Source organism: Mycobacterium sp. ACS4054, assembly GCF_001667275.1.
Lineage (GTDB): Bacteria > Actinomycetota > Actinomycetes > Mycobacteriales > Mycobacteriaceae > Mycobacterium.
This window is the reverse complement of sequence record NZ_LZHV01000073.1, coordinates 1-57,671: the sequence shown is the minus strand read 5'-3', so window position 1 is coordinate 57,671 and position 57,671 is coordinate 1. Positions and strand designations below refer to the sequence as shown.

The window sequence follows — 57,671 nt, the reverse complement described above, 5'->3', positions numbered from 1 at the left end:
ACCGGGTGCTGTACGGCACCGTCGTCACCGACTTCAGCCACGTGCGGCGGCTGCTCACCGACGCCTACCTGCGGCTGGTCGCGATGCGGTTGGTGTGCACCCGGGCCTGTGACTACATGCGCAGCGCGTCGGCGGACGACCGCCGCTACCTGCTGTACAGCCCGCTGACCAAGGCGAAGGTCACCAGCGAGGGCGAGCGGGTGATCATCGCGCTGTGGGACGTCATCGCCGCCAAGGGCGTGGAGAAGGACACCTTCTTCGAGGCCGTCACCCGCGAAATCGGTTTGCTGCCAAGGCTTGAGGGCACCGTGCACATCAACATCGGGCTGCTGGCGAAGTTCATGCCCAACTTCCTGTTCGCCCCGAGCGGCGACCTGCCGTTGATCGGTCGTCGCGACGACGCGGCCGATGACGCGTTCCTGTTCGCGCAGGGGCCGACCGGCGGGCTGGGCAAGGTGCGCTTCCACGACTGGCGCGCGCCGTTCGACGCCTTCGCCCAGCTACCCAATGTCGCGCTGCTGCGCCAGCAGATCGACGTGCTCGCCGACATGCTGGCCAGCGCCACCCCCGACGCCGCCCAGCAGAAGGACGTCGACTTCGCGTTCGCGGTCGGCCAGTTGTTCGCGACGGTGCCTTACGCGCAACTCATCCTCGAGGAGGCCGCGCTGTCGGACGTCGACGAGGCGTTGATCGACGCGATCTTCGCCGTGCTGGTGCGCGACTTCAACGGCTACGCCGTGGAGTTGAGCGACAAGCCCACGACGACGGACGACCAGGCCCGCTTCGCGACGCGGATGATCCGCCGCCCCGCCCACGACCCCGCGCGCTACGCCCAGATCTGGAAGGAGTACATCCTTCCGCTCAACGGCGCGTACGAGATGCGGCCGTAGCCGGGCGCAAGCCGCCCACCGGAAACCTCTTGACTGTGACGCAGCTCACCGTAATATGACCAGTGGTCATCGAGGTTAGGGGGCCGCATTGCCAACGGTGACTTGGGCGCGGGTCGACCCCGCTCGTCGCGCGGCGATCATCGAAGCCGCGGAAAACGAATTCGGGGCGCACGGGTTCTCCCGCGGCAGCCTCAACGTCATCGCGCGGAGGGCCGGCGTCGCCAAAGGCAGCCTCTTCCAATACTTCGCGGACAAGCGCGACCTGTACGCGTTCATCGCCGACATCGCCAGCCAGCGAGTCCGGGCCTACATGGAGGACCGGATCCGCGAGCTGGATCCGAGCCGGCCGTTCTTCGACTTCCTCACCGACTGGCTCGACGCATGGGTGGCCTACTTCGCCGACCACCCGCATGAGCGGGCGCTGCACGCCGCGGCGACCCTGGAGGTCGATACCGAGGCGCGCGTCAGCGTGCAAAACGTCATCCACCGCCACTACCTGGAGGTGATGCGGCCGCTGGTGCGCGACGCGCAGGTGCGCGGCGACCTGCGCGCCGATTCGGACACCGACGCGCTGTTGTCGTTGCTGCTCTTGGTCTTTCCGCACCTGGCGCTCGCGCCATACATGCGCGGGTTGGATCCGATTCTCGGGCTCGACGAACCCACACCGGAGCAACCGGCGCTGGCCGTGCGCCGGCTCGTCGGGGTGCTGGCGGCCGCCTTCTCGGCGGCACCGCGCCCGCCCGTCCACTTCGCCCCACAACAATCCGAGGAGATCTCATGACACGCACACACACGAACTCGATGGTTCGCGGGGGCCTGAACTGGGACAGCCTGCCGCTGCGGCTGTTCGCCGGCGGCAACGCCAAGTTCTGGAACCCGGCCGACATCGACTTCTCCCGTGACCGCGCCGACTGGGAGCAGCTGACCGACGACGAGCGCCACTACGCCATCCGGCTCTGCGCCGAGTTCATCGCCGGCGAGGAAGCGGTGACCGAGGACATCCAGCCGTTCATGTCCGCGATGCGGGTCGAGGGCCGGCTGGGCGACGAGATGTACCTGACGCAGTTCGCGTTCGAGGAGGCCAAGCACGTCCAGGTGTTCCGGATGTGGCTCGACGCCGTCGGCGTCACCGACGACCTGCACGAGTACCTCGACGACATCCCCACCTACCGGACGATCTTCTACGAGGAACTCCCCGACTGCCTCAACGCGCTTTCGGTCGACCCGTCACCGGCTGCCCAGGTTCGCGCGTCGGTCACCTACAACCACATGGTCGAGGGCATGCTCGCCCTCACGGGCTACTTCGGCTGGCACAAGATCTGCGTGGAGCGCGGCATCCTGCCCGGCATGCAGGAGCTGGTCCGGCGCATCGGCGACGACGAGCGGCGCCATATGGCATGGGGCACCTTCACCTGCCGCCGCCACGTCGCGGCCGACGACGCCAACTGGGGCGTCTTCGAAACCCGGATGAACGAGCTCATGCCGCTGGGGCTGCGCCTCATCGAGGAGGGCTTCTCGCTGTACGACCCGATGCCCTTCGGCCTGTCGGTGGACGAGTTCATGCAGTACGCGGCCGACAAGGGCATGCGCCGCTTCGGCACCATCTCCAGCGCCCGCGGGCGGCCGCTGGAAGAGATCGACCTCGACTACTCGCCGCTACAGCTGGAGGACACCTTCGCCGACGAGGACGAGAAGGCTTTGGCCGCCGCGTCGGCCTAGCTACTCGACCTTGCTGCCGCCGGCGGCGTCGCCGGCGTCGACGTCGCCGATGGTGGCGACCCGCCGCGCCCGGCTACGCCGCGCTTGCGATCGCCACTAGCCGACCCAGACGGTCTTTGCGTTGACGAACGCGCGGATGCCCAGGCCCGCGAGTTCGCGGCCGTAGCCGGAGCGTTTGACGCCGCCGAAGCCCAGCTCGGGGTAGGACACCGTCATGCCGTTGATGAAGACCTGGCCGGCCTCGATGTCGTCGATGAAGCGCTGCTGCTCGGCCTCGTCGTTGGTCCAGGCGTTGGACCCCAGCCCGAACGTGGTGGCGTTGGCGATCTCGATGGCCTCGTCGATGCTCTCGGCCCGGTACATCGACGCGACGGGCCCGAACACCTCTTCGGTGTAGAGCGCCATGTCCTTGGTGATGTCGGTGACCACCGTCGGCGGGTAAAACCACCCTGGCCCGTCGATGGGCTTGCCGCCGAGGCGGATCGTGGCGCCCGCCGCGGCCGCTTCGTCGACCTGCTTGACGATGTCGTCGCGGCCGGACTCGGTGGCCAGCGGGCCCACGTCGGTGTCCGGGTCGGTCGGGTCACCCACCTTGAGCGCCTGCATCTTGTCGGTGAATTTGTCGACGAACGCGTCGTAGATGTCGGTGTGGATGATGAACCGCTTGGCGGCGATGCAGGACTGGCCGTTGTTCTGGACGCGCGCGGTGACCGCGGTCTTGGCGGCCTCGTCCAGGTTTGCCGACGGCATCACGATGAACGGGTCGCTGCCGCCGAGCTCGAGCACGGTGGGCTTGATCTCGTCGCCGGCGATCGCCGCGACCGACTGGCCGGCCGGCTCGCTGCCGGTCAGGGTGGCGGCCGCGACCCGGGGGTCGCGCAAAATGCGCTCGACCGCGCTGGACGAGACCAGCAGCGTCTGGAAGCAGCCGTCCGGGAAGCCGCCGCGGGCGATGACGTCGGCCAGGTAGAGCGCGGACTGCGGCACGTTCGACGCGTGCTTGAGGATGCCGACATTGCCGGCCATCAGCGCCGGCGCGGCGAACCGGACGGCCTGCCACAGCGGGAAGTTCCACGGCATGATGGCCAGCACCACCCCGAGCGGCTGGTAACGGGTGTAGGCCCGCTTCGCGCCCACCGCCTTGGCGTCGGCGGGCTCGTCGGCCAGCAGCTGCTCGGCATTCTCGGCGTAGTAGCGAAAACCCTTGGCGCACTTGAGCGCCTCGGCCTTGGCCGACTTGAGCGTCTTGCCCATCTCCAGGGTCATCATCGCGGCGACGTCGTCGGCCTCCTTCTCCAACAGGTCGGCGGTCGCGTTTGCCCACGCCGCCCGCTGGGCAAAGGTGGTGTTATGGCGGTAGTCCTGGAACCGGGCGTACGCGCGGGCGATGGCCGCGTCGACTTCCTCGTCGGTTGCCGGGGTGAAGGTTTTTACTGTCTCGCCGGTAGCCGGGTTGATGGTGGCGATGGGCACGCTGACATCCTTCGCGTTGGGGTTGGTAAGAGGTCCAACACCCAGCCTGCCACTATCGTTCCCTCAAGGGAGGTGCCGGATGAGTAAAGCCGCCGAGCTGATGGTCAAGTGCCTGGAAAACGAGGGCGTTTCCGTGGTCTTCGGCCTGCCGGGGGAGGAGAACATCCGCTTCGTGCAGGCGCTGGCCAACTCCGCGATCCGCTACGTGCTCACCCGGCACGAGCAGGGCGCGGCCTTCATGGCCGAGATGTACGGGCGGGTCACCGGGCGGGCGGCGGTGGTGTCGAGCACGCTGGGGCCCGGCGCCATCAACATGCAACTCGGCGTGGCCGACGCCACCACCAACAGCACCCCGCTGGTCGCGATCTCCGCGCAGGTCGGCCACGACCGCGAGTTCAAGGAGTCCCACCAGTACGTCGACCTGGTGTCGATGTTCGCGCCCATCACCCGGTGGGCCGCCGGGGTCCCCACCGCGCGCGCCATCCCGGAGATGTTCCGCAAGGCGTTCAAGGTCTCCGAGACCGAACGCCCGGCCGCGGTCTACCTCGCCGTCCCCGAGCACATCGACGCAGACGAGACCGACTACGACCTGACGCCGTTGCCGCGCAACGTCGTTCGGGCCGATGCGCCCGCGCCCGGTCAGGTGGAGCGCGCGGTCGACATCCTGCGTAAGGCCAAGCGGCCGGTGGTGCTGGCCGGGCACGGCGCCGCCCGCGGCAACGCCACCGCGGCCCTGGTCCGGTTCTCCGAGAAATTCGGCATCCCCGTGGCCAACACCTTCCACGGCAAGGGCGTGATGCCCGACGACCACCCCAACAGCATCGGGACGCTCGGGTTCATGCGGCACGACTACGTCAACTTCGGCTTCGACAACGCCGACGTGGTCATCACCGTCGGCTACGAGCTGCAGGAGTTCGACCCGGTGCGGATCAACCCGCAGGCGGACAAGAAGATCATCCACATCCATCGTTTCCCGGCCGAGGTCGACGCGCACTACTCGGTGGACGTCGGCATCATCGGCGACATCGGCGCTTCGTTGGATGCGTTGACCGACGGGTTGGACGGCCACGCCTACGAGGCCGATCCCGAGGTGCCCGGGCACGGCCTGCTGGCCGAGGAATTCGCTCGCGGGCAACAGGATTCGCGCTATCCGTTGGCGCCGGCGCGGGTGGTGGCCGACACGCGCGAGGCGCTGGGCCGCAGCGACGTCGTCCTCGTCGACACCGGGGCCACCAAGATGTGGATGGCGCGGCTGTATCCGACGTACGAGTGCAACACCTGCCTGGTGTCAAATGGCCTGTCCACCATGGGGTTTGCGCTGCCGGGTGCGCTGGGTGTCAAGCTGGCGCGCCCGGAGTCGAAGGTGCTGGCCGTCGTCGGTGACGGTGCGTTCCTGATGAACTCGCAGGAGATCGAGACCGCCGTGCGCGAGCGGATACCGCTGGTCGTGCTGATCTGGGAGGACGGCGGATACGGCCTGATCGAATGGAAGATGGACCTCGAGCTCGGCGCGCACTACTACGTCAAGTTCGGCAACCCGGATGTGGTCAAGTATGCGGAAAGCTTCGGCGCCAAGGGGTATCGGATCTCTCACGCCGACGAGCTGTTGCCGACGCTGCGGGCCGCCTTGGCGGATGACGGCGTCTCGGTGATCGCCTGCCCGGTCGACTACTCGGAGAACCTGCGGCTGACCGACCGGCTCGGCGAGCTCGACGAGACGCTGTAGTTCAGGGTGAGGGTCTTAAGCCCCCACCTCAGGACGGGCCCGAAGGCCCTAGCGGAGCTGTCGGCGGGCGGCGAGCATGGAGAGTGTGTTGAGGCACGTTCGAAAGCGGTCGGTTGCTGCCGCTTTCGCGGCGGCGGTCCTGCTGACCGTGGGGACACCCGGCACGGCCAGCGCCGTCTACCCGGGCGTTCCGGAGTGGTATTCGCAGGCCGAAGTGCACTTGGCGAATACGACCAAGTTCATGCAGGCAGCGGTCGAGGCAATCGAAGCCAACGACGTCAACGCCCTGAAGTCGGCGTGTTCGGCAGTGCACGACGAACAGACGATCGGCCTGCAGGCCCACCTGCCCACGCCGGACCCGGCCCTGACCACCGCCTTGCAGTCCGAGATCAATGACTTCCACACGGCGATGCACCTGTGCATGGCGCTGGGTCCGAACAGCACCCCGGAGGAGCTGGAGCGGGCAGATGCCTTCGCACACCGGGCAATTGAGGACTTGCGGGCCGTCAACGACATTCTGGTCGACGACCTGAGTTGACGGCTCAGCCCCGATTATCCAAATCTTGTGCGCGAGTGTGCGTCTGTGGCGATTTCGGACGGATTTCTGTCGGTGGGTGCCGCTAGCTTCGGGGTATGAGTGTTGATCCGGAGGCGTTGTCGGCGGCCTTTGCCGTCATCAATGCTGCGGTCGACGATCTGATCGGTTCTGACTGTGACGCGCTGGCCACCGGTGAGCAGTTGGCGATGTTGGAGCATTGTGAGAGCCTGCGCCGGCGGCTGCCCGCGATCGAGCACCCGCTGATCAACTCCCTGGCGCATAAGGCCACCGGCGAAGAGCTGGGTGGCACGCTGGCGCACGCGATCGCCGAGGCGGCGTTGATCAGCCGCGCCGAGGCGTCGCGGCGGGTGCGCGAGGCGGTCGAGTTGGGGCCGCGGCACGGGTTGACCGGCGAGCCGATCGAACCCATCCTGCCGGCCACCGCGGCGGCCCAGCGTGCGGGGACACTGGGCGGTGGTCAGGTGGCGGTGATCCGCCGGTTCTTCCACCAACTGCCCGCCGCGGTTGACGCCCCGACCCGTGAAGCGGTGGAAGCCGAGCTGGTCGCTGCGGGTAGCCAGTTTCGGCCCGAACAACTCGCCAGCCTCGCCGATCACCTCGCCGACTGCCTCAACCCCGACGGCCGGTTCACCGACACCGACCGGGCGCGGCGGCGCGGCCTCACGCTGGGCAGGCAGGGTCCCGATGGGATGTCGGAGCTGCGCGGCCTGCTCACCCCCGAGGCGCGGGCCACCGTGGAGGCGGTGCTGGCCAAACTGGCCGCCCCGGGCATGTGCAACCCGCTCGAGGACACCCCCTGTGTGGATGGCAGCCCCACGCAAGAAGCGATTGACCGTGATGCCCGCTCCACCGCCCAGCGCAGTCACGATGCGCTGCTGGCGGCTAACCGGGCGTTGTTGGCCTCGGGAAAGCTTGGCCAGCACAACGGGTTACCGGCCTCGATCGTCATCACCACCACACTGCAAGACCTAGAGGCCGCCACCGGCACGAGCCGCACCGGTGGGGGCACCCGGTTGCCGATCAGCGATGTGATCCGCCTGGCCCGCCACGCCCACCACTACCTGGCGGTCTTCGACCACGCCAAACCCGTGGCGCTCTATCACACCAAACGGCTGGCCTCGCCCGGGCAACGAATTATGTTGTACGCCAAGGATCGTGGTTGTTCTGCCCCAGGCTGCACCGTCCCGGGCTATCTCTCCGAAGTCCATCACGTCACCGACTACGCCAAACGCCGGCGCACCGACATCGATGACCTCACCTTCGCCTGCGGCCCACATCACCGCCTGCTCAAACCCGGCGGCTGGCGCGCCCGTAAAAACGCAAAGGGGGATACCGAATGGATCCCGCCCCCGCGGCTGGAACGGGGGCAACCGCGCAGCAACACCTTCCACCACCCCGAGAGGCTGCTGCGCAAAGACGACGACGATGACGACGCGGCCTAAGTCAGCCGTGCGGTGCCGTCGCCGTCGGCAACGCCATCGGCCGGACGTACCCGCCGATCAGCGTCCGATGCCACCAGGCCCGGTCACGGTGCAGCTCGGCGGGTGTGGTGAACCGATACTCGTAGAGCAGCGCACGCACGTACCGCGGCGGCGCATCGGGAAATGGGTTGCGCCGCAACAGGCGCAGCGTCGGCCGATCGTTGCGTAGCAGCCGCTGCAGGAACGGCGTCAACCACGGTTGGGCGTATCCCGGCGAGATGGCCGCGAACCACATCAGCCAGTCCAGGCGCAGGTGATAGGGCGCCCACTGTCGCGGGAGCCGGCGCATGGCGCCGGGCTTGCCCTTGAATTCGTATTCCTTCCACACGGTCTGGTTCGTCAGGTGGGCTTCGTCGGTGCCTTCGATCACCACCTCGCGGCGGACGCGCCCGATGCTGCCGAACGCGCCATAGGTGTTCACCAGATGAAAAGAGTTGAAAGAGGCGTTCATTCGCTGCCGCGAGGACAGCATGTTGCGCACCGGCCAGTAGCTCATGAACAGCACCGCAGCCGCGAACGCGACCACCAGGGCCGCGAACCACACCGGCGTAGCCGCAAACACCGGACGATCGAGCCGGCCGAACAGCACGGCCGCCGAGGAGTCGTCGATCGCGCTGCACGCCAACAGGATCGTGACCCAGTTGAGCCAGGCGAAGTTGCCCGACGCCACCAGCCACAGCTGGGTGATGACGATGACCGCCGCGGCGACGCTGGCCACCGGTTGCGGCGCGAACAACCCGAACGGCACGATCAACTGCGAGAAATGGTTGCCCGCCACCTCAATTCGATGCAGCGGCTTGGGCAAATGGTGAAAGAACCAGCTCAACGGGCCCGGCATGGGCTGCGTTTCGTGGTGGTAGTACAGGCAGGTCAGGTCGCGCCAGCACGGGTCGCCCCGCATCTTGATCAGCCCCGCGCCGAACTCCACCCGGAACAACAGCAACCGGACCATCCACAACGTCAACAGCGGCGGCGCCACTTGGTGATTGCCCAGAAAAATCATCAGGAAGCCGGTCTCCAGCAGCAGCGACTCCCACCCGAACGCATACCAGCTCTGCCCGACGTTGACGATCGAAAGGTAGAGCACCCACAGCGTCAGCCACAGCAGCATCGCCGCCCACAGCGGCACCGCGTCGGCCGCACCGGCGACGATCGCCGCCGACAGCGCCGCGCCGAACCAGGACACCGTGGAGAACAGCCGATCCGAGTAGCGCAGATGAAACAGGCTGGGGGTCCGCCAGAACGACTGCCCGGCCAGGAACCGCGGGATGGGCTGCATCCCCTCTTCCCCGATGAGCGCCCGGAATTGGGCCGCGGCCGCGACGAACGCGAGCAGGTAGACCACCGCGACGCCCCGCTCGAGCACCTCTGTGCCGAGCCAATATTCGGGTGCGGAAAACCAGCCCATGGCCGTAACTCCTCGGACGGTGGCGGTCACACAGACCCGCATATCCAGTGAATCAGCCGGTAAACGGCTAGCCAAGCCCCCGGGGCTATTCGTCGCGGGCCCCGCGCGCGCGCTCGGGCATCGTCACCGCGGGAGTCAATGCCGCGGTTCCTCCTCGGTCCGATCCTCGGACCGCATCGTCACCGCGGACGCGGCGAGCACCGCGAGCGAAATCAGCGCCAGCAGCTGAACATTCGCCGAATGGCCCGCGTACCCGTCGACCGATCGCCACGGATGCCGCGACAGCACGGCCCCGGCGAGAATCAGCCCGCCCGCGCTGAGCACCATCGCGGCCCGGTCGGGGCCCCGGCGGCGCAGTGCGTACCGCAGGCCCAGGGCGGCGCCGACCACCGCGACCCCGGCCACGCCCGCGATCACCGCCCCGCACGCCAACACCGCGACCGCCGCCCACGGTCCGGGCCGCCACGGTGACGCGGGCACGCCTGCGACCCCCGTGCGACGCGTGCGCCACAGCGCGAGCATGGCCAGCAGCGGCAGCAGGGCCAGCCCCACCGCCAGGCCCGCCCGGTACGGCGCGTTGGACGGGAACGTCAGCGTGATGGTGCCGGGGTCACCCGGGGGCACCACCCAGCCTTGCTGCCAGCCGTTGACGGCCACCGGCGTCAGCCGCGCGCCGGTGCCGGTGCGGGCCACCCAACCGGGGTTGATGCTTTCGGGGATGACCAGCACCCGCGACGTGGGCGACGGGGGCGCCTGCACCTCGCGACGATCCGGGCCCCACGCCCGCCACACTGGGGCCGCGGCGGCGGCGGGAGCGCCCGCGTCGGCGGCCGGCAGGGACAGGTCGGCGCCGTCGACGACGAACTGGGCGCCAGGGCTGATCAACAGCTCCTGCTGGCCCGCCGGCAGGGTGATCGGATCGCGGTCGCACGCCTGCGCGGCAACGGGTTCGTCGTCGAGCAGGGCGCCCACGGTGGTGCGGATCGACGTGTGCACGAAGCGGCCCGCGACCGCGACGACCGGGCCGTGGTCGCAGTCGACGGTGATCTCGCGGGCACGATTGCGGGCGGCGTCGGCGGGCGCGATCGCCTTGCCGTCCGCGCCCAGGGCCGCCACCTCGGCCAGCCCCGGCGGTTTGAGCTGGTCGAAGCCCAACGCGTTGCGGTCGATGACGTCTTCCCAGTCCAGCAGGCTGACGGTGACGCTGTCGGTCACCCGGGGATTGAGCGAAAGAATTTGTGCCTCTCCGGGTTTCAACGCGCGGACCTGCGGGCCGTCGCCCAGGTTGACCGCCACCATCGTCGGGTGAGCGGGCAGCGCGGAGGGGCTGGGCACCAGGCGCAGCCCGGTGACCTGGGTCGGTCGCGGCAGGGTGAGCGTCAGCGTGGGCGGAGTCTTGTGCTGCACCACGCGCTGCGGCGCCGTCCACGCGGTGGCCGGGTCGCCGTCGGTCGCCGCATACGCCGAGCCCAGCACGTCCACCAGGTCGGCGTCGCCCCGCGCCCGGGTGGTGTTCGGCTCGGCGATCAGGTCGGCGAGCTTGGGCCCCTGCCGTGGCCGCACCCACACCAGCGGGGTCACCGACATCGGCGCGGGAACGGTCAGCGTCCGGCTGAGGTTGACCGGCTCCTCCGGGGCCAAGGCGATGGGGGCGCAGCGCACACCGTCGGGCGCCCGCGCGCAGCCCGGCCTGCCGAGCAGCTCGGAACCCAGGTTCCAGCCCGCGATCGCCGAGCCGGGCGGCGGCCCGGGAACCCGCACGGTGTGCCGCAGTTCGACCGGGTGGGCGAATCCGGACGCGTCGTACTGGGTGATCGACAGGTCGGTGATCCCGAATTGCACGCCGGGGGACCCGTCGTCGGTGCCCGCCGCGGTGATCCGCACCCACGGCGTCTCGCCGTAGGGCAGCGCGGAGGCGAGCGGCTTGCCCGGCTCGTCGAACCGCAGGGTCGTGCTGCCGGTCGCGGTTTCGATCAGGATGCGGCGGACCTGCGCGCCGACGGCGGTCGCGCTGGGGGTGAGGGTGATCGCCGCGTTGGTCAGCGGGTGGTCGAAGTCGACCTGCAGCCACTGGCCGACGGCGGACTGCAGCGAATTGGACACCCACGCGGTCGCCGGGTCGCCGTCGATGGCGGCGACGGACGAGGTGGCCGGCGCGACGTCGGGCATCGCGGTGGAGTCCGACGACGAGCTGGACACGGTGACCCGGCCGCCGGTCCAGGCGCCGACGACCGGGTCGGCCCCGGGGACCGGATAGTCGGGCACGCGGTTGTAGGTATGCCGGGCGTCACCCGGAGCCCGGATGGCCGACGAGTGGTGGTCAACCCGGCCGTAGTCGGTTTCGCGGGCCACCGGGGTGTCGGTGACGGTCACCGCAGGCACCGGCAGCACGGCGCCGCGCGCGTCGGCGCTCATCAGCACCGGCCCCAGCGGCGGTCGGCCCTGCAGCCGGCGCCGCTCGTCGAGGCGCAGCAGCACCTCCGGTCCGCCGTCGACGCGGGCGAGCCGGTCGACGTCGGCGAAGTACGGCGCGCCCGAACCGCCGGTGACCCGATACACCTCGACGGCCGGGTAGCGCGGGCGCAGCCCGCTGTCGGCGACGAACCCCGCCAGGGTCCCCGGGCCCACCGGCGCGCCGAACTGCGCCACCTTCGCCAGCCCCGGCGAGCCGTCGATGGCGCGGTGCACCAGGATGGGACGCGCCGACCGCGACGTATCCGGGTCCAGGTCGTTGCGCAGCACCACATACGAAATACCTTGGCGCGCAAGGGTATCGGCCAGACCGGGCGAGGGGCGCCCGGCGGCGAACAGGCGTTGCACCGAATCGAGCGCCCGGATGGTTTGCGGCGGGGTCAACGGGATGGAGTCGCGCACCCCCCACGGGCTGCCGCCCAGCACCTGCAGCGGCTCGTCATGGCTGGTGCCCCACACCTGCGTGGCGAACGGCGCCCCCGGGACGACCAACACCCGGCCCGGGGCGGGCGTCCCGGTGTTGTGTCGGTCGAGCCAGTCGGCGGTCTCCTGCCAGTACCGGGGTATGGCGCTGAAGGTGCCCGGCGGGGTCAGCCGGCCGGTCCACGCCAGCGAGGTGCTCACCATCAGCGCCGTCAGCACCACGATCGCGACCGCCACCCGCCGGTCGCGCTCGGGGTGGGCGAACGCGCGCAGCCACCCGGGCCGCCGCCCGGGCAGCGGCACCCGGCCCAGCACCTGGGCCACCCCCAACGCGATCGGGATCCGCACCACCGAGCCCAGCTTGTGCACGTTGCGCAGCGGCGCGCCCCCGGCGTCCAGGAACACCTGCACGGCGTGCGCCACCGGCGAACCCAGCCCGCCGCTGTAGCCGGCGGCCATCAACACCACGCCGGCCAACAGCATCGTCACCAACCGCCCGCGGGCCGGCATCGTCGCCGAGGCCGGCCCCGCCAGCCCGGCCGCCGCGACCAGGCAGGTCGCCAGCACGGCCGCCGAACCGGTCACCAGCGGCGCGCCGGCGGTGGCGGTCGGCGCCACGTACGGGGTCCAGCTGTCGGTGCCGCGCAAGATCTCGGTGAGCGACGACCATTGGGTTGTCACACCGGAGGATTCGATGAAATCGAGGAAGGGCGGGCTGATGGCCCGCAGCATCAGCAGCGCCACCACCCACCACAGCGCCGCCAGCGCCAGCGCCAGCAGCCACCACCCCGTGTAGCGCCACCACAACCGGTTCGGCCGGTGGCACGCCCACCAGATGACCGCGGGCAGGCAACCGGCCAGCGTGGCGATCGCGTTCACCGCGCCCATCAACGCCACCGCCAGGCCGGCCTGCGCCGCGAGCCCCCGCACCGACCGGTTGGCCGTGGCGCGCAGGGCCAGGATCGTGGGCAGCAACACCCAGGGCGCCAGCATCATCGGCAGCGTTTCCGACGAGATCGAGCCCAGCGTCGTCAGCACCCGCGGCGACAGCGCGAACGCGACGGCCCCGATCACCCGCGAGGCGGGGCTGCCGATGCCCAGCGCCTCGGCGACCCGCAACAGCCCCCAGAAGCCGACCGTGAGCAGGAGCGCCCACCACAGCCGCTGGGTCACCCAGCCCGGCACCGCGAGCAGATGGCCGACGGCGAAGAAGGTGCCGTGCGGGAAGAGGTACCCATAGGCCTGATTCTGCGCCTGCCCGAACGGCAGCTCGCTGTTCCACAGGTTGGTGGCCCGGGCCAGGAAGCGCAGCGGGTTGGCGGTCAGGTCGAGTTTGGTGTCCGGGGAGACCCGCCCCGGGGATTGGGCGAACGTCAACGCGCAGGCGATCGCCCCGACCAACCACAACCAGCGGCGCGACACGGGCGCGGCCGGCGACGATGAAGCCGGCGCGCCGGCGTCTGATTCCGCCGCAGAGTCTGACGGCGGCGACCCGCTACACCCGGCTGCGCCGCGCTTGCGATCGCCGCTAGCTACGGTTGCCGTACTCGACCCGGTTGAGCACTGACGACTGCGGATCGCCCCCGGGGAGTGGCGGTTTCGTGTCCTCCTGCACCATCAAGGTGATTCCGAAGATCGCTGCCGCGCCGAGCAACAGACCGACCACCACGCTCGCGGCGGCGGGCGCAATGATCCGGTTCATCAACGGCTCCTCTGTGGCATCTGGGAAAACGGCGGCCTAGCGCCAACCTAGCAGAAGCGCCCTCGGCGTCCCGAGACGCTCGTCAGGGCAGACAGTGCCCGTGAAAGCACCTGTCGCCGTATTGCACCTGGTGTGGCCCGAGCGGGATCAGCGCGGCCGGACCGGCCCGCACCGGGGCCGCGCCGTGGTCGGCGACGGCCAGTGTGACGCCGACGGTCGTCGCGACGCCGACCGACAGACCCACCGCGATGCTGGCCGCCGCGGCCAGGGCGAAACCGGTCTTCGCTGGCATCTTGCCCCCTAGCCCCGCTGGCACCAGCCCAGGAGTGCCCCCGCACCCGAAGAAGAAAACCCCCGACGAAACCTCGTCGCTCCCCAGATCCAGAGGCCCGGATAGCGCCATGAAAGCATGGCCCGATGTCATTTTCGCGCACCCTGGCCGTGCTCGCCTTCGTGTCGGCTCTGGTGGCGGGCTGCGCTCACCACACCGCCCACCCGCCCGGCCCGTCATCGACCTCGGTCAGCAAGCCGGCGGCCGCCCCACCGGCGTGCGGTGACGTCACGACGCTCCCGGTCCGCGACAAGCTGGCCCAGCTGCTGATGGTGGGCGTGAAAAACGCCGACGACGCCAAAGCCGTCGTCAACGACTTCCACGTCGGGGGCATCTTCATCGGCAGCTGGACCGACCAGTCGATCTTCGACGGCCCGCTGAACGACATCAAGAACGGCGCCGGACCGCTGGCGCTGGCCGTTAGCGTCGACGAGGAGGGCGGCCGGGTCTCGCGGCTGAAGAAGCGGATCGGCGAGGCGCCGTCGCCGAAGCAGCTCGCCCAGACCATGACACCCGACCAGGTCCACGACCTCGAGCTGGACCGGGGCCGAAAGATGCACGACCTGGGCATCACCATCGACTTCGCGCCCGACATCGACGTCGTCACCGACGCCCCCGACGACAGCGTGATCGGTAACCGGTCCTTCGGCGCGGATCCCCAGACGGTCACGCGCTACGGCGATGCCTACGCCAGGGGCCTGCGCGACGCCGGTATCGAACCGGTCTTCAAGCACTTTCCCGGCCATGGCCGTGGTTCGGGTGATACGCACAAGGGCGGTGTCGTGACGCCGCCGCTCGACCAGATGCAGGACGTCGACCTGGTTCCGTTCCGCAACCTCGTGGGCGTGGTCCCCGCCGGGGTGATGGTGGGTCACCTGCAGGTGCCCGGGCTGACGGGCGACCTGCCCGCCAGCCTCAGCCGCGAGGCGGTGCAGATGCTGCGCACCGGAAACGGCTACGGCGGCAAGCCGTTCGACGGGCCGATCTTCAGCGACGACCTCTCCAGCATGGGGGCGATCTCCGACAGGTACGACGTGCCGGACGCCGTGCTGCGGACGCTGCAGGCCGGCACCGACGTCGCGTTGTGGGTCACCACGAAAGAAGTGCCGGCGGTGCTTGACGGCCTGGTCAAGGCGGTGGACTCGGGACAACTGCAGATGGCGGCGGTCGACGCCTCGCTGGGGCGGCTGACGCCGATGAAGGGGCAAAGCCCCAAGTGCGGCCACTGACCGCGCTCAGTGCTTACCCTGGAGTCAGATAGACGGGCTAGAGAGGCAAGCGATGGCGGGTGGCACGAAGCGGTTACCGCGCGCTGTCCGCGAGCAACAGATGCTCGACGCCGCCGTGCAGATGTTTTCGGTCAACGGCTACCACGAGACGTCGATGGACGCCATCGCCGCCGAGGCGCAGATCTCCAAGCCGATGCTGTACCTGTACTACGGCTCCAAGGAAGACCTGTTCGGCGCCTGCCTGAACCGGGAGATGGGCCGGTTCATCGATGCGGTCCGCGCCGACATCGACTTCACCCAGAGCCCGAAAGACCTGCTGCGCAACACCATCGTGGCGTTCATGCGCTACATCGACGCCAACCGGGCGTCGTGGATCGTGATGTACACGCAGGCCACCAGCTCGCAGGCGTTCGCCCACATGGTGCGCGAGGGACGCGAAAAGATCATCGAGCTGGTCGCGGGGCTGGTGCGGGCCGGCAGTCGCACCCCTCGCACCGACCGCGAGCACGAGATGATGGCCGTGGCGCTGGTGGGCGCCGGCGAGGCCACCGCCAACCAGCTCAGCATCGGTGACATCGACGCCGACGAGGCCGCCGAGCTGATGATCAACCTGTTCTGGCATGGGCTCCGGGGCGCCCCGGAGGAGCGGGAGGCCGCCGTCGCGGCGCGCCCCGACAAGGGCGGGCCCGGCGCCGCCGGCCGCTAGCCCCTACATTCGTCATGTGGCTCGACCGCCCGCCCGCCCAAACGTCGACTTCTTCTGCGCCGTAGTCATCGTCGGGTTGCTGGCCGGGGCCGCCGGGTTGGCGACGACGTACGTGCTGCGCTTCGTCCAGCACGTCACGTATCACTACACCTTCGGCGCGCTGCTCGCCGGCGTCGCCGCCAGCAGCCCGGTGCGCCGCGCCCTGGGGCCGATGATCGGCGGTGCGTTGGCCGCGATCGGGTGGTGGCTGCTGCGCAGCAGGACCGACGTGCCGCCGCTGGCGGAAACCATTGAACGCCGCGAGCGGATACCTCGGCTGGCCTGGAGCGTCGACGCCATGCTGCAGGTGCTGCTCGTCGGTTCCGGGGCGTCCCTCGGGCGGGAGGGGGCCCCGCGCCAATTCGCCGCGACCCTGGGCGATTTCGGGACCGGCTGGCTCAAGCGGCTCTCGCCGTCCGATCGCGAGGTGTTGCTGGCCTGCGCGGCAGGCGCCGGGCTGGGCGCCGTCTACGCCGTCCCGCTGGCCGGCGCGCTGTTCTCGGTGCGGATCCTGCTCAACACCTGGCGTCCGCGGGCGGTGGGCGCGGCGTTCATCACCTCGAGCCTGGCGGTCGCCGTCGGCTCGGCGGTCACGCGCGACGAGCCCAACCTGCAGTGGCCGGTGGGCGAGTCGACCTACCTGCTTACCGCGCACGGGCTGCTGCTGGCGCCGCTGACCCTCGCGGTGGGGCTGGCCTTCAGCCGGTTGATGGCGGCGGCCCGGCCGGCCACGCCGATGCGGAACTGGGTGTTGGTCCCCGCGCTCGCGGGCGCCGGCCTGGTGATGGGCGTCTGCTCGCATTGGTGGCCCGAGTTGCCCGGCAACGGCCGCAGTATCTTGACGGTCAGCCTGGCCAGCGGCCTGACGCTGCTGTCGGCGCTGGCCATCTTGGCCCTCAAACCGTTGCTGACCGCGCTGTTCCTGCGCGCCGGCGGCGCCGGCGGCATGCTGACACCCTCGCTGGCCACCGGCGCGGCAGCGGGGGCGGCGCTGGTGCTGACGATCAACTGGGCGGCCGGGACCCACCTGCACGTGCCCGCGGTGTCGTTGGCGGGGGCGGCCGGCGTGCTCGCGGTCACCCAAGGCTCACCGATCTGGGCGGCGATCTTCGTCTGGGAGCTCGCGCGCCCGCCGGTGTGGTTGTTTCTGCTGTTCCTGCTGACGGCGACCAGCGCCCACGGCCTGAAAGTCCTGACCAAGGGCCGCGGCCCGACGCACTCGGGCTAGTGCCTCAGCACTAAAGGGCCCGGACCGTGCCGGTCAGGTACGGGTAACCCTTGGCGATGTTGCGCAGCGAAATGTCCCAGCCGTCATGGCTTTCGTCGATGTAGAGCCCCGCGGTGCCGGGCAGCACCAGCGGCTTGCCGAACCGCACCGAGTACTTCACCGCGTCCGGCAACCGCGCTTCGATGTTGGCCAATACTGCTGCGGCGCTGAACATTCCGTGCGCGATGACGGTGGGGAAGCCGAACAGCTTGGCGGCGATCGGGTTGGTGTGGATCGGGTTGTGATCGCCGCCGACGGCGGCGTAGCGCCGGATCAGGCCGGGGCTGACGCGCACGACGGTGCTCGGCGGGGGCAGCTTGGGCTGCTTCTGCGGCGGCGGCTTGGGCTCGTCGGACAGGCTGGTGCGTTGCTGGTGCAGGAAGGTCGTCACCTGATGCCAGGCGGTGTCGTTGCCCACGCTCACCTCGGTCACCAGGTCGACCAGCAGGCCCTTGCGGTGCTCGCGCAGGTTCTCCGCGTGCACCTGCACGCCGACGGTCTCGGTGACGGCGATCGGCCGGTATTGCGTGATGTGATTTTCGACGTGCACCGAACCCATTGCGGCGAAAGGAAAGTCGAACCCGGTCACCAGCGACATCATCGTCGGGAAGGTCAGCGCGAACGGGTAGGTGAGCGGCACGTTGTTGCCGTACCGCAGGCCGGTGACCGCCGCGTACTCGGCCACGTTCGCCTGGTCGATGGGCAGTTCCTCAATTGTCACGGTGCGCGTGGGCAGCTGGTTCCCGCGGGGCACCACCGGCAGTGCCCCGGCCGCCGCGCGCAGCATGTTCTTCAGGCCGCTTGGCTGGTTCATCGGGTTCTCCTCGACCTAGGCGCCCAGCATGGCCTGGCCGCAGACGCGAATGACGTTGCCCGTCACCGCGTTTGACGCCGGGCTGGCGAAGTAGGCGATGGCCTCCGCGACGTCGACGGGTTGCCCGCCCTGCAGCAGCGAGTTCATCCGGCGGCCCACCTCGCGGGTGGCCAGCGGGATGGCGGCCGTCATCTGGGTCTCGATGAAACCGGGTGCCACCGCGTTGATCGTGATGCCCTTGCCGTACAGCTCCGGCGCCAGCGCCTGGGTGAGGCCGATCATCCCGGCCTTGGTGGTCGCGTAGTTGGTCTGCCCGCGGTTGCCCGCGATGCCGGCCATCGAGGACAACCCGATCACCCGGCCGCCTTCGCCGATGCTGCCGTTGCCCACCAGGCCTTCGGTAAGCCGCAGCGGCGCAAGGAGATTGACGGCCAGGACCGCGTCCCAGCGGGCGTCGTCCATGTTGGCCAGCAGCTTGTCGCGGGTGATGCCGGCGTTGTTCACCAGGACGTCGGCGCGTCCGCCGTGGTGCTCGCGCAGGTGCTCGGTGATCTTGTCGACGGCGTCGTCCGCGGTGACGTCGAGCCACAGCGCGGTGCCGCCGACGCGGGTGGCCGTCTCGGCCAGCGTCTCGGCGGCCGACTCGACGTCGATCGCGACCACGCGGGCGCCGTCGCGGGCGAACACCTCCGCGATGGTCGCGCCGATGCCGCGGGCCGCGCCGGTCACGATCGCGACCTTGCCGTCCAGCGGCCGGTCCCAGTCGGCCGGTGGGGTGGAGTCGGCCTCACCGACGTAGAAGACCTGGCCGTCGACGTAGGCGGACTTGGCCGACAGGATGAACCGCATGGTCGATTCCAGGCCCGTCGCGGCGGGTTTGGCGTCGGGCGACACGTACACCAGCGCCGCCGTGGCGCCGTTGCGCAGCTCCTTGCCCAGCGAGCGGGTGAATCCCTCCAGCGCGCGTTGCGCGATCCGCTCGTGCGGGCTGGCGGCGGCGTCGGGCGTGGTGCCGACCACCGCGACCCGCGCGGAATGGCCCAGGTTGCGCAGCAGGGGCGTGAAGAACTCGTAGAGCCCCCGCAGTCCCTCCGGGGTGGTGATGCCGGTGGCGTCGAAGACCAGGCCGCCGAACTGGTCGGCCCAGCGGCCACCGAGGTTGTCGCCCACCAGGTCGTAGTCCTTGGCCAGGGCGGCGCGCAGCGGTTCGACCACCCGGCCCTGACCACCGATCAGCAGCGCCCCGGCCAGGGGCGGATCGCCGGGGGAGTAGCGGCGCAGCGTCTCGGGTTGCGGGACCCCGAGCTGCTTGGCCAGAAACGATCCAGGACCGGAATTGACGATCTGAGAGAACAGATCGGAGGACACCTTGGGAGCCACCGGAGCTACCTTCCATATTCTTTCGAAGTCGGGGTATGCCTACCGCACAACCGTATCGAGGACGAACTTACTTCAGAGTAAGAACAGTGGGTAGTATGGCCCAGACGGGCGACCCCAAACCGATAGACCCCAGATAACACGGAGATGACAGTGGCCCCTGCAAGTTCCGAGGCAAGCAACCAGCGCAGTTCGCAGCGGCGGCGAGTCGCCGTCCTGGGCGGCAACCGGATCCCGTTCGCCCGGTCTGACGGCGCCTACGCCGAGGCGTCCAACCAGGACATGCTCACCGCGGCGCTCGGCGGCCTGGTGGACCGCTTCGGGCTGGCGGGCGAGCGGCTGGGCGCGGTGGTCGGCGGCGCCGTGCTCAAGCACAGCCGGGACTTCAACCTCACCCGCGAATGCGTGCTGGGCTCCGAGCTGTCGTCGTACACCCCGGCGTTCGACCTGCAGCAGGCCTGCGGCACCGGCCTGCAGGCGGCCATCGCCGCGGCCGACGGCATCGCGGCCGGGCGCTACGAGGTGGCGGCGGCCGGCGGCGTGGACACCACGTCCGACCCGCCGATCGCCCTGGGCGACAACCTGCGCCGCACCCTGCTCAAGCTGCGCCGGTCCAAGTCCAACGTCGAGCGGCTGAGGCTGGTCGGCACGCTGCCCGCCAACCTGGGGATCCAGATCCCGGTCAACAGCGAGCCGCGCACCGGGCTGTCCATGGGCGAACACCAGGCGATCACCGCCAAGGAGATGGGCATCAAGCGCGTCGACCAGGACGAGCTGGCCGCCGCCAGCCACCGCAACATGGCCGCCGCCTACGACCGGGGCTTCTTCGACGACCTGGTCACCCCGTTCCTCGGGCTGTACCGCGACGACAACCTGCGCCCGGACTCGTCGGCGGAGAAGCTGGCCAAGCTCAAGCCGGTGTTCGGCGTGAAGAACGGCGACGCAACGATGACGGCGGGCAACTCGACCCCGCTGACCGACGGGGCCTCGGTCGCGCTGCTGGCCAGCGAGGACTGGGCGAGCGCGCATTCGGTCACGCCGCTGGCCTTCCTGGTCGACGCGGAGACCGCGGCCGTCGACTACGTCAACGGCCGCGACGGCCTGCTGATGGCGCCCACCTACGCGGTGCCGCGGTTGCTGGCCCGCAACGGGCTGAGCCTGCAGGACTTCGATTTTTACGAGATCCACGAGGCCTTCGCCTCGGTGGTGCTGGCGCACCTGCAGGCCTGGGAGTCGGAGGACTACTGCAAGGAGCGGCTGGGCCTCGACGCGGCGCTGGGCTCGATCGACCGGTCCAAGCTGAACGTCAACGGCTCCTCGCTGGCCGCCGGTCACCCCTTCGCCGCCACCGGTGGGCGGATCCTGGCCCAGGCGGCCAAGCAACTCGCCCAGAAGAAGGCGGAGCAGAAGGGCGCCGGCAAGCCGCTGCGGGCCCTGGTCTCCATCTGCGCCGCCGGTGGGCAGGGTGTGGCCGCGCTTCTGGAGGCGTGACCGACCGTTTCATGAAATCCGTCACACCGGGTTAGCAATCGCGGCTGCGGGGTACCCCTAAGCGCGGATGACCCCGTGTTGTGGTCTGACCCCCCGACCCCGACGGCAATACGGGGCATCCCTGGAACGACCGCCGGTCAGCGCGGACGGGCGTACGAAAATGGCCGCCGCTGGAGTGAGGGGATCCAGCGGCGGCCTTTTTGTGTCGGTGTCGGGACAAGCGAAAGCCCCGCTCCCATCGGGTAGCGGGGCTTTTGCCTTGCCTGTCAGAAGGCGGCTTCGTCGAGCTCCATGATGTCGTTGTCCAGCGTCTCGATCACCTCGCGGGTGCTGGCCAGCAACGGCAGGAAGTTCTTCGCGAAGAACGAGGCCACCGCGACCTTGCCCTCGTAGAAGGACCGCTCTTCGCCGCTGGCGCCGGCGTCCAGCGCCTGCACGGCGACGGCCGCCTGGCGCTGCAGCAACCAGCCGATGACCAGGTCGCCGACGCTCATCAGGAAGCGCACCGAGCCCAGACCCACCTTGTAGAGGCTGGTCACGTCCTCCTGCGCGGCCATCAGGTAGCCGGTCAGCGTGGCCGCCATGGCCTGGACGTCGGCCAGGGCCTTGGCCAGCAGCTCGCGCTCGGACTTGAGCCGGCCGTTGCCGGACTCGCTGTCCACGAACTTCTGGATCTCACCCGACACGTGGGCCAGCGCCACACCCTTGTCGCGGACGATCTTGCGGAAGAAGAAGTCCTGCGCCTGGATGGCCGTGGTGCCCTCGTAGAGGGAGTCGATCTTGGCGTCCCGGATGTACTGCTCGATCGGGTAGTCCTGCAGGAAGCCGGACCCACCGAAGGTCTGCAGGCTCTCGGTGAGCTTGGCGTAGGCCTGCTCGGAGCCGACGCCCTTTACCACCGGCAGCATCAGGTCGTTGACCTTGACGGCGAGCTCGGCGTCCACGCCGTGCACCGCCTGCGCCACCGCCGCGTCCTGGTAGGTCGCGGTGTAGAGGTACAGCGCACGCAGACCCTCGGCATAGGCCTTCTGGGTCATCAGCGACCGGCGCACGTCGGGGTGGTGCGTGATGGTCACCCGCGGCGCGGTCTTGTCGGTCATCTGCGTCATGTCGGCGCCCTGCACGCGGGACTTGGCGTACTCCAGCGCGTTCAGGTAGCCGGTCGACAGCGTCGCGATGGCCTTCGTGCCGACCATCATGCGGGCCTGCTCGATGACCTCGAACATCTGCGCGATGCCGTTGTGCACCTCGCCGACCAGCCAGCCCTTGGCGGGCACGTCGTGCTGGCCGAAGGACAGCTCACACGTGGCCGAAACCTTCAGGCCCATCTTGTGCTCGACGTTGGTCACGAAGACGCCGTTGCGCTCGCCCAGCTCGCCGGTCTCGAAGTCGAACAGGAACTTGGGCACGAAGAACAGCGACAGGCCCTTGGTGCCCGGGCCCGCGCCCTCGGGGCGCGCCAGCACCAGGTGGAAGATGTTCTCGAACAGGTCGCCGGAGTCGGCCGAGGTGATGAATCGCTTCACGCCCTCGATGTGCCACGAGCCGTCGTCCTGCTTGATCGCCTTGGTCCGCCCGGCGCCGACGTCCGAACCGGCGTCCGGCTCGGTGAGCACCATGGTGGAGCCCCACCCGCGCTCGGCGCAGATCACGGCCCACTTCTTCTGCTCCTCGGTGCCGAGGTGGTACAGGATGTTGGCGAAGCCGGCGCCGCCGCCGTACATCCACACGGCCGGGTTGGCGCCGAGCAGGTGCTCGTGCAGCGCCCACACCAGCGCGCGGGGCATCGGCATGCCGCCGAGGACCTCGTCGATACCGACCTTGTCCCAGCCGGCCTCGGTAACCGCGCGAACCGACTTCTTGAAGGCCTCCGGCAGCGTCACCGAGTGGGTCTTCGGGTCGAAGACCGGCGGGTTGCGGTCACCCTCCACGAACGACTCGGCGATGGGCCCCTCGGCCAGCCGGCTGATCTCTGTCAACATTTCGCGGGCGGTGTCGACATCCAGATCGCTGTAGTCGCCGGCGCCCAAAGCCTGATCAACGCCCAGGACCTCGAACAGGTTGAATACCTGGTCACGGACGTTGCTCTTGTAGTGGCTCACTACGGTTTCCTCCTCGTTGAGAATGCCACTTGTGGTTGGGTACTACTTCTAAGTTACCCACCAGTAACACCGTTAAAATAACGCTCCCGACAACTTCAACGCAAGTCAATGTGAGCTAAATTTCACTGTCTAAGTAACCAACCGGTTGGGAAACCCGTCCGGAGCCTCTGACCTGCGCCGATAACGAAACGGATCTCAAACTATGGGATGCATCACCACCCTGCCGGTGGTGGATCTGCGCACGTCGCAGGCCCAGCTGCGGCGGGGGTTGCGCGAGGCCGCGCACGAGGTGGGCTTCTTCTACCTGACCGGCCATGCCGTGCCCGACGAGCTGGCCGGCCGCGTTTTGGCGGCGGCGCGCCGGCTGTTCGAGCTGCCCGCGGCCGACAAGGACGCGGTGGCCATGGTGCGCAGCCCGCACTTTCGTGGCTACACCCGGATGGGCGGCGAGCTGACCCGCGGCCAAGTGGATTGGCGCGAGCAGATCGACATCGGACCCGAGCGCGCCCCGATCGCGGCGCCCGGCAAGCCCGACTACCTGTGGCTGCAGGGGCCCAACCAGTGGCCGGCCGCGTTGCCCGAGCTGCCGGGCATCATCGCCGAGTGGGACGCCGCGCTGTCCGCGGTCGCCCGCACCCTGCTTCGGCACTGGGCGGCCTCCCTGGGCAGTCCGGGCGACGTCTTCGACGCCGCCTTCGCCGAAACGCCCGCCACGCTGATCAAGATCGTGCGCTATCCGCGCAGCGCCGCCTCGTCGCAGGGCGTGGGCCCGCACAAGGACTCCGGGGTACTGACGCTGCTGCTGGCCGAGCCGGGCAGCCGGGGGCTGCAGGTGCGCAGGCCCGATACCGGGGAGTGGGTCGACGTGCCGCCCCTGGACGGGGCTTTCATCGTCAACATTGGCGAACTGCTCGAGGTGGCGACCGGCGGCTACCTGCGGGCCACCGAGCACCGGGTGAATCTGGACGGGCAGCCGGCCGACCGCATCTCGGTGCCGTACTTCTTCAACCCGCGGCTGGACGCTCAGATCCCCGTGCTGACGTTGCCGCCCGAGCTGCGGGCACGCGCCGGCCGGGTGACCGATCCCGCCGACCCGATCTTCTCGGTCTACGGCCGCAACGCGTGGAAGAGCCGGTTGCGCGCGCACCCCGATGTGGCTTCGGCGCACGGACATTCGGCGGGTAGGGTCGGGGACGAGAATCCCGTTCTCGGCTCAAGGGGCGAATGAATTCCGGTGAACGCGCACACGAACCTGACACCGTCCACACTTCGTGAGGCCTTCGGCCACTTCCCGTCCGGGGTGGTCGCCATCGCCGCCGAAGTCCAGGGAACCCGGGAAGGCCTGGCGGCCAGCACCTTCGTCCCGGTCTCCCTGGAGCCGCCGCTCGTGTCGTTCTGCGTCCAGAACACGTCGACGACCTGGCCCAAGCTCAAGGACCTGCCCATGCTGGGCATCAGCGTGCTCGGCGAGGCGCACGACGCGGCCGCGCGCGCCCTGGCCGCCAAGACCGGCGACCGGTTCGCGGGCCTGGAAACGGAATCCCGGGAGAGCGGCGCGGTGTTCATCAAGGGCACCGGCCTGTGGCTGGAAAGCGCTATCGAACAGTTGATTCCGGCCGGCGATCACACCATCGTGGTGCTTCGGGTCAATGAAGTGACCATCGACGCCGACGTCGCGCCGATCGTGTTCCACCGCAGCACATTCCGGCGCCTCGGCGCCTGACCGCGGCTACGGGCGCCGGCTGAGTTCCGCCCGGAAGCCCGCTATCCGTTGCTCGATTTCCGCGGCGTCGTCGTGACGGCCTTCCTTGTGCGCCAGATCGGCGCGGACGGACAGCTCGCGGATCGCGGTTCGAATTTCGTTGACGCTGGTGGTTTCTCGCATATCTCCCACGCTGCCTTCGGAGGTTGGGTTGTTATGCGGGTACCCGGCGCACCGGAAGGGCTAACGCCAGGTCAGCGGCGGAACAGCTTGTTGCCCAGCCACACCACCGGGTCGTACTTGCGGTCGGCGACCCGCTCTTTCATCGGGATCAGCGCGTTGTCGGTGATCTTGATGTTCTCCGGGCAGACCTCGGTGCAGCACTTGGTGATGTTGCAGTAGCCCAGGCCGTGTTCCTCCTGGGCCTGGTTGCGCCGGTCCAGCGTGTCCAGCGGATGCATCTCGAGCTCGGCGATCCGCATCAAGAAGCGCGGGCCGGCGAACGCCTCCTTGTTCTCCTCGTGGTCGCGGACCACGTGGCAGACGTTCTGGCACAGGAAGCACTCGATGCACTTGCGGAACTCCTGCGAGCGCTGCACGTCGGCCTGCGCCATCCGGTACTCGCCCGGCTGCAGGTCCTTCGGCGGCGCGAACGCGGGGATCTCGCGCGCCTTCTCGTAGTTGAACGAGACATCGGTGACCAGGTCGCGGATCACCGGGAAGGTCCGCAGCGGCGTCACCGTCACCACCTCGTCCTCGGCGAACGTGGACATCCGGGTCATGCACAGCAGCCGCGGCACCCCGTTGATCTCCGCCGAGCACGAGCCGCACTTGCCCGCCTTGCAGTTCCACCGCACCGCCAGGTCGGGCGTCTGGGTCTGTTGCAGGCGGTGGATGATGTCGAGCACCACCTCGCCCTCGTTGACCTCCACCGTGAAGTCCTGCAGCGCGCCGCTGGCATCGTCACCGCGCCACACACGCATGGTCGCGTTGTAGGTCATTAGCCTCTCCGTCCTGGATGCTCGGCCAGCTCGTCGTCGGTGTAGTACTTCTCCAGCTCGGAGATCTCGAAGAGCTCCAGCAGGTCCGGTCGCATCGGCACCTGGTCCTTACGGGTGATGCTGATGTCGGGAATCACCTCGTCGCCCCCGGCGGCCTGGCAGACCAGCAGCACCTTGCGCCAGCCCGAATCCATCGCGGGGTGGTCGTCGCGGGTGTGCCCGCCGCGGCTTTCGGTGCGCTCCAGCGCGGCCTTGGCGACGCACTCGCTGACCAGCAGCATGTTGCGCAGATCGATCGCCAGGTTCCAGCCGGGGTTGTACTGGCGGCCGCCGTCGACGTGCATGTTCTTGAACCGCTCGCGAAGCTTGTCGAGCCGTGCGAGGGCCTCGGAGACCTCGTCGGCCTTGCGGATGATGCCCACCAGGTCGTTCATCGACTGCTGCAGCTCGAGCTGCAGCGTGTACGGGTTCTCCGCCGGCGCGCCGTCGGCCGGTCCTTCGAAGGGGGACAGCGCCCTCTTCGCCGCGGTCTCGACGGCGTCGGCCGAGATGGTCGGACGGCTGCTCAGCGCCCGCACGTAGTCGGCCGCGCCCAGGCCGGCCCGCCGGCCGAAGACCAACAGGTCCGACAGCGAATTGCCGCCGAGCCGGTTGGAGCCGTGCATGCCGCCGGAGCACTCGCCGGCGGCGAACAGGCCCGGGACGGTCGCGGCGCCGGTGTCGGCGTCCACCTCCACGCCGCCCATCACGTAGTGACAGGTGGGACCGACTTCCATCGGCTCCTTGGTGATGTCGACCCCGGCCAGCTCCTTGAACTGGTGGTACATCGACGGCAGCCGCCGCTTGATCTCTTCGGGCGTCAGCCGGGACGCGATGTCGAGGTACACCCCGCCGTGCGGGGTGCCCCGGCCGGCCTTGACCTCCGAGTTGATCGCGCGCGCGACCTCGTCGCGCGGCAGCAGGTCCGGGGTGCGACGGGCCGAGTCGTTGTCCTTGAGCCACTGGTCGGCCTCTTGCGCGGTTTCGGCGTACTGGCCCTTGAACACCGGCGGGATGTAGTCGAACATGAAGCGCTTGTCGTCGGAGTTCTTCAGCACCCCGCCGTCGCCGCGAACGCCCTCGGTGACCAGGATCCCCTTCACACTCGGCGGCCACACCATGCCGGTCGGGTGGAACTGGACGAACTCCATGTTGATCAGCGACGCGCCCGCCCGCAGGGCCAGCGCGTGCCCGTCGCCGGTGTACTCCCACGAGTTCGAGGTGACCTTGAACGACTTGCCGATGCCGCCGGTGGCCAGCACCACGGCCGGCGCCTCGAACAGGACGAAGTTGCCGCTCTCGCGCCAGTAGCCGAACGCCCCGGCGATGGCGTCGCCGTCCTTGATCAGCTCGGTGATGGTGCATTCGGCGAACACCCGGATGCGCGCCTCGTAGTCGCCGAGTTCGGCGTAGTCCTCCTGCTGCAGCGAAACGATCTTCTGCTGCATGGTGCGGATCAGCTCCAGGCCGGTGCGGTCGCCGACGTGCGCCAGCCGCGGGTAGGTGTGCCCGCCGAAGTTGCGCTGGCTGATCTTGCCGTCCTTGAGGCGATCGAACAGTGCGCCATAGGTTTCCAGCTCCCAGACGCGGTCCGGTGCCTCCTTGGCGTGCAGCTCGGCCATCCGCCAGTTGTTGAGGAACTTCCCGCCACGCATCGTGTCGCCGAAGTGTGTCTTCCAGTTGTCTTTCGGGTTGGTGTTGCCCATCGACGCCGCGCAGCCGCCCTCGGCCATGACCGTGTGGGCCTTGCCGAACAGCGACTTGCACACCACCGCGACCTTGAGGCCGCGTTCCCGCGCCTCGATGACCGCACGCAACCCCGCGCCGCCGGCGCCGATGACGACTACGTCGTAGGCATGCCGTTCGACCTCAACCATGGAAACCCTCGCTAGCTAAGTCTGATTGTTCTTCGAATCGCTTTTCAGCCAACAAATCTCAGGTCAGGAATCGTGTTGCTGGCCACCAGCGCGATGTAGAAATCGGTGAGCATCAGGGTGCCCAGCGTGATCCAGGCGTACATCTTGTGCCGGGTGTTGATGTTGCTGACCTGGGTCCAGATCCAGTACCGCACAGGGTGCTTGGAGAAGTGCTTGAGCCGCCCGCCCGTCACGTGCCGGCAGGAATGGCAGGACAGCGTGTAGATCCACAGCATGATGACGTTGCCCACCATGATCAAGTTGCCCAGCCCGAACCCGAAGCCGTGCGGGCCGGAGTCGGAGTGGAAACCGATGATCGCGTCGTAGGTGTTGATCACCGAGATGATGCCGGCGATGTAGAAGAAGTACCGGTGGCTGTTCTGGATGATCAGCGGGAACCGGGTCTCGCCGGTGTAGTGGACCCGCGGTTCGGCGACGGCGCAGGCGCTGGGCGACTGCCACACCGTGCGGTAGTAGGCGCCGCGGTAGTAGTAGCAGGTGAGCCGGAACAGCAGCAGGAACGGCAGCGTCAGCGCCGCGTACGGCAGCCACCACACGTCCGGCAGGATCTGGGGCCAGAAGTCGCCGGCCTCGCCGCAGGCCTTGCTCACGCAGGGCGAGTAGAACGGCGTCAGGTAGTGGTACTTGGGAACGAAGAAGTAATCCTGCTGGAACGCGCGCGCGGTCGCGTAGATCAGGAACGCGGCGAAGCCCAAATCGATCCGCAGCGGCGACATCCACCACCGGTCGGTGCGTAGGGTCCGTTGCGGGATGCGGGCGCGCGTGGGTGAAAAGACACCTGACGCAGGACGGTTCGCCGTGGGTGCGCTCATCTAGTGTTCCTCTTCGAACGGGCTGTTGGTCGAAGGGTACACAGAGAGCACCCCCTCATTTCCGGGGGGCTTGGGTTATTCGAGGTTGTCAGGACCGGTTGTGACCCCCGACACCCTCGTCGTCGACATCGCGCCAGAATTCGCTGTCGTACTGGGTGTCGGGAATGACGATCTTCTCGCCGGACTGCTGCACGGTGGCGCGCGCCAGGTCCAACTCCGCTATGTCGGTGTCGAGCATTTCCACGTCGGAGATGATCCGGTCGGCGTCGATGACGATGCGCCGCATCGCCGGGCTGTCGCCGTAGCGACTCTTCAGGGAGCCCACGCACCGCCGCAGGCCGCCGATGAGGTCGTGAAGTTCGGCGAGTTCAGTCGTGGTGCCCAACGGATCTCCTCGGCAGACGGTGTTGCGGATCACAGTACGCCCCCGATAGTAGCCACCGCGGCGGCCTAATGTCGGACGCATGACAGGCCACACCGCCGCCGAGCGCGCCACCGCGCTACTCGCCCTGCACCGCCCGGGCGACCCGGTCATCCTGCCGACGGTGTGGGATGCCTGGTCGGCCCGCCTCGCCACCGGTGCCGGGTTCGCCGCCCTCACGGTCGGCAGCCACCCGCTGGCCGATTCCATCGGCAAACCGGACGGCGAGGGCATGTCGTTCGACGACGTGCTGGCCCGGGTCGCCCAGATCACCGCCGCGGTCGACGTTCCGGTGTCGGTGGACATCGAATCCGGGTACGGGCTCGCGGCCGAGCGCCTGATCGAGGGGTTGTTGAGCGTGGGCGCGGTGGGGCTGAACGTCGAGGACACCGTCCACTCGGAGGGCAAGCGGCTGCGATCCGCGGGCGAGCACGCCGAATTAGTCGGTGCGCTGCGGTCGGCCGCCGACGCGGCCGGGGTGCATGTCGTGATCAACGCCCGGACCGATCTGTTCCTGCGCCAGGACGGCGACCCGGCGGATCGCGTCGAGCGCGCGGTGGACCGGTTGGCGCAGGCGGCGGCCGCCGGGGCCGACGTGCTGTACCCGGTGGGTCGCCACGACCCGGAGACGTTGCGGCGCTTGGCCGCAGAGCTGCCGCTTCCGGTCAACGCGATCGCGCTGCCCGACTCCGACGACCCGGCGTCGTTCGCCCCGCTGGGCGTCGCCCGGGTCAGCTTCGGCCCGTTCTTGCAGGCGGCGCTGGCCACCCGGGCCAACGAGCTGCTGGCCCGTTGGGCCTAGCCCTGCGGAAACCATTGTGGGGCAGACGAATCCGGCGGGGCCGATGACCCCGCCGGATTCGTTGTCGACCTATTACTTTGTGATCGCGATGCGCTGCGGCTGGTTTCCGGCGTACGCGCCGGTGACCCGCACGGTCAGCACGCCGGCGTCGTAGGAGGCCGTGATGGCGTCCCCGGTGACGTGGGCGGGCAGGGCGAACGACCGGCGGAAGGATCCGTACCGGACCTCACGCAGGGTGCGTCCGGCACCTTCCCCTTCGTCCTGCGCGTGCTCGTCCCGGCGTTCGCCGTGGATCACGAGTCGGCCGCGGTCGACCTCGACGTTGACGTCCTTGTCGACGTCAACACCCGGCAGTTCGACGCGTACGACCGCGTCCTCGCCGTCCTTTAAGACCTCGGCGGCGGGATTGAATCCGCTGGTCACCGGCTTGTTCCAGTCCGATGCGGCGGCGGGGCCGAAGAAGTCGCGCAGCCACCGGTCGGTGTCCCAGGCCGGTCGCGACCACAGTGCGAGGTTACTCATGGGGATCTCCTTGTACTTCCTTGAGCTTTGTTGTGGATCTGCTGTGTCCGGCGCCGTTGCGGCCGGCTATAGGTTCGAACATGAGTCGACCACGCTAAAGTTCCACCTAGGCGTTCGCCGTGGGCGAACGAATATTCACAGGGCTCCCTGTGAGTTGTGAGATCCTCGTCATAGGACCGTCACATTGGGCGAAATCGCGGTAATTTCCGGCCGCTAACCTCAAACCCATGGCTGCAGACGGGATTTCGCGTGCGCACTGTGCGGGCCGTCACATCGTCGTAGTCGGGCACGGCATGGTGGGGCACCGGTTTGTCGAGGCGCTCAGGGCGCGCGACACCGAGGGATCTTGGCGCATCACGGTTTTCGCCGAGGAGGCCGACGCGGCTTACGACCGGGTGGGGCTGACCTCGTACACCGAGAGCTGGGACCGCAAGCTGCTGGCACTGCCGGGCAACGACTACGCGGGTGACGAGCGGGTGCGGTTGGTCTTGAACACCCGCGTCACCGAGATCGACCGGGAAGCGAAGTCGGTGCTGACGGCCGACGGGCAACGGTACGGGTACGACGCGCTGGTGCTGGCCACCGGTTCCTACGCGTTCGTTCCGCCGGTGCCCGGCCACGAGCTGGCCGCGTGCCACGTCTATCGCACCCTCGACGACCTCGACGCCATCCGGGCCGACGCCCAGCGCACCGTGGCGGCCGGCCGCACCCCGGCGGGCGTGGTCATCGGCGGCGGGCTGCTGGGGCTGGAAGCCGCTAATGCGTTGCGCCAGTTCGGTTTGCGGACGCACGTCGTCGAGATGATGCCGCGGTTGATGGCCCAGCAGATCGACGAGGGCGGCGGCGCGCTGCTGGCCAAGATGATCGGCGACCTGGGCATCGACGTGCACGTGGGCACGGGCACCGAATCGATCGAGGCGATCGACCACTCGGACGGGGTGTCGTCGGTGCGGGTGCGGCTCACCGACGGCGAGGTCGTCGACGCCGGGCTGGTCATCTTCGCGGCCGGCATCCGCCCGCGCGACGAGCTGGCCCGTCAGGCCGGCCTTGAGCTCGCCGAGCGCGGCGGCGTGCTAACCGACTTGGCTTGCCGCACAAGCGATCCCGACATCTACGCGATCGGTGAGGTCGCCGCGATCGGTGGCCGGTGCTACGGCCTGGTGGGGCCCGGTTACACCTCCGCCGAGGTGGTGGCCGACCGGTTGTTGGACGGCGCCGCGGAATTCGGCGAGGCGGACCTGTCGACCAAGCTCAAGCTGCTCGGTGTCGACGTCGCCAGCTTCGGCGACGCGATGGGGGTGACCGAGAACTGCCTCGAGGTCGCCATCAACGACGCGGTCAAGCGAACCTACGCCAAGCTGGTGCTCTCCGACGACGCCAAGACCCTGCTGGGCGGCGTCCTGGTGGGCGATGCCTCGTCGTACGGGGTGTTGCGGCCGATGGTAGGCAGCGAGCTGCCGGGGGATCCGCTGGCGCTGATCGCCCCCGTCTCCGGCGACGCGCCGGCGCTGGGGATCGGCGCGCTGCCCGACAACGCGCAGATCTGTTCGTGCAACAACGTCACCAAGGGCGACCTGAAGTGCGCGATCGCCGACGGCTGCGCCGACGTCCCGTCGCTGAAGTCGTGCACGGCGGCCGGCGCGTCGTGCGGTTCGTGCGTGCCCCTGCTCAAGCAACTGCTGGAGGCCGAGGGCGTCGAGCAGTCCAAGGCGCTGTGCGAGCACTTCAGCCAGTCGCGCGCGGAGCTGTTCGAGATCATCTCGGCCACCGAGATCCGCACCTTCTCCGGCCTGCTGGAGCGCTTCGGCCGCGGAAAGGGTTGCGACATCTGCAAACCCGTGGTCGCCTCCATATTGGCCTCCACCGGCTCGGAGCACATCCTCTCCGGCGAGCAGGCCTCGCTGCAGGACTCCAACGACCACTTCCTGGCCAACATCCAGAAGAACGGCAGCTACTCGGTGGTGCCACGGGTCCCCGGTGGTGACATCAAGCCGGAGCACCTGATCCTGATCGGGCAGATCGCTCAGGACTTCGGCCTCTACACCAAGATCACCGGCGGCCAGCGCATCGACATGTTCGGTGCCCGGGTGGACCAGCTGCCGGAGATCTGGCGCCGGCTAATCGACGGCGGCATGGAATCCGGCCACGCCTACGGCAAGGCGCTGCGCACGGTCAAGAGCTGCGTCGGCACCGACTGGTGCCGTTACGGCCAGCAGGATTCGGTGCAGCTGGCCATCGACCTGGAGCTGCGCTACCGGGGCCTGCGGGCGCCGCACAAGATCAAGATGGGCGTATCGGGTTGCGCCCGGGAGTGCGCCGAGGCGCGGTCCAAGGACGTCGGCGTCATCGCCACCGAGAAGGGCTGGAACCTCTACGTCGGCGGCAACGGCGGCATGACGCCCAAGCACGCGCAGCTGTTGGCCAGCGACCTGGACACCGAGACGCTGGTGCGCTACGTCGACCGGTTCGTCATGTACTACATCCGCACGGCGGACCGGCTGCAGCGCACGGCGCCGTGGGTCGACTCGCTCGAGGGCGGCCTCGATCACGTGCGCGAGGTGGTGTGCGAGGACTCGCTGGGGCTGGCCGGCGAATTCGAGGCCGCCATGGAGCGGCACGTGCAGAACTACAAGTGTGAATGGAAGGGCGTGCTCGACGACCCGGAAAAGCTGTCGCGGTTCGTCTCGTTCGTCAACGCCCCGGACGAAGTCGATTCCACCGTGGAATTCACCGAACACGCGGGGCGCAAAATCCCTGTGTCCATTGGCATGCCGAAGATCCGTACGGGAGCTGGAGATCAATCATGACACTTCTCAACGACATTGCGGTGTGGACGACGGCCTGCGAGTACGACCGCCTCATCCCGGGCCGGGGCGTCGGCGTGCTGCTCGACGACGGTTCCCAGGCGGCTTTGTTCCGGCTGGACGACGGCTCGGTGTGCGCGGTGGGCAACGTCGACCCGTTCTCCGGCGCGGCGGTGCTGTCGCGCGGGATCGTGGGAGACCGCGGCGGCCGGGTGGCGGTGCAATCGCCGATCCTCAAGCAGGCCTTCTCGTTGGAAGACGGTTCCTGCCTGGACGATCCGAACTTCTCGGTGCCGGTGTACCCGGCGCGCGTCACCGCCGACGGATTCGTTCAGGTCGGCCGCTTCGCCGCCTAGCGGGTGATGTCGCCGACGAGGTAGCGCTGCATCGTCGGGCCGATGGCGTCGACGATCGCGTCGACGGACATCGAATGCAGCGGCTCGGAGCGGATGCCGTAGCGCATGATGCCCAGCCCGACCAGTTGCGAGGCGCACAGCGACGCCCGGGTGGCGGCCTTGTCGGCGCCGAGCACCTTGAGTAGCGGGCCGAAAACCGGTCCGATGAACATGCTTTGCACGGTTTCGGCGGTCTTGGCCATCCCGGTGGAAGCGATCGCGCTCGCGGCGAAGGGGCCGCCGCCCGCGGCGTCCCAGGTGGTGATCAGCATGCGTAGCGTCTGCCGGCCCACCTGGTTGGCCCCGCCGGTGACGATCCGGTCGATGAATTCCGGTGTGCCGAACGGCAACCGCAGCATCTTGGCGACCGGGTCAAGGAGCCCACGCGACGGCTCTTCGCGACGGGGCATGCTGCCAGGATCGTCGGAATCCGACCAAAGATCAAGCGCCGCCGGTCGTCGGCGCGCCTTTGCGTCAACGCCGTCAGGCCGCCGAATTCGGCCGCACGGCCCGGCTGTGGACCAAGCGCTGCGCGCTCGATCGGCGCGACGCGTGCCGCGCGGTGGGGGCCAGGACCGGCGGCATGGCCCGGCGGAAACGATTGGCGATCAGCCGCGCGAGGCTGGGATGGGTGCCCAGCGGCCGGCTGACCAGATCGGCGCCGCAGGCGTGCAGCCGCTCCTGGAACAGGCCGTCGGCCAGCAGGTACGAGGCCACCACCACGCGAGAGTCGCGGCGCGCCCGGCGCCTGGCCTGGTCCACCGCCTCGGGCAGCCGCGGGCCGCCGGTGGCGGCGAACGCGAGGCTCACCCGCGACCCGGTGAGCGCGGACACCAGCGTCGCGGTGGTGTGCAGATCGGCGCGCGCGTGGGGGTCCGACGTGCCCGCCGCGGCGAAGATCACCGAATCACCCGGCCGCCAACCGCATTTGACCAACTGGTCGCCGACGATCCGGGCGATCTGACCGCTTGGGCCGAGGGCCGGCGTGACGATGACCTCGGGGTGCCCGCTCTGCTCGACGTGGGCCGGCAGGTCGGCGCGGACGTGGTAGCCGCGCGACAGAAAGGCCGGCAGCACGATGGCGGGCCGGCCCGTCGCCCGCACCCGGGAGAGCACCTCGCCGGGCGTGGGGCCCAACACGTCGACGAATGCGACTTCCACCGGTCGGCCGGTCAACGAACTCGCTTGCGCGGCAAGCTCTTCGAGTTGTTGCACCCCCTCGGGCCGACGGGTGCCGTGCGCGACAAGGATCAGCGCCATGCCGCGTCCACCCGTTGTTCGGTGGCCAACCGGTAGCCGCGCTTGACCACGGTTGCGACGATGTTCTTGTCGCCCAACGCCGTTCGCAACCGCAGCACGGCCGTGTCGACGGCGTGCGGGTCGTTGCTATTGCCGGGCAGCGCCCGCAACAGGTCACCGCGCGCCACGACGTCGCCCGGGCGTTTCGCCAACTCGCGCAATATCCCCATGCCGGACGGCGAGAGCACCTTGATCGAGCCGTCCACCAGCACGCACGTGCCGCGGATGTCGACCGTGTGACCGGCCGCCCGCACCGTGCACGAACCGAGCAGCGGCAGTTCCTCGGCGACGTGACGGGCCAAGGCGCCCAACCGCATTCGTTCGGGCGATGAGGTCGGCACGCCCTTCCGGATCAGCGGCTTGGACGTCACCGGACCGACGCACATCGCGTGCACGTCGGTGCGCAGCGCCCCCAGCAGCTGGTCTTCGACGTCGAGCTCTCGGCTGCGCTCCAGCACCGCGGCGGCCGCGGGCGCCGAGGTGAAGGTGACGGCGTCGAACTGCCGCCCCGCGATCCCCATCACGAGCTGATCGAATGTGCCGCCCAACGGCGTTGGCTTCCACCGATACACCCGGACGGGCACCACTTCGGCGCCGGCCAGGCGCAACCCGCCCAGGAATTCGGGGAAGGGGTCCCACGCGTCGGCGGCGCCGTGCAGCTGGACGGCCACCCGCTGGCCGGCCACGCCCGAGCGGAGCAGGTATTCCAGCACCTCTTGTGAGGACTCCGATTCCGGCGACCACTCCTCGTGCAGGCCGGCGGCGCGCAGCGCGCCGGTCGCCTTGGGCCCGCGGGACACGATCCGGGCCGACGACAGCGCCGTCAGGAGCGGGTTCACCAGCCCCCATCCCTCGGCCGCGGCGAGCCAGCCGCGAAAGCCGATGCCGGTGTGCGCGACCAGGATGTCGGGTGGCTCGGCGATCAACGCCTCGGTGTTGCGGTGCAGTTCGTCGTCGTCGGGCAGCGCGATCATGTTGATCGCGGGCGCGCTGCACACCTCGGCGCCTTGGCGGCTGAGCAGCGCGCACAGCTCCTCGGAGCGGCGGGCCGACGTCACCGCGATGCGGTAACCGGTCAGCGGCGGGGAGTCGGGCTGGCCCATATTTCCTGTGTATGCCTGTCAGATTTCGGTCTCGTTACCTGGCAATTGCTTGCGCATTGCCCGCCGTGAGGCCGCGCTCACACCCGGGCCGGCGCCGGTGCCGTGTCCCCGTGAGCCGCGGCGGGCAGCCGCGGGCGGCGCACGTACACGGCCCAGGTGACGATCGCGGAGACGACATAGGAGGCCAGGAACGCCCAGTACGCCGACGTCTCGGTCCCGGTGGTCAGGTAGGACTGCCGCAGCGCGAGGTTGATGCCCACGCCGCCGAGCGCGCCGACCGCGGAGCAGACGCCGATCAACGACCCGGACCTCGCGCGCGCCCAGTGCCGCCGCTGCGCCTCGCTCATCTCCAAGGCGCGGCTGCGCGCCTCGTAGACCGAGGGGATCAGCTTGAACACCGAGCCGTTGCCCATCCCGGCCAGGATGAACAGCATCATGAAGCCGGCGACGTAACCGGCCACACTGGTCGAGTGCGCGGCGCGATCGTCGAAAGTGCTGATGCCGACCAGTAATCCGGCGCCCAGCGTCATGCCGGCGAGCACGGCGAGCGTGACCCGGCTGCCGCCCTTGCGGTCGGCCAGCCGGCCACCGTAGATCCGGGCCAGTGAGCCCAGCAGTGGGCCGAGGAAGGCCACCTGCGCGGCGTGCAGGGCGGCATGCCTGGCGGTTTCGCCGTTGGCGAGGAAGTTGACCTGCATCACCTGACCGAAGGCGAAGGAAAACCCGATCCAGGAGCCGAACGTGCAGATGTAGAGCAGGGAGATGACGTAGGTGTCGCGCTCGAACAGGATCGAGCGCATCGTGTTCAGCTCGGTGCCGTGGCCGACGTTGTCCATGAACAGCGCGGCCGCGACGCCCACCACGGCGAGCGCCAGCAGATACACCGCACACACCCAGTACGGCGCCTCGTGGCCGGCCGTGGCGAGCACCAACAACGCGACCAGTTGGATCACCGCCACCCCGAGGTTGCCCACGCCGGCGTTGACGGCCAGCGCCGAGCCCTTGAGCCGCTGCGGGTAGAAGACGTTGACGTTGGCGAGCGAGGCCGCGTAGTTGCCGCCGCCCAGGCCGGTCAGCGCGGCGCAGACCACGAAGGGCCACAGCGGCAGCCCGGGGTTGGCCAACAACACGATGGTGCCGGCCGTCGGGATCAACAGCACGACGGCCGAGAAGACGGTCCAGTTGCGGCCGCCGAAAGCGGCGATGCCCAGCGTGTAGGGGATCCGGGCCAGGCCACCGACCAGCGTGGCGACGGCGCCCAGCAACAGCTTGTCACCGGCGGAGAAACCGTAGACGTGCGCCGGCATGAACAGCGCCATGACCGGCCACAGCGTCCAGACCGAAAAGGCGACGTGGTCGCCGGCGATGGTGCACAGCAGGTTGCGGCGGGCGATCTTCTTGTCACCGGCCTCCCAAGCCCCCGTGTCCTCCGGATTCCAGTCCGCGATGCGGTGATTGCGGGCCATCCGATCGTCACCTTTCGTCGACCGCGCTGAGATGCATGAATTCGACTGCGCGCGTTGGGGAGCTGGGCTGGATGCGGGCGCGCCGAACGAAGAGGCATGCCCCGCGGTGTATTTCGATGGTCACATTCAGAGCGGGGACGGGTCAACTCAAACGGACCTGAATCGGCTGTTAGTTGATTACCAGTTATCTGGTAAGTCCCTGTAGGCCGGTGATGGTGAAATTACGTCCCGATCAACGTGATTCGACCCCGGATCCGCAACCGTGTGTGAGCTGGACTACATGCCCCCCGGCGAGGCCTACGAGAACGGCCAGTCCGCGGCGGACTGTGCCTGGGCGCCCACCAAAATCCTCGGGCGGGACCAGTGCAGGCGCACCGACTGCCCGGGACGCACCTGGGCGATTTTGTCGATGTCCTCGTCGATCACCACACCCACCACCGGGTAGCCGCCGGTGACGGGATGGTCGGGCCCCAGGATGACCGGTAAGCCGTTGGGCGGCACCTGAATTGCGCCGCGAGTGGCGCCCTCGCTGGGCAGCTGCCGGTCCGGGTAGCAGTACTGCAGGGGGCGGCCGACCAATCGCATCCCCACCCGGTCGCTGCGATCGGATGCCACCCAATCGTTGTGCACCAGCAGATCGGGGTCGACGAACCAATCGTCACGCGGGCCGGGCACCACCGCCAGCTCGACCACGCTGCCGGTGATCGCGGCCACCGGGGCCTGGTCCAGTTCGGGGTAGTCCGGGGTGTGCTCCCCGACGGGGAGCCGATCTCCCGCCCGCAGCGGCGCCGGGCCGATGGCGGACATCACGTCGTAGCTGCGCGAGCCGAGCACGGGCTGCACGCCGATGCCGCCCCGAACCGCCAGGTAGGTTCGCAACCCGGCGCGGGGCGTGCCCAGGGTGATCACCTGGCCGTCGCGGACATGCTGAATGCTGTTGGTGCCGAACTTGATTCCGTCGACGGTCGGGTCGGTGTCGGCCCCGGTGACCGCGACGTCGACGCCCCCGCCGCGGACCCGGGCCGCGAAACCGCCGAAGGTCACCTCGACGGTGGCGCGGTCGGTGGGGTTGGCCACCAGCCGGTTGGCCAGTTGATGGGCGCGGCGGTCGGCGGCCCCGGACCGGCTCACGCCGAGGTGGGCGAGCCCGGGCCGGCCCAGGTCCTGGACGAGGGCGAGCGGTCCGGTGCGAAGGATCTCCAGCGTTGTCACGGCGATCTCCTTGCTCAGACGGCCCGGAATTGAACCCACATGCCCTGCGTCAGCAGCGCGGGGTCGGGCCGATCGATGTCCCACAGGACGGCGTCCGTGCGGCCGATCAGTTGCCAGCCGCCGGGCGACCTACGGGGGTAGACCGCGCTGAATTCGCCGGCCAGCCCCACCGAGCCGGCGGGCACCGCGGTGCGCGGCTCCGAGCGGCGCGGCACCCGCAGGCGCGCGTCACCGTCGACCAGATACGCGAAACCCGGGGCGAACCCGCTGAATCCGACCCGCCACAACGAACCGGTGTGGGCGTCGATCACCTGCGCGGCGGTCAGCCCGGTGTGGTCGGCGACCTCGGCGAGATCCGGGCCGTCGTAGACCACGTCGATGACGACGTCGGCGCGCCGATCCGGCCGGGGGGCGTCCCCGGCGGCCACCCGCATCTTGCGCAGCCGCTGACGGATCACGCCTTGGCGCCGCGGGGATTCCAGCTTCACCAGAACCGTCCGGGCGGCCGGGACGATGTCGACGACGCCCGGCAACGCGGCCTCGCGCAACTGCGCCGCCCATGCCAATACCTCGGCGGTGCTGCCGCATTGCAGCAGCAGCGCGCTGTCGCCGAAGTCCAGAACCGTGTTGCCGACCAGCTCCGTCGGCAGTCCCTTGGACACGTTGTCGGTCAGGTCGGTCACGCTCATACCCGACGGTAACCTCCCCATCGCGGGGCAGGCGAGGGGCGAGCGACGGATTTTCGAACACTGCCAGAGGTGCCTTAGCAAACGTTCAAACGCCACTGGCGCTCAGGCGATCTAACCGAGGATTTTGTAGATCAGCGGCGGCAGTTGATCGGCGACCAGTTGGTAGCTCAGCGGCGAGGAAAAGGCGATCGCGCCGGCCTGCTCCTTGGTGGTGAAGATGTGCCGGTACTGCGCGGTGGCCTGTGCCGCCGCAACGTCGGGGTCGGCGAGCAATGCCTTCTGGTCGTCGGGGCTCTCGGTCGTCCAGATGATCACGTCGGCGGAATCGAGCACCGCCTTGACGTGATCGCGCGGGATGACGGCGCGGTGGTCGGTGCCGAAAGGCCTGATGCTGTCGGCGATCACGAGACCCATCTGGTTGAGGAAGTCCGTGCGCCAGCCGGCCATGGTCGCGACGACGGTGCCCTGCCACAGCGTGCCCTCCATCAGCAACGCCTTCTTGCCCGTCCAGACCGGGTGTTCCTTGCCGACCGCGGTGAACTTCTGGTCGACGGCGGCGATCTGCGACTTCATCTGGTCGGCCTGGAACACCGCCTGGCCGATGGTGGTGGCCTGCTCCTTCCAGGGTTCGAAGAAGGCGTCGCCGTCCGACTGCGGCACGGTTGGGGCGATCGCGGACAGCTTCTTGTAGGTGTCGGCGTCCACCCCGGCGTTGATGGCGACGATCAGGTCCGGTTTGAGGCCGGCGATCTGGTCGACCGGGATCCCGTTGTCGAGGTTGAGAACCACCGGCTGCGCGCCGCCGAGCTTGGGCTGGGCCCACGGCCACACCGCGAACGGTTGGTCGCCGAACCAGTTGGTCACGGCGATCGGCACCACCCCGACCGCGAGCAGGTCGTCCTGCTCCGTATAGCCGGCGCTGACCACGCGCTTGGGCGGTTCCTTGATGACGGTCTGGCCGAAGAGGTGGTTGATCGTCACGGCTTTGCCGCCGGAGGTGTCCGAGGGCGGTTTGCCCGACGAGCACGCCGCCGTTGCGCCGGTGACCCCGGCGACCGCCGCAGCCCCCGCGAGCTGCAAGAATCCCCGTCGATTCCAACCCTGCCGCATCGCGTGAGATTAGCGCGTCGCGCGCCCGCGGCGCCCGTCGCCGCGCGGTTGCGCCGCTCAATCCAGCGGCATGCCGGCATCCAGGAAGTCCAGGGCCCGATAGATGGTGTCGGCCGTCTTCGGCGCGCTGTCGAAGGCCGCCATCATAGCGCCGACCATCGCGCCGACGAATACCCGAACGTCGAAATCGGTTGCGCTACGGCCTATTCGGCGACCGATCGCCTCCGCCATGACGTTCACGGTGCGGTAGTACTCGTCGTAGAGGGCGGCCTTGAGTTCGGGTATCGAGAAGATCAGCCGCTGGCGGGTGTTCTCGAACTCGAGTTGCTCGGGGGACAGGCCGGCCATGGTGGTGGCGTAGGCCCGCCGGATGGCCTGGCTCGGTGACAGATCGGGCGGCTGGGCGTCGAACGCCGCCAAAATCAGCGGATCGAGGTCGTCGGCAAGCAGCAGCGACTCCTTGGACCCGAAGTACCGGAAGAACGTGCTGGGCGACACCTCGGCGGCCTCGGCGATCTGCTCGACCGTGGTGGCGGCGTAACCGTTCGCGTCGAACAGGCGAAACGCCTCGCGTCGGAGGGCGTGGCGGGTCTTGATTTTCTTGCGTTCCCGCAGCCCGAGCCGCTGGTCAGTCGCCTGCATGCGGCAATTCTCCCGCATCGCGGGCCCAAAAAGTTCTGACAACGGGCGAATGGCCGCTGCGAGATCCACGTATCTCCGGCGTAACTGCGCCCACGCAGACCGGTAACAGTCCTTTCCTAGCGTCGGGACCGTGACTGTGACGACCCCCGCAGAACCGACCACGCCGGTCCTCGCCCCCGCGCCCGAGCGCCCACCGCACCGCGGCGGGCACTGGATCGACGACTGGCGGCCCGAAGACCCCGAGTTCTGGGACACCACCGGCAAGCCGATCGCCCGCCGCAACCTGATCTTCTCGATCTTCGCCGAGCATGTCGGGTTCAGCGTGTGGATGCTGTGGAGCATCGTCGTCGTCCACATGACCGCCGGCGCCCACGGGCACCCGTCGGCGTCCGGCTGGGCGCTGACCGCGAGCCAGGCGCTGTGCCTGGTCGCCGTGCCCAGCGGGGTGGGCGCCTTCCTGCGCCTGCCCTACACGTTCGCGGTCCCGCTGTTCGGTGGCCGCAACTGGACCACCATCTCGGCGGCCCTGCTGTTGATCCCGTGCGCGCTGCTGGCCTGGGCGGTCGGCCACCCCGGGCTGTCGTTCGGCGTGCTGGTCGCGATCGCCGCGACCGCGGGCTTCGGCGGCGGCAACTTCGCGTCGTCGATGGCCAACATCTCCTTCTTCTACCCGGAGAAGGAGAAGGGCTGGGCGCTGGGCCTCAACGCGGCCGGCGGCAACATCGGCGTGGCCGTGGTGCAGAAGATCATCCCGCCGATCGTCGTCGCGGGGGGCGGGGTGGCGCTCTCGCGCGCCGGCCTGTTCTACGTGCCGCTGGCCGTGGTGGCCGCGGTGTGCGCCTTCCTGTTCATGAACAACCTGTCCGAGGCCAAGGCCGACGTGAAGCCGGTCTGGCAGTCGCTGCGCCACCGGGACACCTGGGTGATGTCGCTGCTCTACATCGGCACGTTCGGCTCGTTCATCGGCTACTCGGCGGCCTTCCCGACCCTGCTCAAGACGGTGTTCGGCCGCGGCGACATCGCCCTGACCTGGGCCTTCCTCGGCGCCTGCATCGGGTCGGTGATCCGCCCTGTGGGTGGGAGGCTGGCCGACCGGATCGGCGGGGCGCGCATCACCGCCGCCAGCTTCGTCATGCTGGCCGCGGGCGCCTCGGCGGCGCTGTGGTCGGTGCACGCCAGAAATCTGCCGTTGTTCTTCGCCAGCTTCATGTTCTTGTTCGTCGCGACCGGCATCGGCAACGGCTCGACCTACCGGATGATCTCCCGGATCTTCATGATCAAGGGCGAGCTCGCCGGCGGCGATGCCGACACCATGGTGCACATGCGCCGCCAGGCCGCGGGCGCGCTGGGCGTGATCTCGTCGATCGGCGCCTTCGGCGGGTTCGTCGTGCCGCTGGCCTACGCCTGGTCGAAGTCCCAATTCGGCAGCATCGAACCCGCGCTGCGGTTCTACGTGGCCTTCTTCCTCGGCCTGCTGGTGGTGACCTGGTACTGCTACCTGCGCAAGAAGAGCGCCTCCAACGCCCTAGCGCGGGCCGGGGTGTAGCGCGGCCTCACGGGCGCTGCCTGCCGCCGTAACCCTCCCAGGGGCTGTAGTCGGCGATCAGGTCCTCCTGCGGAGGCCGCTGGTCGGCCGGCACGTGCTGCAGGTTGATCCGGATCCGGTACCAGATCGAACTCGGCCCGCGCATGCCGTCGACCAGGACGTCGGCCGGCTGCAGCAGGCGCGACGCGTCCGGGTAGCGGCCGCGCCAGGTGTCCAGCGCGGCGAGCGCCTCGTCCTTGGTCTTGGTGCGGGCGATCTCGATGAGCGGCATCACCGACCTGCGCCGCCCGGCCAAGCTGGCGCCGGATCCCCTGGGCGCCCGCTCCGGAGGGCCCATCTCCTCGGCCAGCACCAGCAGCCGGTTTAGGTCACCGACGGCGTCGTCCATGCCCTCCCACGGGTCGCCCAGAGCGGCGAACCGCTCGGGCACCGTGTCAATGGTGAACTCCTCGGGGCGGCGCTCGGTGACCTCGTCCCACCGCAGCGGCGTCGACACCCGGGCGTCCGGCGTCGCCCGCACCGAGTACGCGGACGCGACCGTGCGGTCCTTGGCGTTCTGGTTGAAGTCGACGAACACCTCTTCGCCGCGCTCCTCCTTCCACCAGCGGCTGGTCGCCGCGTCGGGGATCCGCCGCTCGACCTCGCGGGCCACCGTCTGGGCGGCCAGCCGGACTTGCCGGAACTCCCACCGCGGGGCGATCCGGGCGTAGATGTGAAAGCCGCGCGAACCCGACGTCTTCGGCCAGGCGACCAGGCCGTAGTCCTCGAGCACCTCGCGCGCCACCAGGGCCACGTCGACGATGCGCCCCCAGGAGACCCCGGGCATCGGATCCAGGTCCACCCGCAGTTCGTCGGGGTGGTCGAGGTCGTCGGCCAGCACCGGATGCGGGTTGAGGTCGACGCAACCCAGGTTGATCGCCCAGGCGAGGCCGGCGGCGTCGTGGATGACGGCCTCCGCGGCGGACGTGCCCCGGGCGTAGCGCAGTTCGGCGACGTCCACGAAGTCGGGCCGGTTCTGCGGCGCGCGCTTCTGGAAGACGGCCTCCTCGGTGATGCCCTTGACGAAGCGTTTGAGGATCATGGGCCGCCCGGCGACGCCGCGCAGCGCCCCGTCGGCGACGGACAGGTAGTAGCGGACCAGGTCCAACTTGGTGTGCGGCCCCGAACCGTCGTGCGCCCCGAAAACCACCCTGTCGGGATGGGTGATGGTGACCCGGTGTCCGGCCACTTCCAGTACCGCCGGACCGGTCATGTTCATCATCGTAAGTCGATGGGTACATACCCCTGGTAATGCGACGGACGTCACATAGGGTGGGATTCATGCCTAATCTGATTGGCCTGCCCGGGCAGGCGGTTGCCAAGGTTCAGCAGTACTTGGAGCGCGGCTCGGCGGAACTGCACTACGTGCGGAAGATCTTCGAGGCGGGCGCGTTCCGGCTGGAGCCGCCGCAGAACTACGCGGCCATGGCCAACGACATCTACAAGTGGGGCGAGTTCGGCATGCTGCCGTCGCTCAACGCCCGACGCCATCCCGACCGGGCCGCCTGCATCGACGAGGACGGCGAGTTCAGCTTCAAAGAGCTCGACGACGCCGCCCACGCGGTGGCGAACGGCCTCATCGAGATGGGCGTCAAGGGCGGTGACGGGATCGCGATCCTCGCCCGCAACACCCGCTGGTTCCTGATCGCCTACTTCGGCGCAGCCCGGGTCGGCGCCCGCATCATCCTGCTCAACAGCGAGTTCTCCGGGCCGCAGATCAAGGAGGTGTCCGAGCGCGAGGGCGCCAAGCTGATCATCTACGACGACGAGTACACCAAGGCCGTCAGCAAGGCCGAGCCGGAACTGGGCTTCCTGCGCGCGCTGGGCACCAACCCCGACGCCGACGAGCCGTCGGGCAGCAAGGACGAGACGCTGGCCGACCTGATCGAGCGCAGCAGCTCCGAGCCCGCCCCGAAGGCGAGCAAGCACTCGTCGATCATCATCCTGACCAGCGGCACCACCGGCACGCCGAAGGGGGCCAACCGCAGCACCCCGCCGACGCTGGCGCCGATCGGAGGGATCCTGTCGCACGTGCCGTTCAAGGCCAACGAGGTGACCTCGCTGCCCGCGCCGATGTTCCACGCGCTGGGTTTTCTGCACGGCACCATCGCGATGTTCCTCGGCTCGACCCTGGTGTTGCGGCGCAAGTTCAAGCCGCCGCTGGTGCTCGAGGACATCGAGAAGCACAAGGTGACGGCCATGGTCGTGGTGCCGGTGATGCTGTCCCGGATCGTCGACGCGATCGAGAAGATGGACAAAAAGCCGGACCTGTCGAGCCTGAAGATCGTGTTCATCTCCGGATCGCAGTTGGGTGCCGAGCTGGCCACCCGCGCCCTCAAGGACCTGGGTCCGGTGATCTACAACATGTACGGCTCGACCGAGATCGCGTTCGCCACCATCGCCGGGCCGAAGGACCTGGAGAAGAACGCCGCGACGGTTGGTCCGGTGGTCAAGGGCGTGAAGGTGAAGATCCTCGACGACAACGGTAAGGAGAAGCCGCAGGGTGAGGTCGGGCGGATCTTCGTCGGCAACGCCTTCCCGTTCGAGGGCTACACCGGCGGCGGGCACAAGGAGATCGTCGACGGCCTGATGTCCTCGGGCGACGTGGGTTATTTCGACGAGGACGGGCTGCTGTACGTCAGCGGCCGCGACGACGAGATGATCGTCTCCGGCGGCGAGAACGTCTTCCCCGCCGAGGTCGAGGACTGCCTCAGCGGGCACCCCGACGTCGTCGAGGCCACCGCGATCGGCGTCGAGGACAAGGAGTGGGGACACCGGCTGCGTGCTTTCGTGGTCAAGAAGGACGGCTCCGATGTCGACGAGGACACCCTCAAAAAGCACGTGCGGGAGGAGCTGGCCAGGTACAAGGTGCCGCGCGAAGTCATCTTCCTCGACGAGCTGCCGCGCAACCCGACGGGCAAGGTCCTAAAACGCGAGCTGCGTGAGATGGAAATCGACTAGCCCCGCGGGCTAGCGCCGGTCTTTGATGGCGCGGGTGATCTGTGCCGAGAGCTTGGGGTCGACCAGAAGCTGGTCGATGAGCGCGGTGAGGACCTCTTGTCCGGTCACCCGGGCGACTCCCAGCCGATCGGCCGCCTCCCGCTGCCAGATGTCGAGCGCGCGATGGGTGGCCGCCGAGAGGTCGACGGTGCGCCGCGTCCGCTGACCCCGTCCGGCCTGTCCGGCCGCGGGCTGGCCGACCATCCGCTGGGGACTCTGCTGGCCGAGCCCGGTGAGGCGCTCGGTGGGCGCGGCGTCTCCGGACGGGCCGGCCGACGGCGCGGGGCCGCTCACCGTGCCCGCGCCGGGTCCGATGTGGCTGGGGTTGAAGTTCACTGCGGCGGTCGTCCTCCGGTGAGTGGCCAATCAGTAAATCAGCGCTCGAGTGTGTCAATACTGATTCTTCCACCGACGGCGCCGTAAGTCGCGCCCCCGGCCCAAACGTGCCGCGCGGGCGTTCGCGGCCACCGGCCCCACGGCGGAAAACTCCAGCAAACGTCCATAAATTGCTAATCACGCCCGCTCCATGGCAGGATCCGCGGGCGTTCGGCGCGGCTCGGTTATGCGTAATTCAGACAATCCGCCGATACGTAATAGCGGAGATCCGTATGTCAGTAGATCGGCTTTGAACAGCTAATTTGGTTGAGTCCTCTAGTCAGTATTGGGCAATATCCTGATTTATGGAACTCAGGTGAAATATAAATTCATTTGTCATATGTTACATAATTCACAGCATAATTAATGCATAGTCGCGTTGTTTGCCGGGAAACTTCTAGCTAACGTTGGTTTCATGGGTCCTGGAAGGAGCTGGCGATGATGATCTCGTCACGACCGCTGCGCCACGCGGCGGTGGGCGCGGTCGGGGCATCCGCGATGGCCGGGGCGCTGCTGTGCGGTGCCGGCCCCGTGGCCCACGCCGCTCCTGTGCCAGGAACTCACACCAGCTTCACCACCACCGGTCCGCACGGCGCGCCCGGTGGACCCGGAATCATTCCGGACCGGCCAGGCGGGGGTCATGGCGGCTCCGGATGGGGCGGCGGCCACGGATGGGGCGGGGGAGGCCACCGTGGTTGGGTATCGGGCAACCGCGGATTCTGGGCACCCGGGCACTGGTGGAACTGGTGGTGGTGAACCACCTCCCGTGGTAACCGGTCAGCCTTGGCGTGCCGATCCACATTAGGCTGACCGGCCCACGGGATTTGGGGGACCCATGCCGGCCTGACCACCCCTCAGGTCGGCATGGCCCTCTCCAGGGCCAAAGCCCAAGCGCGCGTTAGGGATCGCGGGGAAGCCCGAGCAGCCGCTCGGCGATGATGTTCAACTGCACCTCGGAGGTGCCCCCGTAGATCGTGGTTGCGCGGCTGGCCAACAGGTATTCGCCCCACATGCCGGCCGGTTCGTCCGTGCCGCCGATCGCGGCGTCGGTGCCGAACGAGGACACCGCGAACTCGGCGTATCCCTGCCCGGTGCGCATCGACAGCAGCTTGGAGATCGCCGCCGACGGCATGGCGTCGCCGCCGGCCAAGGTCAGCAGCGTCGAGCGCAGGTTCAGCACCTTTGCGGCGTGGCCCTCGGCGATCAACTGGCCCGCCCGGTGCTGCGCGACCGGGTCGAATTGCCCCTCGCGAACGAAGTCGACGAACTGCCCCAGCGTGGCCAGGAAGTTCGCCTCACTGCTGCCGATCGAAACCCGTTCCGCGGTAAGGGTATTGCGGCTGACCTCCCAACCCCGGTTCACTTCGCCGAGCACGCATTCGTCGGGCACGAACACGTCGTCGATGTAGACGGTGTTGAACATCGCGTTGCCGGTGAGCTCGCGCAGCGGCTTCACCTCGACGCCCTCGCTGTGCATGTCCAGCAGGAAGTAGGTGATTCCGTTGTGCTTGGGCGCCGACGGGTCCGTCCTGGCCAGCAGCGCACCCCACTGGGACAGCTGCGCCGCCGTGGTCCAGATCTTCTGGCCGGTGATGCGCCAGCCGCCGTCGGTTCGCGTCGCCTTCGTGCTCAGTCCCGCCAGGTCCGAGCCGGCGCCCGGCTCGGAGAACAGCTGGCACCAGATCATCTCGCCGCGGAAGGTCGGCGGCAGGAATCGCTGCTTTTGCTCCTCGGTGCCGAAGGCCACGATCGACGGGATGATCCACGTCGCGATGCCCATCTGCGGCCGCTTGACCCGCCCGGCGGTGAACTCCTGGGCGATGATGATCTGTTCGACCGGGCCGGCGGCGCGGCCCCATGGCTTCGGCAGGTACGGCAGCGCCCAGCCGCCCTCGGCGATGGCGACCTTGCGCTGGTCGCGCTCCATCGCCTTGAGCGCGCCGACCTCGGCTCGGATCTCCTCCCGCAGTTTCTCGGTGTCGGGGTCGAGGTCGATGTCGACGGCCCGCATGCCGGTGCCGGTGGCGGTGTGCACCACCTTCTGCGGGTACTCCGAACCCCGGCCGAAGGAGGCGGCCAGCATCAGCGCCCTTCGGTAGTACACGTTCGTGTCGTGCTCCCAGGTGAAGCCGATCCCGCCGTGCACCTGGATGCAATCCTGCGCGCACCGCTGAGCGGCCGCCGGCGCCAGCGTCGCCGCGACGGCGGCGGCGAAGTCGACGTGGGAACCGGCTGTGTCCCAATCGTTTTCCCGCGCCTCGTCGATGGCGCGGGCGGCGTCCCACACCGCGGCGGTGGCCCGCTCGGTGTCGGCGATCATCTCCGCGCACTTGTGCTTGATGGCCTGGAACTGGCCGATCGGCCGGCCGAACTGCTCGCGAATCTTGGCGTACTGCGACGCCGTGTCGGTCGCCCAGCGCGCCACCCCGATCGCCTCGGCGGACAGCAGCGTCGTCATCAGCGCGTGCGCGGTCGCCATGCTCAGGTTGCACAGGGCGGCATCGGCGGCGACCTCGACGGCGTTGGCCCGCACGTGGGCGACGGGGCGCAGCGGGTCAATGCTTTTCACGGGCTCGATCTCGAGCTCCTCGGCGCGCAGCACCACCCATTCCTCGCCGCTGTCGATCGCGACCGGGAGCACCAGCACGGACGCCTGCGCCGCCGCGGGAACCGCGCGCACCTCGCCGCGCAGCACCAGCGTTTCGTCGTTGGGGCCGTGCCGGGTGGCGGTCAGCCCGCAGCAGTCCAGCGCGTAGGCGGCGATGGCGGCGCCGGACGCCAGCTCGGAAAGCACCTTCGCGTTCGGGTCGTTGGCGGAGATCAGGGCGCTCGCGATCGCCGACGGCACGAAGGGCCCGGGCACCGCTCCGTAGCCGAATTCGGCCAGCACGATGGCCAACTCGAGGATGCCGAAGCCCTGCCCGCCCACCGACTCGGCCAGATGCAGGCCCTGCAGACCCTGCTCGGCCGCCGCCTGCCAGTACGGCGGGGGATTGTCGATCGGGGTTTCCATTGCCGCGTGCAACGCCTCGGACGGCGCGATGCGCGCCACCAGGGACCGCACCGAATCGGCCAGGTCTTGATGCTCAGGAGTGATAGCGATCGGCATTGGTCGCCTTCCCATGCTTTCGAGTTCCGTCTCGGCCAAGCACCTTCCAAACTAACAACCGGTCGGTTGGTTGACCACAGGGGTCAGCAGGTGACGGGGCCTCAGCGGAACCGCTTGGCGATCCACTTCGCGATGATGTCGGCCTGCTCGCTGCGGGCGCCCGGGGTGGCGAAGTAGTGGTCGGTGTCGATCGATGCCTGCGTCTTGTCGGCGGCGGCCAGCGCGGTGAAAATCCGTTGGGCGTCCGACGGAAAGACGCCGGTGTCGGCGTCGGCGTTGATCACCAGGGCGGGGCAGGTGATCCGGGCCAGGTGCGGTTCGGCCCGGGTCTGCGCCACCCGGAGGCTCCACATCCCCAGCCAGCTGCGCAGGGTGCAGGCCGCGGCGATCCCGTGCGCGGACCGGTTCGCCTTCGCGGGCGGGCCGGCGTAGCACATGTTCGGTTGCCGCTTGGTCGGCTCGATGGTGGCGTCGACCATCCGGGGGTCCGCCCAGGTGCGCATGACGCTGAACGGGCGGTCGGAAAACCCCGCGGCGCGAACGCGTTTGAACTCCTTCTCGGCCCAGTCGGTGATGGCGTGGTTGCGCGCGGTCTGCGCGCGGCGGTAGCGGGTGAGGAAGTCCGGCGAATAGGGCGGCCCGTTGCGCTCGTTGAACAGGTCCAGGTCGGCGTCGGTGGCGACCGGGTCGTTCTCGTCGACGACGGCCGCGTCCATCCAGGCCGTCAGCACGTCGGGCCGCCCCGGATGCGCGGCGGTGGCCACGTAACCGTCCGCGGCCGGCAATTCCGTGACGCCCGCCGCCGGCCGCATCCCGTCCAGCGGGGTCACGTTCGGCTCCACGGCCTGCGACTGATACGCGGCCATCAACGAGCCGCCACCCGAGTTACCAAGCAACACAACCGTTTCCACGCCCTGCACTTCGCGCAGCCAGCGCACGCCGACGCCGATGTCGACCAGCGCGTGGTCGAGCACGAAGCTGCTTTCGAAGCCCCGGAACCGGGTGTTCCAGCCCAGGAAGCCGACGCCGCGGGTGGCCATGTAGTCGGCGAGGTAGTGCTCGGAGAAGTCGATCTGGTAGTGCGTGGCGATCATCGCCACCTTGGGCTTGCGACCCACCCCGCGGTGGTACAGCCCCTGGCAGGGATGCCCACCGGCGCCGGCGCGCGCGGCAGTGCGCGACGGTAGCCCGACGAACTCGCGGACCACCCCTGCGGCACCGGTGTGAAGAGTCATTTCAGCGGCCCTGCTGGCGATGAACTTTTCGAAAGAAAACTCGAAGCTGATGTTAGATTCAGAATTACATCTTGGCCAGGACTCCAAGCCGGGGACCGAGGGGAGCCGCGCGATGATCAAGCCGCACAACACCAACACCGAATTCGAACTCGGCGGGATCAACCACGTCGCGCTGGTCTGCTCGGACATGGCTCGCACCGTGGACTTCTACACCAACATCCTCGGCATGCCGCTGATCAAGTCGCTCGACTTGCCCGGCGGGCAGGGACAGCACTTCTTTTTCGACGCCGGCAACGGTGACTGCGTCGCCTTCTTCTGGTTCGCCGACGCCCCGGACCGGGTGCCGGGCATCTCGTCGCCGGGCGCCATCCCCGGCATCGGCGACATCACGAGCGCGGTGAGCACCATGAACCACCTGGCGTTCCACGTGCCGGCCGAGAAGTTCGACGCCTACCGCCAGCGGCTCAAGGACAAAGGGGTCCGGGTCGGCCCGGTGCTCAACCACGACGAGAGCCCGATGCAAGTGTCCGCGACGGTGCACCCCGGGGTGTACGTGCGGTCGTTCTACTTCCAGGATCCCGACGGCATTACGCTCGAATTCGCCTGCTGGGTCAAGGAATTCGATACCAGCGACGCGCAGGCCGTGCCGAAGACGGCGGCGGATCGCCGACCCCCGGTGGCCGCCGGTCGCTGATGACCGACGGCATCCTCACCGACGCACAGATCGCGGCCCTCACGCCCGATCAGCGACGGCTGCTCATCAAACGGCTCGAGCAACCGCTGAGCGACCTGATCGATCCGGCGCTGCTGGCCCGTGTGCGGCGCATCCGGCTCAGCCTGATGGTCGGCGGCTCGATGGCGATGGTGCCGTGGCTGGGGTACCTGTCGGTGACGCTGCCGGAGAACTACGTCGCCCACAATTGGCCCCTCACCTGGGTCGGCTTCGACATTCTGCTGGTGTCGTTCATGGTGGCGACGGCGACGCTGGGATACCTGCGCCGCCAACTGCTGGTCCCCGCCGCCTTCACCACCGGGGTGTTGCTGATCTGCGACGCGTGGTTCGACCTGATGACCGCCGGGGGAAAGGACGTGTGGCTGTCGATCGCCACTGCGCTGCTGATCGAGTTGCCGCTGGCGGCCTTCATGATCTTCAGCGCGCAGCGGCTGATCCGGCTCACCATGATGCGGCTGTGGTTGCTGGACCCCAAGATGCACCTCTGGCAGCTGCCGCTGTTCCCCTGAGGCCGTGCGGGTTTGGCCCGCCGCTCTGGCGCGAGGAGAGCACACTACTGCCACGACGGCGGCGACACACGAAATTGCGAATCTTGGAAAAACCGGGTGAACGCCCCCTTCCTCGACTACCGTCCAATAGCAGCGACACAGGGGGGTGCAAGCGACGCCGTAAGTTCAGCCCAACGCGCGCGTCGAAGAATCCCAACACATAACTGGATTCATGCTGCGCGGAAAGTCCTTCGCCGCACGGCTTCTCGGCTCCTCCCACGCCGCGCCAGAACGTCCGCAGCACGGAATGAGGACTGAGTCAATGGTCGCACTCGGTAACATCTACGAATGGCAGCCGGCCCACGGTCCGCTCACCATGTGGACGGCCACGCCGTCGTCGCATGCGGCGGCCCGCGCCGCGCAACCAAGCGATCTGGCTCCGAGTTACCAACAGGCGCAACACCTCTGGGCGGCCTTCCACGGCAGGGCGATGAACCGGGAGCTACCGCGCCTGATGATCGTGTCCTGGGACATTCCCGGCACGTGCGACATCGCGGCGATGACTGCGGCGGTCAACGCGCATGTCCGCCGGCACGACACCTACCACAGTTGGTATGAATTCAACGACGGCGTCATCGTGCGCCACGCGCTCGACGACCCCGCCCTGATCGATTTCGTTCCCGTCTCGTTCGGGCACCAGACCGTTGACGAGGTGCGCACCCACGTCCTGACGACGACCCCCGGAACGCTCGAATGGGGTTCCTTCACCTACGGCGTCGTCCAGCAAGCCGACTACTTCACGTTCTATGCGAGCGTCGACCACCTGCACATCGATGGCCTGTCCGCCGGCGTCATCTTCGTCGACATCCACCTGGCCTATCAGGAACTCGCGCGGGGGCGGCAGCCGAGCGCGCTGCCCGAGGCCACGAGCTACCGGGACTACACCGCCCGGCAGCGCGAACGGGTAGCCGGGCTGACGCTGTCGTCTTCGGAGATCAAGGACTGGATCGCGTTCGCACGCGACACCGACGGCGACTGGCCCAGCTTCCCCCTGCCCCTGGGGGACACCTGGGCCAGCAGCAGGGGTGACCTGGTGACCGTCGATCTGTTGGACGCCGCGCAGACGGAGGCTTTCGACGCCGCCTGCGGCGCGGCCGGTGCCCGGTTCATCGGCGGGGTGCTGGCCTGCACGGCGCTGGCCGAGCGGGAATTGACGGGCGGGGCCGTCTATCACGGGTTCACGGCCCGCGACACCCGCACGCCGGGCGTCGACACCATGACCGTGGGCTGGTTCGCCAGCCTGGTCCCGGTGACGGTGCCGACCGGCGGCACCACCTTCGCCGAGGCGGCCCGTGCCGCGCAGAAGTCGTTCGACGCGGCCAAGGACCTCGCCGGTGTCCCGGTCGAGCGGCTGATCGAGCTGGCGACGCCCGACGAGCTGGGCATCAAGTTGCCCACGCGCCTGCCGATGATGTTGTCTTTCCTCGACTTTCGCAAGATACCGCTCGCGGGGCTGTGGGCGGAGACCAACTTCGGCACCTACGGCGACAGCCTGTCCCACGGCGGGATCAACATGTGGATCAACCGGCACGCGGAAAAGACCACGGTCACGATGTCCTTCCCGGACAACGCGATCGCGCGCGAGTCGGTGGACCGCTACATCGCGACGCTGGGCGAGACCTTCGCCCGCGCCATCGATGCGGCCACCGGCGAGCCGCGCGCGGACGCGCCCACCCGCAACGACGACGAGGCGGCCTAGGCGTGAGCAACCTGCTGGATCTGGCCGACCAGACCCTTTTCCTCGGTGAGCGGGCGACGGCCACCACCAGTGTGGTGCAGACGATCTGGGTGTACGACCGCGCCGTCGACCTCGACGGCCTGCGCGCCTTCTACCACCACCTCGGTCGGGGCCGATTGCGCCGCCGCATCGAACGGTCCCCCTTGCCGTTCGGCCGGCACCGCTGGGTCGCCCCCACCAACCAGTCGGACCTGGAGATCGTCGCGACGCCCCGGCCGCGCGACGGCGTCGACGCCTGGCTGGACGAGCAGGCGGGTAGGCGGCCGGACGCCGAGCGGGGGCCCGGCTGGCACCTTGCGGTGCTCCCGCTGACCGACGGGGGCACGGCGGTGAGCCTGGTGGTCACCCACACGCTCACCGACGGCGTCGGGCTGTGCGAGGCGCTGGCGGACGCGGCGTGCGGCCGCGACGACGCGATCGACTGGCCGCCGGCGGGATCGCGGCCGCGGTGGCGGGCGCTGCGCGAGGATGCGCGCCAAACCGCCCGCGACACAACGGATGTGGGCCGCGCCGTGCTCGCGGCGGCGCGCATGGCCCGGGCCGGCCGGGGCGCCGCCCCCGGCGGGGCCAAGAAGCGCCCGGCGCCGCCCACCGGACCCGACGAGCCCATCACGCTCCCCATGGCGACGGTCTTCGTCGACGCCGACGAGTGGGACGCCCGCGCGAGCGCCCTGGGGGGCACCAGCAACGCGCTGCTCGCGGGGTTGGCGGCCCACCTGGCCCGTCGGGTGGGCCGGGTCGCCGCCGACGGCACGGTCAACGTGGGCATGCCCGTCAACGAGCGCACGCCGGGCGACACCCGGGCCAACGCCGTCGTCAACGTCGACATCACGGTGGACCCCGCGCCCGCGACGACCGACCTGAGCGAGATCCGCGCCGGTATCAGGGACGCGCTGTCCCGGCACCAGGACGAGCCCGACGAGCGCTGGGCGTTGCTGCCGCTGGTTCCGCTGATCCCCAAGCGCGTGATGCGGCGACTGATCGGCGTGGTCACCGGCAGCGCGGTCACCGTGGTGTCATCCAACCTCGGGTCGCTGGACCCGGCCGTCAACCGGCCGGACGGCACGGACGCCGACCACTTCGCCATGAAGACGGTGTACCCGGGGGTGACCACCGCGACGATGTACAGCACCAACGGGGCGCTGGCGTTGCTGTCGGGGCGGGTGCACGGCCGGGTGTTCGTCTCCTTCCTGGCCTACGAGCTGGGCCGCCCGAACTCGAACGAGCAGTTGCGGCAACACATTTCGCGCGCAATGCGTGACTTCTCGCTGACCGCCACCACCGGGTGGCCCGCCGTCAGCCCGGTCTGAGACCGCGGCTCAGGAGTCCGCTCGCGACTCGGCCGCCGAATGCAGCCGGTACAGGTCGGGCTCGGCGAGTTCGTCGAGCAGCGCGGCCAGGTGGTCGACCAGCTGGTCCGGTTCGAGCCGGACGTCACCCGCGAGCCAGGCGCTGATGGTCTGCCCGACGCCGCCGACCACGAAGTGCGCGGCGGCCTTGATCCGGTCGTTCGCCGGCATCCGCAGCGCGGCTCCGACGTGCTGGCCCGACAGCATGGCGAACAGCGCGCTGGATTCGGCGCGCTTGCGCACGATCACCGGATCGGCCAGCTGCGTGCTGAACAGCAGGCGCCCCACCCGGGCGTCGTCGGCGATGGTGCGCACGATGTTGGCCATGCCCGCGCGGGTCTGCTCGTCCGGCGGCACGGCCGCGACCGCGGCCTGGGTGGTGGCGGCCAGCTCGGCGACGACCGAGTCGAACACGGAGGCGACGAATTCGTCTTTGTCGGCGAAGCTTTCGTAGAAGTACCGGGCCGCCAGCCCGGCCCGCCCGCACACGCCGCGGACGGTGACCGCCGCGACGCTCTGCTGTTCGGCGCCCAGTAACTCCAGGCCCGCGGCCAGCAGCCGGTTGCGGCGGGTGGCCAGCCGCTGGGTGGCCTCGACGCCGCGGTAGGGCCGCGCGCCCGACGGGTTCATGCGAACCATCTTGACACCAACGCGGCGACGCGACAATATCAGGAAACGGGCGTTCGCAGATTAGCGAAGGCGCCGCTGGAGGATCTGACCATGGCCATACCCGACGCCGTTCGCGAATCGGCCCGCCACGTCGAGCGCGCGATCACCGATCCGCCGCGGCAGTCCCCCGCGCGTCGGCGCCGGCGGGGGCTCGGCATCGACGAGGGGTTGATGGGGGTGGCGCTGCTGGCCGGCCCTGCGAACGTGATCATGCAATTGGCGCGCCCCGGTGTCGGATACGGCGTCATGGAGAGCCGCGTCGAAAGCGGCCGCGTCGACCTGCACCCGATCAAGCGCGCGCGCACCACCTTCACCTACCTGGCGGTGGCGACCAACGGCACCGACGCGCAGAAGGACGCCTTCCGCCGGGCGGTGAACCGGGCCCACGCGCAGGTCTACTCCACCCCGGACAGCCCGGTGTCCTACAACGCGTTCGACCCCGACCTGCAGCTGTGGGTGGGGGCCTGCCTGTACAAGGGCGGGGTCGACATCTACCGCATGTTCGTCGGCGAGCTGGACGGCGAGGACGCGGATCGCCACTACCGCGAGGGCATGGCGCTGGCCACCACCCTGCAGGTGCCGCCGGAAATGTGGCCCGCGGACCGGGCGGCGTTCGACCGGTACTGGCAGGAGTCGCTGGCCAAGGTGCACATCGACGACGCCGTGCGCGAGTACCTCTATCCCATCGCCGCCAACCGCATCCGGGGGCTGACGTTGCCGCGCCGGCTGCAGCGCGCCTCGGACAGCTTGGCGTTGCTGATCACCACGGGCTTTCTGCCGCAACGGTTTCGCGACGAGATGCGGCTGCCCTGGGACGCCAACAAGCAACGGCGCTTCGACAGGCTCATCGCGGCGCTGGCCCTGGTGAACCGCCGCCTGCCGCGGTTCGTCCGGCGCTTCCCGTTCAACGTCCTGCTCATCGACCTCGACCGCCGGATCAGGACGGGGCGCCCGTTGGTGTAGCGCGGGGGCGCGACGACCGGCGCCGAGTTGATAACGAAAATCATATTCATTAAGCTCTCCTCTGCCTGGTAAGCCCTCCAGTCCGAGGAGTACCTATGACGGCGCCGATCTGGATGGCCTCGCCACCGGAGGTGCACTCCGCCCTGCTCAGTAGCGGCCCCGGTCCGGCGTCGCTGCTGGCGGCGGCGGGGGCATGGTCCGAGCTGAGCACCGAATACGCTTCGGCCGCAGCGCAACTCAGCGGCATCGTGGCCGCGACGCAGGCCGGGGCGTGGGAGGGACCCAGCGCGGAGTCCTACGCGGCCGCGCACGCGCCCTACCTCGCGTGGCTGACGCAGGCCAGCGCGCACAGCGCGGCGGCCGCCACCCAACACGAGACCGCCGCCGTCGCCTACACCGCGGCCCTGGCCGCGATGCCGACGCTGCCGGAACTGGCCGCCAACCACACCGTGCACGGGGTCTTGGTGGCGACGAACTTCTTCGGCATCAACACGATTCCGATCGCGCTCAACGAGGCCGATTACGCGCGGATGTGGGTGCAGGCGGCCACTACGATGAGCACCTATCAGGCGGTCTCCACCGCGGCGGTGGCGGCGACCCCGCCCACCGATCCCGCGCCGCCGATCGTGAAATCCGACGCCACCGCCCGGGACTCGGGCGGCGACATCCACGACCCCACGATCGACAACCCGCTCGACGACTTCATCGCCAACATCCTGAGGAATCTCGGCATCAACTGGGACCCCGCGCAGGGCACCGTCAACGGGCTGCCCTACGACGCGTACACCAATGCGGGAGAACCGATCTTCTGGGTCGTCCGAGCGCTGGAACTGCTCGAGGACTTCCAGCAGTTCGGCTACTACCTGGTGCACAACCCTGCGCTGGCCTTCCAGTACATCGTGCAGCTCATCCTGTTCGACTGGCCGACGCACATCCTCGAAATCTTCACCAGCCAGCCCGAATTGCTGGCGCCGGCGGTGCTGCTGGCGGCGGCCCCGTTCGGCGCCGTGGCCGGGTTCACGGGGCTGGCCGGGCTGGCCGCCCTGCCCCAAACCGCGGCCGCGCCGGCGCCGGTCCCGGCGCCCGCCCCGATGCCCGCCCCGATGCCGGCCGTCGCGATGTCGCCGCCCACCGTCGCCCCGGCCGCGGCTCCCGCCTCGGCGCCGGCCTCCGCGCCCGCCCCGACCGCGAGCACGGTGACC

General features: G+C 69.1%; 50 protein-coding genes (1 of these 50 running past the window's edge). 23 read left to right on the top strand and 27 right to left on the bottom strand.

Going from position 1 to position 57,671, the window contains the following annotated elements; genetic code table 11:
- From A5730_RS23080 to A5730_RS23070, 3 genes are all read left to right on the top strand, one after another.
- On the top strand, positions 1-890 hold the 3' portion of the coding sequence (locus A5730_RS23080; RefSeq protein ID WP_067905672.1) for an acyl-CoA dehydrogenase family protein. Its footprint begins 808 nt before the window's first position; 890 of the gene's 1,698 nt are visible here — the last part of the coding sequence; its start codon lies off the left edge, out of view; it ends in the stop codon at positions 888-890.
- An 88-nt stretch (positions 891-978) separates the two neighbouring features.
- Positions 979-1,671 (top strand): TetR/AcrR family transcriptional regulator, encoded by a 693-nt coding sequence (locus A5730_RS23075; protein WP_067905670.1) that lies wholly within the window; start codon positions 979-981, stop codon positions 1,669-1,671.
- Complete coding sequence (locus A5730_RS23070) at positions 1,668-2,609, top strand: R2-like ligand-binding oxidase (RefSeq protein ID WP_067817974.1); 942 nt, start codon at positions 1,668-1,670, stop codon at positions 2,607-2,609. The genes A5730_RS23075 and A5730_RS23070 overlap by 4 nt, the downstream gene beginning before the upstream one ends.
- Positions 2,610-2,705: 96 nt before the next feature.
- On the opposite strand, the gene A5730_RS23065 is transcribed toward A5730_RS23070, so the two are convergent.
- The gene (locus A5730_RS23065; protein WP_067905668.1) at positions 2,706-4,082 is read right to left on the bottom strand and encodes an NADP-dependent succinic semialdehyde dehydrogenase; all 1,377 of its coding nucleotides are present in this window, start codon (positions 4,080-4,082) and stop codon (positions 2,706-2,708) included.
- 79 nt (positions 4,083-4,161) lie between these two features.
- On the opposite strand from A5730_RS23065, the gene A5730_RS23060 reads away from it, so the two are divergent.
- The 3 genes from A5730_RS23060 (at position 4,162) to A5730_RS23050 (ending at position 7,809) form a co-directional block, all read left to right on the top strand.
- Complete coding sequence (locus tag A5730_RS23060; RefSeq protein WP_067905666.1) at positions 4,162-5,808, top strand: acetolactate synthase large subunit; 1,647 nt, start codon at positions 4,162-4,164, stop codon at positions 5,806-5,808.
- Between the two features lie 88 nt (positions 5,809-5,896).
- Positions 5,897-6,346: a hypothetical protein gene (locus A5730_RS23055; protein ID WP_156745904.1), complete on the top strand. Its 450-nt coding sequence runs from the start codon at positions 5,897-5,899 to the stop codon at positions 6,344-6,346.
- A 95-nt stretch (positions 6,347-6,441) separates the two neighbouring features.
- On the top strand, positions 6,442-7,809 hold the full coding sequence (locus A5730_RS23050; protein ID WP_067905662.1) for an HNH endonuclease signature motif containing protein: 1,368 nt from the start codon (positions 6,442-6,444) through the stop codon (positions 7,807-7,809).
- A 1-nt stretch (position 7,810) separates the two neighbouring features.
- On the opposite strand, the gene A5730_RS23045 is transcribed toward A5730_RS23050, so the two are convergent.
- The 4 genes from A5730_RS23045 to A5730_RS23030 form a co-directional block, all read right to left on the bottom strand.
- A complete protein-coding gene (locus tag A5730_RS23045) occupies positions 7,811-9,256 on the bottom strand; it encodes a lipase maturation factor family protein (RefSeq protein WP_067905660.1) in 1,446 nt (481 codons plus the stop codon).
- A 135-nt stretch (positions 9,257-9,391) separates the two neighbouring features.
- Complete coding sequence (locus tag A5730_RS23040; protein WP_067905658.1) at positions 9,392-13,573, bottom strand: alpha-(1->3)-arabinofuranosyltransferase; 4,182 nt, start codon at positions 13,571-13,573, stop codon at positions 9,392-9,394.
- Positions 13,574-13,679: 106 nt separating this feature from the next.
- Entirely contained in the window at positions 13,680-13,853 is a 174-nt protein-coding gene (locus A5730_RS23035; RefSeq protein ID WP_067905655.1) for a DUF2613 domain-containing protein, read from the bottom strand.
- Positions 13,854-13,935: 82 nt separating this feature from the next.
- Entirely contained in the window at positions 13,936-14,145 is a 210-nt protein-coding gene (locus tag A5730_RS23030) for a DUF2613 family protein (RefSeq protein ID WP_055402822.1), read from the bottom strand.
- 125 nt (positions 14,146-14,270) lie between these two features.
- Between A5730_RS23030 and A5730_RS23025 the strand changes: the two genes are divergently transcribed.
- From A5730_RS23025 to A5730_RS23015, 3 genes are read left to right on the top strand one after another with little or no spacing between them, the layout of a single operon-like run.
- A complete protein-coding gene (locus A5730_RS23025; protein ID WP_067905653.1) occupies positions 14,271-15,413 on the top strand; it encodes a glycoside hydrolase family 3 N-terminal domain-containing protein in 1,143 nt (380 codons plus the stop codon).
- A gap of 52 nt (positions 15,414-15,465) precedes the next feature.
- Positions 15,466-16,119, top strand: coding sequence for a TetR/AcrR family transcriptional regulator (locus A5730_RS23020; protein WP_067905651.1), 654 nt, complete (start codon positions 15,466-15,468; stop codon positions 16,117-16,119).
- Positions 16,120-16,135: 16 nt separating this feature from the next.
- Positions 16,136-17,386, top strand: coding sequence for a chloride channel protein (locus tag A5730_RS23015; RefSeq protein WP_067905648.1), 1,251 nt, complete (start codon positions 16,136-16,138; stop codon positions 17,384-17,386).
- A 10-nt stretch (positions 17,387-17,396) separates the two neighbouring features.
- Here A5730_RS23015 and A5730_RS23010 read toward each other — a convergent pair whose 3' ends face one another.
- Positions 17,397-18,239: a MaoC/PaaZ C-terminal domain-containing protein gene (locus A5730_RS23010; protein ID WP_067905646.1), complete on the bottom strand. Its 843-nt coding sequence runs from the start codon at positions 18,237-18,239 to the stop codon at positions 17,397-17,399.
- Between the two features lie 15 nt (positions 18,240-18,254).
- The gene (locus tag A5730_RS23005; RefSeq protein WP_067905645.1) at positions 18,255-19,619 is read right to left on the bottom strand and encodes a 3-oxoacyl-ACP reductase; all 1,365 of its coding nucleotides are present in this window, start codon (positions 19,617-19,619) and stop codon (positions 18,255-18,257) included.
- A gap of 144 nt (positions 19,620-19,763) precedes the next feature.
- Between A5730_RS23005 and A5730_RS23000 the strand changes: the two genes are divergently transcribed.
- Positions 19,764-21,107, top strand: coding sequence for an acetyl-CoA C-acetyltransferase (locus A5730_RS23000; protein ID WP_067905643.1), 1,344 nt, complete (start codon positions 19,764-19,766; stop codon positions 21,105-21,107).
- 266 nt (positions 21,108-21,373) lie between these two features.
- Here the strand turns inward: A5730_RS23000 and A5730_RS22995 are convergent, their stop codons facing one another.
- On the bottom strand, positions 21,374-23,209 hold the full coding sequence (locus tag A5730_RS22995) for an acyl-CoA dehydrogenase (protein WP_067905640.1): 1,836 nt from the start codon (positions 23,207-23,209) through the stop codon (positions 21,374-21,376).
- 202 nt (positions 23,210-23,411) lie between these two features.
- Here A5730_RS22995 and A5730_RS22990 point away from each other — a divergent pair, with 202 nt between their 5' ends.
- Both A5730_RS22990 and A5730_RS22985 read left to right on the top strand, forming a co-directional pair.
- Entirely contained in the window at positions 23,412-24,437 is a 1,026-nt protein-coding gene (locus A5730_RS22990) for an isopenicillin N synthase family oxygenase (protein ID WP_067905638.1), read from the top strand.
- A gap of 6 nt (positions 24,438-24,443) precedes the next feature.
- Positions 24,444-24,932 (top strand): flavin reductase family protein, encoded by a 489-nt coding sequence (locus A5730_RS22985; RefSeq protein ID WP_067905637.1) that lies wholly within the window; start codon positions 24,444-24,446, stop codon positions 24,930-24,932.
- 6 nt (positions 24,933-24,938) lie between these two features.
- Here A5730_RS22985 and A5730_RS25035 read toward each other — a convergent pair whose 3' ends face one another.
- From A5730_RS25035 to A5730_RS22965, 5 genes are all read right to left on the bottom strand, one after another.
- Entirely contained in the window at positions 24,939-25,094 is a 156-nt protein-coding gene (locus tag A5730_RS25035) for a hypothetical protein (RefSeq protein WP_197506330.1), read from the bottom strand.
- Between the two features lie 71 nt (positions 25,095-25,165).
- A complete protein-coding gene (locus A5730_RS22980; RefSeq protein WP_067905635.1) occupies positions 25,166-25,912 on the bottom strand; it encodes a succinate dehydrogenase/fumarate reductase iron-sulfur subunit in 747 nt (248 codons plus the stop codon).
- Entirely contained in the window at positions 25,912-27,828 is a 1,917-nt protein-coding gene (locus A5730_RS22975; protein ID WP_067816987.1) for a fumarate reductase/succinate dehydrogenase flavoprotein subunit, read from the bottom strand. Before A5730_RS22975 ends, A5730_RS22980 begins: the two co-directional genes overlap by 1 nt.
- 44 nt (positions 27,829-27,872) lie before the next feature.
- The gene (locus A5730_RS22970; RefSeq protein ID WP_055402846.1) at positions 27,873-28,700 is read right to left on the bottom strand and encodes a hypothetical protein; all 828 of its coding nucleotides are present in this window, start codon (positions 28,698-28,700) and stop codon (positions 27,873-27,875) included.
- A gap of 88 nt (positions 28,701-28,788) precedes the next feature.
- Positions 28,789-29,085: a hypothetical protein gene (locus tag A5730_RS22965; RefSeq protein WP_067905738.1), complete on the bottom strand. Its 297-nt coding sequence runs from the start codon at positions 29,083-29,085 to the stop codon at positions 28,789-28,791.
- A gap of 79 nt (positions 29,086-29,164) precedes the next feature.
- On the opposite strand from A5730_RS22965, the gene A5730_RS22960 reads away from it, so the two are divergent.
- Positions 29,165-29,923: an isocitrate lyase/phosphoenolpyruvate mutase family protein gene (locus tag A5730_RS22960; RefSeq protein ID WP_067905633.1), complete on the top strand. Its 759-nt coding sequence runs from the start codon at positions 29,165-29,167 to the stop codon at positions 29,921-29,923.
- Positions 29,924-29,995: 72 nt separating this feature from the next.
- On the opposite strand, the gene A5730_RS22955 is transcribed toward A5730_RS22960, so the two are convergent.
- Positions 29,996-30,445, bottom strand: coding sequence for an Hsp20 family protein (locus tag A5730_RS22955; RefSeq protein WP_067905631.1), 450 nt, complete (start codon positions 30,443-30,445; stop codon positions 29,996-29,998).
- Positions 30,446-30,672: 227 nt separating this feature from the next.
- Here A5730_RS22955 and nirB point away from each other — a divergent pair, with 227 nt between their 5' ends.
- Positions 30,673-33,252: a nitrite reductase large subunit NirB gene (gene nirB / locus A5730_RS22950; RefSeq protein ID WP_082946956.1), complete on the top strand. Its 2,580-nt coding sequence runs from the start codon at positions 30,673-30,675 to the stop codon at positions 33,250-33,252.
- On the top strand, positions 33,249-33,605 hold the full coding sequence (gene nirD / locus A5730_RS22945) for a nitrite reductase small subunit NirD (protein ID WP_055402857.1): 357 nt from the start codon (positions 33,249-33,251) through the stop codon (positions 33,603-33,605). The genes nirB and nirD overlap by 4 nt, the downstream gene beginning before the upstream one ends.
- On the opposite strand, the gene A5730_RS22940 is transcribed toward nirD, so the two are convergent.
- From A5730_RS22940 to A5730_RS22905, 8 genes are all read right to left on the bottom strand, one after another.
- Positions 33,602-34,054, bottom strand: coding sequence for a hypothetical protein (locus A5730_RS22940; RefSeq protein ID WP_055402859.1), 453 nt, complete (start codon positions 34,052-34,054; stop codon positions 33,602-33,604). The genes nirD and A5730_RS22940 overlap by 4 nt on opposite strands.
- Positions 34,055-34,127: 73 nt before the next feature.
- A complete protein-coding gene (locus A5730_RS22935; RefSeq protein ID WP_067905627.1) occupies positions 34,128-34,904 on the bottom strand; it encodes a sirohydrochlorin chelatase in 777 nt (258 codons plus the stop codon).
- The gene (locus A5730_RS22930) at positions 34,895-36,046 is read right to left on the bottom strand and encodes a uroporphyrinogen-III synthase (RefSeq protein WP_067905625.1); all 1,152 of its coding nucleotides are present in this window, start codon (positions 36,044-36,046) and stop codon (positions 34,895-34,897) included. The genes A5730_RS22935 and A5730_RS22930 overlap by 10 nt, the downstream gene beginning before the upstream one ends.
- 77 nt (positions 36,047-36,123) lie before the next feature.
- Positions 36,124-37,512 carry an MFS transporter gene (locus A5730_RS22925; RefSeq protein ID WP_067905623.1) on the bottom strand — a complete coding sequence of 463 codons (1,389 nt, stop codon included), beginning with the start codon at positions 37,510-37,512 and terminating at the stop codon, positions 36,124-36,126.
- Positions 37,513-37,809: 297 nt separating this feature from the next.
- Positions 37,810-38,724: a 5-oxoprolinase/urea amidolyase family protein gene (locus tag A5730_RS22920; RefSeq protein WP_067905736.1), complete on the bottom strand. Its 915-nt coding sequence runs from the start codon at positions 38,722-38,724 to the stop codon at positions 37,810-37,812.
- A 14-nt stretch (positions 38,725-38,738) separates the two neighbouring features.
- Positions 38,739-39,413: an allophanate hydrolase subunit 1 gene (locus A5730_RS22915; RefSeq protein WP_067905622.1), complete on the bottom strand. Its 675-nt coding sequence runs from the start codon at positions 39,411-39,413 to the stop codon at positions 38,739-38,741.
- A 111-nt stretch (positions 39,414-39,524) separates the two neighbouring features.
- Complete coding sequence (locus tag A5730_RS22910) at positions 39,525-40,523, bottom strand: ABC transporter substrate-binding protein (RefSeq protein ID WP_067905620.1); 999 nt, start codon at positions 40,521-40,523, stop codon at positions 39,525-39,527.
- A gap of 57 nt (positions 40,524-40,580) precedes the next feature.
- A complete protein-coding gene (locus A5730_RS22905; RefSeq protein WP_067905617.1) occupies positions 40,581-41,165 on the bottom strand; it encodes a TetR family transcriptional regulator in 585 nt (194 codons plus the stop codon).
- A 130-nt stretch (positions 41,166-41,295) separates the two neighbouring features.
- Between A5730_RS22905 and A5730_RS22900 the strand changes: the two genes are divergently transcribed.
- Positions 41,296-42,711 (top strand): MFS transporter, encoded by a 1,416-nt coding sequence (locus tag A5730_RS22900; protein WP_197506327.1) that lies wholly within the window; start codon positions 41,296-41,298, stop codon positions 42,709-42,711.
- Positions 42,712-42,718: 7 nt separating this feature from the next.
- On the opposite strand, the gene A5730_RS22895 is transcribed toward A5730_RS22900, so the two are convergent.
- Entirely contained in the window at positions 42,719-43,972 is a 1,254-nt protein-coding gene (locus tag A5730_RS22895) for a DNA polymerase domain-containing protein (protein WP_067905613.1), read from the bottom strand.
- 59 nt (positions 43,973-44,031) lie between these two features.
- Between A5730_RS22895 and fadD2 the strand changes: the two genes are divergently transcribed.
- Positions 44,032-45,711, top strand: a complete 1,680-nt coding sequence (gene fadD2 / locus A5730_RS22890) for a long-chain-fatty-acid--CoA ligase FadD2 (protein WP_067905734.1) — start codon at positions 44,032-44,034, stop codon at positions 45,709-45,711.
- Between the two features lie 9 nt (positions 45,712-45,720).
- On the opposite strand, the gene A5730_RS22885 is transcribed toward fadD2, so the two are convergent.
- From A5730_RS22885 to A5730_RS22875, 3 genes are all read right to left on the bottom strand, one after another.
- Positions 45,721-46,086: an ATPase gene (locus A5730_RS22885; RefSeq protein WP_067905611.1), complete on the bottom strand. Its 366-nt coding sequence runs from the start codon at positions 46,084-46,086 to the stop codon at positions 45,721-45,723.
- Between the two features lie 937 nt (positions 46,087-47,023).
- Positions 47,024-49,234, bottom strand: a complete 2,211-nt coding sequence (locus tag A5730_RS22880; RefSeq protein WP_067905609.1) for an acyl-CoA dehydrogenase — start codon at positions 49,232-49,234, stop codon at positions 47,024-47,026.
- 101 nt (positions 49,235-49,335) lie between these two features.
- On the bottom strand, positions 49,336-50,469 hold the full coding sequence (locus A5730_RS22875; protein WP_067905607.1) for an alpha/beta hydrolase: 1,134 nt from the start codon (positions 50,467-50,469) through the stop codon (positions 49,336-49,338).
- Between the two features lie 112 nt (positions 50,470-50,581).
- Between A5730_RS22875 and A5730_RS22870 the strand changes: the two genes are divergently transcribed.
- From A5730_RS22870 to A5730_RS22855, 4 genes are all read left to right on the top strand, one after another.
- Positions 50,582-51,163 (top strand): VOC family protein, encoded by a 582-nt coding sequence (locus tag A5730_RS22870; protein WP_067905605.1) that lies wholly within the window; start codon positions 50,582-50,584, stop codon positions 51,161-51,163.
- On the top strand, positions 51,163-51,711 hold the full coding sequence (locus A5730_RS22865) for a hypothetical protein (protein WP_067905603.1): 549 nt from the start codon (positions 51,163-51,165) through the stop codon (positions 51,709-51,711). Before A5730_RS22870 ends, A5730_RS22865 begins: the two co-directional genes overlap by 1 nt.
- A 301-nt stretch (positions 51,712-52,012) precedes the next feature.
- Positions 52,013-53,449, top strand: a complete 1,437-nt coding sequence (locus A5730_RS22860) for a condensation domain-containing protein (protein ID WP_067905601.1) — start codon at positions 52,013-52,015, stop codon at positions 53,447-53,449.
- A 2-nt stretch (positions 53,450-53,451) separates the two neighbouring features.
- Positions 53,452-54,798 (top strand): hypothetical protein, encoded by a 1,347-nt coding sequence (locus tag A5730_RS22855; RefSeq protein ID WP_067905599.1) that lies wholly within the window; start codon positions 53,452-53,454, stop codon positions 54,796-54,798.
- 9 nt (positions 54,799-54,807) lie between these two features.
- Here A5730_RS22855 and A5730_RS22850 read toward each other — a convergent pair whose 3' ends face one another.
- Positions 54,808-55,476, bottom strand: a complete 669-nt coding sequence (locus A5730_RS22850; protein ID WP_067905597.1) for a TetR/AcrR family transcriptional regulator — start codon at positions 55,474-55,476, stop codon at positions 54,808-54,810.
- Positions 55,477-55,557: 81 nt separating this feature from the next.
- Here A5730_RS22850 and A5730_RS22845 point away from each other — a divergent pair, with 81 nt between their 5' ends.
- Together A5730_RS22845 and A5730_RS22840 are read left to right on the top strand one after the other, a co-directional pair.
- Positions 55,558-56,469 carry an oxygenase MpaB family protein gene (locus A5730_RS22845; protein WP_067905595.1) on the top strand — a complete coding sequence of 304 codons (912 nt, stop codon included), beginning with the start codon at positions 55,558-55,560 and terminating at the stop codon, positions 56,467-56,469.
- A gap of 95 nt (positions 56,470-56,564) precedes the next feature.
- Positions 56,565-57,671: PPE family protein (locus tag A5730_RS22840; protein ID WP_067905593.1), on the top strand; the 1,107-nt coding region annotated here is incomplete at its 3' end.

Excerpts from the sequence above, each read along its gene's own strand:
- A5730_RS22975 (WP_067816987.1), bottom strand. The coding sequence starts at position 27,828 with ATGGTTGAGGTCGAACGGCATGCCTACGACGTAGTCGTCATCGGCGCC.
- A5730_RS22955 (WP_067905631.1), bottom strand. The coding sequence starts at position 30,445 with ATGAGTAACCTCGCACTGTGGTCGCGACCGGCCTGGGACACCGACCGG.
- A5730_RS23010 (WP_067905646.1), bottom strand. The coding sequence starts at position 18,239 with ATGAACCAGCCAAGCGGCCTGAAGAACATGCTGCGCGCGGCGGCCGGG.
- nirB (WP_082946956.1), top strand. The coding sequence starts at position 30,673 with ATGGCTGCAGACGGGATTTCGCGTGCGCACTGTGCGGGCCGTCACATC.
- A5730_RS23050 (WP_067905662.1), top strand. The coding sequence starts at position 6,442 with ATGAGTGTTGATCCGGAGGCGTTGTCGGCGGCCTTTGCCGTCATCAAT.
- nirD (WP_055402857.1), top strand. The coding sequence starts at position 33,249 with ATGACACTTCTCAACGACATTGCGGTGTGGACGACGGCCTGCGAGTAC.
- A5730_RS22910 (WP_067905620.1), bottom strand. The coding sequence starts at position 40,523 with ATGCGGCAGGGTTGGAATCGACGGGGATTCTTGCAGCTCGCGGGGGCT.
- A5730_RS25035 (WP_197506330.1), bottom strand. The coding sequence starts at position 25,094 with ATGCGAGAAACCACCAGCGTCAACGAAATTCGAACCGCGATCCGCGAG.
- A5730_RS22860 (WP_067905601.1), top strand. The coding sequence starts at position 52,013 with ATGGTCGCACTCGGTAACATCTACGAATGGCAGCCGGCCCACGGTCCG.
- A5730_RS23060 (WP_067905666.1), top strand. The coding sequence starts at position 4,162 with ATGAGTAAAGCCGCCGAGCTGATGGTCAAGTGCCTGGAAAACGAGGGC.
- A5730_RS22970 (WP_055402846.1), bottom strand. The coding sequence starts at position 28,700 with ATGAGCGCACCCACGGCGAACCGTCCTGCGTCAGGTGTCTTTTCACCC.
- A5730_RS22845 (WP_067905595.1), top strand. The coding sequence starts at position 55,558 with ATGGCCATACCCGACGCCGTTCGCGAATCGGCCCGCCACGTCGAGCGC.
- A5730_RS22925 (WP_067905623.1), bottom strand. The coding sequence starts at position 37,512 with ATGGCCCGCAATCACCGCATCGCGGACTGGAATCCGGAGGACACGGGG.
- A5730_RS23025 (WP_067905653.1), top strand. The coding sequence starts at position 14,271 with ATGTCATTTTCGCGCACCCTGGCCGTGCTCGCCTTCGTGTCGGCTCTG.
- A5730_RS22865 (WP_067905603.1), top strand. The coding sequence starts at position 51,163 with ATGACCGACGGCATCCTCACCGACGCACAGATCGCGGCCCTCACGCCC.
- A5730_RS22870 (WP_067905605.1), top strand. The coding sequence starts at position 50,582 with ATGATCAAGCCGCACAACACCAACACCGAATTCGAACTCGGCGGGATC.
- A5730_RS22880 (WP_067905609.1), bottom strand. The coding sequence starts at position 49,234 with ATGCCGATCGCTATCACTCCTGAGCATCAAGACCTGGCCGATTCGGTG.
- A5730_RS22980 (WP_067905635.1), bottom strand. The coding sequence starts at position 25,912 with ATGACCTACAACGCGACCATGCGTGTGTGGCGCGGTGACGATGCCAGC.
- A5730_RS22960 (WP_067905633.1), top strand. The coding sequence starts at position 29,165 with ATGACAGGCCACACCGCCGCCGAGCGCGCCACCGCGCTACTCGCCCTG.
- A5730_RS22940 (WP_055402859.1), bottom strand. The coding sequence starts at position 34,054 with ATGCCCCGTCGCGAAGAGCCGTCGCGTGGGCTCCTTGACCCGGTCGCC.
- A5730_RS22930 (WP_067905625.1), bottom strand. The coding sequence starts at position 36,046 with ATGGGCCAGCCCGACTCCCCGCCGCTGACCGGTTACCGCATCGCGGTG.
- A5730_RS22850 (WP_067905597.1), bottom strand. The coding sequence starts at position 55,476 with ATGGTTCGCATGAACCCGTCGGGCGCGCGGCCCTACCGCGGCGTCGAG.
- A5730_RS23070 (WP_067817974.1), top strand. The coding sequence starts at position 1,668 with ATGACACGCACACACACGAACTCGATGGTTCGCGGGGGCCTGAACTGG.
- A5730_RS23045 (WP_067905660.1), bottom strand. The coding sequence starts at position 9,256 with ATGGGCTGGTTTTCCGCACCCGAATATTGGCTCGGCACAGAGGTGCTC.
- A5730_RS22905 (WP_067905617.1), bottom strand. The coding sequence starts at position 41,165 with ATGCAGGCGACTGACCAGCGGCTCGGGCTGCGGGAACGCAAGAAAATC.
- A5730_RS22915 (WP_067905622.1), bottom strand. The coding sequence starts at position 39,413 with ATGAGCGTGACCGACCTGACCGACAACGTGTCCAAGGGACTGCCGACG.
- A5730_RS23030 (WP_055402822.1), bottom strand. The coding sequence starts at position 14,145 with ATGCCAGCGAAGACCGGTTTCGCCCTGGCCGCGGCGGCCAGCATCGCG.
- A5730_RS22935 (WP_067905627.1), bottom strand. The coding sequence starts at position 34,904 with ATGGCGCTGATCCTTGTCGCGCACGGCACCCGTCGGCCCGAGGGGGTG.
- A5730_RS22895 (WP_067905613.1), bottom strand. The coding sequence starts at position 43,972 with ATGATGAACATGACCGGTCCGGCGGTACTGGAAGTGGCCGGACACCGG.
- A5730_RS23035 (WP_067905655.1), bottom strand. The coding sequence starts at position 13,853 with ATGAACCGGATCATTGCGCCCGCCGCCGCGAGCGTGGTGGTCGGTCTG.
- fadD2 (WP_067905734.1), top strand. The coding sequence starts at position 44,032 with ATGCCTAATCTGATTGGCCTGCCCGGGCAGGCGGTTGCCAAGGTTCAG.
- A5730_RS22990 (WP_067905638.1), top strand. The coding sequence starts at position 23,412 with ATGGGATGCATCACCACCCTGCCGGTGGTGGATCTGCGCACGTCGCAG.
- A5730_RS23000 (WP_067905643.1), top strand. The coding sequence starts at position 19,764 with ATGACAGTGGCCCCTGCAAGTTCCGAGGCAAGCAACCAGCGCAGTTCG.
- A5730_RS22875 (WP_067905607.1), bottom strand. The coding sequence starts at position 50,469 with ATGACTCTTCACACCGGTGCCGCAGGGGTGGTCCGCGAGTTCGTCGGG.
- A5730_RS23020 (WP_067905651.1), top strand. The coding sequence starts at position 15,466 with ATGGCGGGTGGCACGAAGCGGTTACCGCGCGCTGTCCGCGAGCAACAG.